The organism is Rhizobium sp. P1_E1, assembly GCF_056406015.1.
The window spans coordinates 54875-109186 of the sequence record NZ_JBFUAY010000003.1 but is presented as its reverse complement, the minus strand read 5'-3'; the positions used below and the strand labels follow the sequence as shown (position 1 = coordinate 109186).

The window sequence follows — 54312 nt, the reverse complement described above, 5'->3', positions numbered from 1 at the left end:
ATAGCCAGGGCTCCGTCGATTACCTCGACACGCCGAACCTTGCCGGTACCGGCCACGCTGCACGAGCCGCTCCGCCGCAAACCGCACCGGGGCGCAAGCTGCCGATGATCGACAGCGACGAGGCGCTGGCGCAGCAGAACCAGAACTGGGGCGGCACGCAGGATCTTGCGATCCCATCCGGCGGCGTCAACATGGATGATGAGCTCGGAGCCGAGCCGGTCGTCGGGCTGGCGCAGGAACAACAGCAGCAGATCGCCGAGGGCAATGCCACCGAGCCTGTTGTCGACGGCATCGGCACCGACAATCCGACGCAGCTCAACCAGCCCATGCGCCAGCCCGCGCAGCAACCAATGCCGCAGCCGGCTGCGCAGACGCAGATGAGCCGGGCGCCCGCCTGGAACGACGGCAGCCCGGTGGTGGCGCCGACCCGTGTTCCCGAAGAGGACGAGAGCGAAGAGGTCGCGATGCTGCGGCCGAACAATCCGATGATGAGCGAGCCGGCGGCACCCGTCGATCCCAGCGTCATGCCATCGTCCGAGCTTGCCTGCCGGCGCGAGCTGAAGCGCATGGGCGTGCTCTTCGACGACAAGCCGCCGATTTCGAACGGCCCGGCCTGCCAGGTGCCTTATCCGGTGTCGCTGAAGGGGCTTTCCGGCAATATCGGCGTCCGCCCGGCTGTAACGCTGAACTGCCAGGTGACGCTCGCCTTCGCCAAATGGGTCAAGAACGAACTGGCACCGTCCGCCCGCTACCGTTACTGGTCCGGCATCAAGACGATCCAGCCGCTCGGCGGCTATTCCTGCCGGCGCATGAACAACAGCCGGCAGAAATACAATCCGATGTCGGAACACGCCCGCGGCAACGCCATCGACGTCGGCAAGTTCGTGCTGAAGAACGGCCACGAGATCGACGTGCGCAAGAAGGGCCTGTTCTCGCTGCGCGAGGGGCGGCTGCTGAAGGCGGTGCGCAGCGACAGCTGCCGCTATTTCAACACCGTGCTGGGGCCTGGCAGCAACCCGGAGCACTGGAACCACTTCCACTTCGATCTTCGCTCCCGCAAAAGCGGCAAGGCCTATTGCGACTGATGCATGTCCTCCTGAACCATGCGGCGGATGCTGATGTTGCGGCCGCAATTGGGCCGGCTGGCAGAAAACGGTTCATCCCCGCCGCAGGGCACGCTATAGATCGGCCAGGCGGATTGCCGTTTCGAGAGTTTGATCCATGAGCTATGATTTCCACGTCGGCCAGAAGGTCGTCTGCATCAACGATACCTTCAAGCATGTCAGCATCGACCAGCTCATCCGCAAAGGCGAGATCTATACGATCCGCTGGGTGGGCGAATATACCCATTATATCGACGGCACCTTCATCGGGGTGAAGCTTGCGGAAATCAATCGCGGCAATGACGACGGGCCGGAGGGTTATGGTGCTGCCGACATGCCCTATCGCGCGACGCGCTTCCGGCCGTTGGTGAAGGACAAGATCGGATCGCTGCGCAAACTTCTGGCCCCGACGCCCGATGCGCCGGTGGAACCGAAGGAAAAAATCAGGAAGAGAGAGAAGGTCTGAGCGCCGCTCGGCGACATCGGCATTTTCCCGACTTTATGCGCGCGACATCAACGCCGTGATGACGCGATTGTGCCTTCAGGGTGCCTGTGCAACAGTCCGCGTCGGACATGTTGAGGAGGGGCCGTGAGACCGATTTCGAGAATTCTGGCGCTTTGCGCCGCCATCGCCATCATGATCTCGGCAGCGGGGGCGGCGTCAGCCGATCCGCTGGTTTTCAACTATCATGGATGGCAGGTCGATCTCACCAACGCCAAGGGCGCGGAGCCCGACCGGGAGATGGTCGCGGCCGTCAAGCGGCAGCTCGACATTGTCGAGCATGTCGATCTTAAACCCGATGTTCTCACCTTCATGCGCACGATCAGGATCTGGGCCAACCCAGCCGCCGCAAAAGCCGGGCCCGGCCATTACAGCAGCAAGACCGGCATCGACCTGCGCGTCAAAAGTCTTGCGCCCGACAAGCCGATCATCCTGCATGAACTTCTGCATGCCTACCACGACCGGATGCTTCCGGGCGGATTCGACAATCCCGATGTCAAGCAATTCTTCGATATCGGCCGGCGGGTCTGGCCGGGCGATTCCTACATGATGAGCAATGGTCACGAGTTCTTCGCGGTCACGGCCAGCGTCTACCTGTTCGGTGACATCGATCGGCCGCCTTATTCGCGCAGCCAGCTGCGAGAGCAGCAGCCGCGATACTACCAGTGGCTCGCCACGCTGTTCGACGACGGCCGGCCGCGCTCGTAACGTCGCAGCAGATGCAGTGATCGGATCAGGCCGTCTTCCTGCTCAAGAACAGCGCAGTTTCCTTGCGGACCTCAAGCACGCCGTTGCACTGCCTGAACGCATCGGCAATGGCTTGACGGAACCTGGTGAGCTGCAGTTCGCCGGCGCCATCGCCGGGTGGATAGGAGGTGAGCGCCAGGAATACATCCTCGGGCTCGGTGATCCGCAGGCTTGCCGGATGCTGCGACATGCTCACGTTTCCAAATTGCGACCGCATCAATCGTTCGGCAGCGTCATATCCGAAGGCTTCGGCAGCCGGATCGGATGGGGCACTGCCGAATATCGTCGTTAGCTCGTAGATCTCGCGCATATTGCCGGCGCCGTTGGTTGTGACCGCGAGTAAGCCGCCTGGTTTCAGCACTCTTGACATGTCCGTGATGCCGGCGGCCGGGTTGGGCAGGTGATAGAGCATATGCATCGCGACCACGGCATCGAACACGCCATCTTCGAAGGGGAGTGCGGCTGCGTCGGCTTGGCAACCCCGGACGGAGCCGAATGGCAGGGCGCTGCAACGCGCCACCGCCTCGTCGACCATGCCTTGTGAAAGGTCGGCGAGCGTCAGGTCAAGATTCTCCGGCAGCAGACCTGCCGTTGCTGCCCAGAACCAGGCCGGCCCGCAGCCGACGTCGAGGACACGAGCGCCTGGCTTCAGGGACAACCGCGCCGCAACCCATGGAAACCAGGCCGTCTCGGCGATGGTGTATTGGCTATGCAGTCGAGCCCGCGCGGCGAGCTTCCGGCTGTCGCCATACTGTCCCGCATTGTCTGCTGTTATGGAGGACATGTCATCTCTCCGGGCTTTTCATGGACGTCACCTCGCGCTTGCCGGCAGAACCTATAGAGGGCTCTGTTCCCGGGCAAGACGTGACTTTGCTCAGCGGGTAGGTCTGCTCGCGCAGCTGCCGTCGAGGATTGCCTTGATGCGATGAGTTTGTCGGAGAAACAAATCGTATCCGATTAAATCGGAATGTTGTTGACATCGGTTTTGGTGCGGCGTATTAGAGCGCATCCGATTTAATCGGATGCGTAATAAATCCAAACCGAAAGGATATCACCATGACCGAGAAGCTTCTCTTTACCGGCAAAACCCACATCTCCGGCGGCCGCAACGGCTCTGCACGCAGCAGCGACGGCACGATCGACATCAAGCTGCCGCAACCTCATCCAGCTGCCGAAAACCTGTTCGGCATCGCCTGGTCGGCCTGCTATATCGGCGCCATCGAGTTCGCCGCCTCGCAACGGAAGATCACGCTGCCGGCCGGTCCCGAGGTCGATGCGGAGATCGATCTTAACGTCGATAACGGTTCCTTCTTCCTCAGGGCGCGCCTCAATGTCAGCCTGCCCGGCATCGATCGCGACGTCGCGCAGGAGCTGATCGAGGCAGCCCATGGCATCTGCCCTTATTCCAAGGCGACACACGGCAATATCGACGTCGAGACCAAGCTTGTCTGAGCGCGGAAGGGTAGACCTCACCGCCAGAGGATTTGATGCGGAGGGCCTGCCGATCGCCGGCAGACCCCTTCCTGAGGTAGCAGGCACCGGAAATCTTGCCGATCTGGATACGCCATGATCAATAGCCACGCCCAGCCGCACCAGGCCTATGACGAGTTTTCGCTCGTGCTCGATCCTGATGTCTATGAGCCGTTGCCCGATGACTGGCTGATCGGCATCACCGACGTCGTCAGCTCGACCGCGGCGATCCGGTCGGGGCGCTATGAAGACGTCAACTATGCCGGCGCATCTGTCATCGCGGCGCTCGGCAATGCCTGGGGTTCGTTCGATTTCCCCTTCGTGTTTCGTGGGGATGGGGCGGCATTCGCCTTGCCGCCGCACGGCATCATGGCCGCGACCTCGGCGTTGCGGCAGGTCGCGAGCTTTGCAAGAAGCGATCTCGATCTTACCCTTCGGATCGGGCTGCTCACCGTGCGTGAAATCCGCAATAGTGGGCGCGACGTCAGAATTGCCCGCTATGCGGCTTCGGAAAAAGCGACCTATGCGATGTTTGCAGGGGGAGGGCTCAAATGGGCGGAGCAGCAGATCAAGAGCGGCCGGTATCTGGTCAAGCCGGGCCGCTACGCGACGAAGCCTGATCTGGCTGGCCTCAGCTGTGACTGGACCCCGTTCCCAAGCCAACGTGGCGAGATCCTGTCGCTGCTGGTCGAGCCAAGCGACCATATCAGTCCCGAGGTCTTTGCGGCGCTGGGGAAACGTGTGCTTGCGGTTTTCGATGCCGCGCCGCGCCAGTCTCATCCGCTTCCCGGCGGTATTCCTTTGTCACGAGAAAGTGGGAAGCAGGTCGATGCGAAAGGCTGGTCGGAGGTCGCCGCCAATTCGGATTTCCGCAAGTTCGACGACGGTTTGCGCCTGACGCTGGACTGCACGCCGGAACAGATCGACAGGGTCGAAGCGATCCTCGTTCCGGCAAGGGCGCGCGGCGAGATCAACTTCGGACTGCACCGCCAGTCGCATGCGCTGATGACTTGTCTCGTGCCATCGGACAGGCCGGATTCGCACCTGCATTTCCTCGACGGGATGGGCGGCGGTTATGCGAGGGCGGCCGAGATGATGGAGGCTGGTGCGCTTGGCGACGTCCAGCATCATGCGCGCTGAAGACCCGTTCAGCCGGCGAGACGTCGTGACCGCCAAAGAGACCTAAGCGGGTGCGCCTGGTTTCCGCATGGCCAGGTTTGCCAGCATCTCAGTGAGCTGAGGCAACGCCAATTCGGCTTCTTTTTCTATCGCGGCGGCGGTGAACCATCTGAGCTCGGTGTGTTCATCACCGATAAGTCGCGGCCGGCCGTGCCATTTATCGACGTGATAGACATGGAACGTGACGGATGCTTCGGGCGGGCCTTCCGATCCGAACCGTCCTGCAAACTGCCAGAGCTCCGGCGTCACGCCTATTTCTTCCATCAATTCCCGGCACATTGCCGTCTCGGCGTCTTCACCCTCTTCGATATGGCCGCCCGGGAGGCTCCAGCGATCCGGGTGCACCTTGCGCTCCGAACTGCGCCTGGCCAGAAGAACGGTTCCGTTCCGGCTCAAGACGCCCATCGCGATGTCGGGCATGCATTCTCCTCTCCTCATCAATCTCGCGCCGATGCTGCCCGCAGCCACGGCTCTTTGCAATGACCAGTCGTCCATCGAGACAGTCGAGGTACAGCCTGACAGGGTAAGTTGACCCCTGTATTGCCCGGGCGCATAGTCCCCGGACAGACGCGAATGACCTGCTGCTGCGAACGAGGTCGGTCAGTCGATCTTCGTCCGTTTCCGAACAGATCAAACGGAGAGGAGAGCGTCATGCCACCCACATCCCTATCAACGCCCACGCGGCGCGAGCTGCTTGCGGCCACGGCCGCCGCCGGAGCCATCGGCATGCTTGGCGGGACGCGCAGCGCTGAGGCAAACGGCGACGGGCTTAGCCCATTCAGCGTCAATTTCTCCGAGGATCAGCTTGACGATCTGCGCCGGCGCGTCGCGGCCACCCGTTGGCCTGACAGGGAGACCGTCGCGGACGATACCCAGGGCGTGCAGCTTGCGACAATCCAGAAACTCGCGAAACATTGGGCGACGGATTACGACTGGCGTAAGATGGAGGCGCGGCTCAATGCTTTGCCGCAATTCATCACCGAGATCGACGGGCTGGATATCCACTTCATTCACGTGCGCTCCCAGCATAAAAATGCGCTGCCGTTGATCGTCACACATGGATGGCCTGGCTCGATCATCGAGCAGCTGAAGATCATCGAACCGCTCACGGATCCCACGGCGCATGGCGGGAGCGAAGAGGATGCATTTGACGTGGTGATCCCGTCTTTGCCGGGCTACGGCTTTTCCGGGAAACCGACGGGGTCGGGGAACTGGAACCCGCCGCGCATCGCGCACGCTTGGGTGACGCTGATGCAACGTCTCGGCTACACGAAGTTCGTGGCGCAGGGTGGCGACTGGGGCAACGCGGTCACCGAATTGATGGCGGTGCAGGAGCCGCCGGGATTGCTCGGCATCCACACGAACATGGCGGCCACGGTTCCGGCTGACATCGCCAAGGCTCTTGCCGCCGGCGGCATGCCGCCAGCCGACCTGTCGCCGGACGAAAGGCGCGCCTTCGATCAGCTCGACGATTTCTACAAGAATGGGCTGGGCTATGCCATCGAGATGAACAACCGGCCGCAGACGCTCTACGGCATCGTCGACTCGCCGGTCGGGCTTGCGTCGTGGATGCTCGATCACGACATCCGCAGTTACCGGATGATCGCCCGCGTTTTCGACGGAGAGCCCGAGGGGCTGACCAAGGACGATATCCTCGACAACGTCACGCTCTACTGGCTGACGAACACCGCAATCTCCTCGGCACGCCTCTATTGGGACAACGCGCACCATCCGTCGGGCGGGTTCTTCGACCCCAGGGGCATCAAGATCCCGGTGGCGGTCAGTGCTTTTCCCGATGAGATCTACCAGGCGCCGCAGAGCTGGGCGGAGAAGGCCTATCCGAAGCTCATCCACTACAACCGGCTGCCGAAGGGCGGTCACTTCGCCGCCTGGGAACAGCCGATGGCTTTCACTGCCGAGCTTAGGGCTGCGTTCCGGCCGCTGCGGCAGTAGACCCAGGCGAGATCAGGCGACTGATGCCGCGATCACGATTTCCCCGGTTCGCCCTGCGTTGACCGCAGCAGGTTGTCGCGCAGCGTCGTCACCGATTTCTGCACGACGGGAAAGTCGTCGCCGAGGCCGATGGCGCCAAGCAGCGCGTTGCCGGGATCGGTTTCAACCAGTTGGCGTCCCGCCGGCGTCAGGCTGACCCGCACCTGCCGTTCATCGGCGGGATCGCGGTGACGGGTGATAAAACCATTCGACTCCAGCTTCTTGAGGATGGGAGTCAGGGTGTTGGATTCGAGGAACATCTTTTCCCCCAACACGCCGACGGTCTGGTCGTCCTCTTCGGAGAGGGCCACCATAGCGATATATTGGGTGTAGGTCAGGCCAAGCTCGTCCAGGATTGGCTTATAGGCGCGGCCGAAGGCGAGATTTGCCGAATAGACCGCGAAGCACAGGAAATTCGAAAGTTTCCGGCCGTCCTTGCCCGCCGGCGGGGAGGCGGGCGCGGGCATATCCGGCCCCTTAGCTGCTTTAGATGTCGGCATCGGTCCATCCTGTCCGGGCTTTCTAACGATGAGACCTATATAAATCGTATCCGATTAAATCGCAATAGTGTCGAAGTCGGTTTTCGATCCTGCCGTGGTGACCCGACAAAGATCAGCGGAAACTCCTGGGAGGCTTGCCATACTTCTTGCGAAAAGCGGTCGCGAAATGGGCGGAGTCGGAGAATCCGATTTCAAAGGCGATCGCCGTCATGGGCAGTGTGCTATTTTCGATCAGAAAACGGCCATAGCGCAATCTCGTCTCGACGATAAAGCGCTTCGGGGTAATGCCGATATTGTCCTGGAAGAGACGCGCGAACTGGCGTGGCGACAGGCCGACCAAAGAGGCCACCTGTTCCGGTGAGACGTCGCGGCCTTTCCGACTCTCGATGAGAACGACGGCTCGCTGTATGCGCGAATCTTCTGTGCGGCGAAATGTTGTGGCGCGGCCGTGATCGAAGACGCTCATGTGCTTCTGCTCCGTGAGCGAAAGCTGGTGCACGGCCTTGGCCGCCCGATCCGGTCCGCAATGCGTGCGGATGAGTTCAGTCATCAGCGACAGGATCGATACGCCGCCAGGCACGGTAATGCGACCGTTTTCGATCAGGAAATCATCGCGCGTGGAGAAGGCTAGACGCGGAAAGGCAATACGGAAATCCTCCGCATGAAACGGATGAACGCACGCCTTGCGTCCGGCAAGCAGTCCTTCCTGCGCCAAGACGAAGGCGCCCGTGCAAACACCAATTACCGGGACACCCGCCGATGCCGCCACCCTGAGATAGTCGCGATGCTTGCCGGGTGCGGCGCGCAGATGTGGCAGGAGGCCACCGATAACCACGACGTAGTCGAAGTCGGTCGGGTTGATGTAGGGCGCATCGGCGTGAACCCGGATGCCGCAGCTGGCGACCGCTGCATGGCCCGGAGCCCCCATGATCGACCAGCGACAATGTAATGGACGGGAATTGTCGGCGAAGTCCGCCGCATGCCTGAGAGGCTCGACGATACCCGTCAGCGACATCATCGGGAAGGTCGGCCAGAGGAGAATGCCGACGGAGAGATCGGCCTTTCGGTCGCGTGCGACCAGAAGCCGCTCGGCCCAAAGATCGTCGAGCCAGCGCACATAGTCTGGCTCGCCGGCGGATGCTTCAGGAGGTTGCTCGGATGTGATCATGGGCGCAGCCATGTCCTTTTTTCAAAGAAAATGTCTGATTTATAAAATTCAGGCGCGGTCTTCGGTGTCAAGTTTCTTCTCGTCGAACGCGACATCCGGGGAGCAGAAACCACCGGACCGGGGAACCAACAAATCAAGGATCACAGAACAATGGCACTTTCTCTTTCGAGAAGGATGGTGACGTGCGCTCTGCTGGCAGGCAGCTTCATGTCCCTTTCATCTATCGCCAATGCTTTCGAACTTGCCGAGCAGGGCAAGCTGACGGTTGCCTTCACCGGCGACATGCCCGGCTCCGGCTGGCAGGACGGGAAGCTGATAGGCTACGACGGTGAAATCATGCAGCGCATTGCCGACAAGCTCGGCCTCAAGATTGAGCCGGCGCTCATGGAATGGTCGGGTACGATCGCCTCCGTTCAGTCAGGCCGCGTCGACGCCATGCTCGGCACCATGGGCTGGACCGAAAAGCGTACGAAGATCATGAGTTTGTCCGAGCCGATCCACTACTTCAAAAATGGCATCATGCAATCGACGAAGACGAGTTGGGACAAGCTTTCCGATCTGGAAGGCAAGAAGATCGGCACGATCACCGGCTTTTCGTTCATTCCGGAATTGAAGAGCATCAAAGATCTTCAGCTCTCGCTCTACGACACGTCCGACGCGGCCGTGCGCGATCTTATTGCCGGGCGCATCGACGCTGTCATCGGCGATCCGCCGGTGGTCTCCTATGCCATCAAGCAGAACCCTGATTGGAATATGCACTTCCTTGCCTTCACCGATAACAGTCCGGATTTCCCGCTGCTGACCGGTCTCGGCCAGGTGGTCTTTGGCCTCAATCAGAAGAACGACGATTTGCGCCAGAAGATGGACGTCATCATCGCTGACATGTGGAAGACTTGCGAGATGAAGGAAATCGGCGCCCGCTACGGATTGTCGTCGGATGTCTGGTTCAAGCCGGTGGGCCAAAACTTCCGAGCCGGCGTCGATCGCCCGGCAGATTACAAGCTGCCGTCTTGCGCAGCTGGCGGCTGAACAGCCGTGCGGACGGAAGCTGCACGGCAGCTTTCGTCCACCCTCTTCGCCTACTGCATAATTCCTTAAATCAGAATCGATTTCAGGAGAAAATTATGCAGCAATTCAAGGTGCTACAGCGTCCTTGGCGCGTCTGAAAAGACGCGCGGCGCTGTAGATATAGTCGCATAAGGAAACGGCGATGAATGCGCTTCTCAGCGTTGCAGGCCTGCGCAAGAGCTATGGTCCTATCGAAGTTCTCAAAGGCATCGATTTCGATGTCGCGCCAGGTGAGAAGATTGCCCTGATCGGTCCGTCCGGCTCCGGGAAATCCACCTGTCTGCGCTGCATGAATTTTCTGGAAAAGCCCAGTGCCGGCGAGATCCGCCTCGATGGCGAGCGCATCGGTGCGCGCAACGGCCATGTCATGAGCGACCGGCAACTTGCACCGCAACGCGCCGAGATGGGCATGGTCTTCCAGCTCTTCAATCTCTGGCCGCATCTGTCGGTGACGGAAAACGTGGCGATCGCGGCGCGCAAGGTGCGCGGCCTGCCTGCTGCCGAGGCCCGCGAACTGGCGTTGGAGATGTTGGCCAAAGTCCATATGACGCACCGCGCCGACGCCTCACCGCTCGAACTGTCCGGTGGCCAGCAGCAACGTGTCGCGATCGCGCGGGCGCTTGCCCAGAAGCCAAAGCTCATGCTGTTTGACGAGCCGACATCCGCACTCGATCCCGAACTGGTCCAGGAAGTTCTGAAAGTGATGGAGGAGCTGGCGGCCGAAGGGCGCACGATGCTGATCGTCACGCACGAGATCGCGTTCGCGCGCGACATTGCCGATCGCGTCCTGTTTCTTGACGGCGGCACCATCGTCGAAGCCGGGCCGGCACGCCAGGTCATAACCGCTCCCCGCGAAGCGCGAACGCAAGCGTTTCTCAACAAGATCCGGCACTAGGCGCGTCATGACCGGATTTTCCATATTTTTCTCGGTCGTCCAGGGGCTCGTCGCCGGCCTCGGCATAACCGTTTTCGTCACGATCGCCTCGCTGGCGCTCGCAGCCGCCTTCGGGTTCCTTCTCGCCCTGCTCAGGCAATTTGCCGGGATCAAATTCATCGATCTGGTGATCGATGTCTGCTGCGAGATTCTCTGCAATGTGCCGGCCTTGACGCATCTGTTCATCCTCTACTTCGGGCTTGCCAGCATCGGCGTGAAATTGACGTCGATCACGGCGGCCGTCCTGGGCCTCGGGCTCATCGGAGCGGCGATCACCTGTGCAATCTTTCGCGCCGGTTTCGCCGCGCTGCCTGGCGGGCAGGCGGAGGCGGCGCTTGCCGCAGGGCTGACCCCGCTCCAGACCATCTTTGAGATCCTGACGCCGCAGGCCATGCGGATAGCGCTTCCAGGGCTCGGGAACTACGCGGTGCAGCTCCTCAAGGATACATCCGTCGTCTCGGCCATCGCGGCGCCGGAAATCATGTTCTTTGCCCGCTCAATGGTGACGTCGTCCTTCCAGACAACAATGATCTACGCGACGGCGGCGGCACTCTACCTGTTGCTGAGCTTGCCATTGATGCAGGTCACGCGGTTCCTCGAAAGACGTTATGGGAGATTGAAAGGATGAGCGCTTTCCTAGCGCCCTATGGCGATTATGGTGCCGAATGGCTGCCTCTCCTCCTGCGGGCGATGGTGAATACGGCCCTGCTTTCCGTTTGTGCCTTTGCCCTGGCATTCGTTTTTGGCTTGCTGCTTTCGCTCTGCCAGAAATCCAGTTTCGCGGCGCTAAGGTATTTTGCGGCCCTTTATGTGACGATCGTGCGTGGCGTGCCGCTGCTGGCGGTTTTGTTTCTGCTTTATTTCGGCTTGCCGGGTATCGGGATCGTCTTTGATGCTTTCGGCGCGGCGATTGCGGGCCTGGCGTTGTGTTTCGCGGCCCAGGTCGCAGAGCTTTTCCGCGCCGGCCTGAAGGCTATACCTGCCGGGCAGAGCGAGGCAGCGTTAGCCGCGGGCTTCACCCCGGCCCAGAGCTTCGTCCTGATCATCCTGCCGCAGGTCGCGCGTGTCATTCTGGCGCCCATGATCATCACCTTCGTCTCGCTGCTCAAGGATTCTTCGCTCGCTTCGCTGGTTACCGTCAACGAACTGGTCCTCACCGGGCGGTCAATGGCGACCGAGTATTTCCTGCCCTTGCAAATCTACATTGCCGTCGGCCTCTGCTATTTCGCGATAGCCTGGCCTTTCTCGGTCCTCTCGCGCCGGCTAGCCCTTCCGGCCACCCGCTAACTCGTCATCACAAGGCCAAGACCATGACCATTGAAACGACCGTTGCCACCGGCGACGCACGTCGGCATGCAACGCAATCGGATGAACCTCGTTGGCCGGTGATCCTCATGACGCCCGACCTCAGCGAAGCGCCTGATGCTCCGACCGAGAAGGAGTATGTGGTACGCGCCAACTATGCGGACGCCATAGCCGAGGCAGGGGGAATTCCGTTGATCCTGCCTTACAATACCCGGAACCTGGCACCGGCCTTGGCACTCGCCGATGGAATCCTCCTTACCGGTGCGCGGCCGGGGACGGAGGTGACAGGGGCGCGCAGGCAGTTCGAAATTCAGCTGGTCGAGCAAGCCTTGAAAACCGGCAAGCCGCTTCTCGGCATCTGCCATGGCATGCAACTGATCGGTGAATGCCTTGGAGGCAAATTTCAAACCGAGCTGCCGGCCGCCGCCGTATCCCACATCCCGCAAGATGTCCCCGACGTGCTGGCGCACGAGATCATCGTCGAGCAGGGCAGCGTGCTCGCCAACTGGGTCGGGAAGAGGTCGGCGCGCGTCAACAGCCTGCATCGGCATGCTTTGGCCGGCCACGGACGATTCCGTGTCGCTGCAAGGGCGCCGGACGGCATCATCGAGGCATTCGAAGGAGAAACAGACGGCTTTTGCCTGGGTATCCAATGGCACCCGGAATACCGGCTGACTGAACTCGATAGGAATGTCATGAGGGCCTTCGTCGACCGCAGCGCCGAAGCGGCAGCCCGCAAGGCACGCAATGCTTCGTCGGCTGGAAGCAATCGCGTGCGCGAACGGCTGGTACAGCTCGAGCTTGCTCTGCCGGAAGCATCCTCGCCACCGGGTGCATTTTCCGGAGCTGTGCGGACCGGCAATATCATCACCATTTCCGGTCAAGTGCCGTTGAAGGATGGCGTGGTGCTGCAGACGGGACACCTCGGAGCATCAGTCTCCATCGAAGAGGGGCGAGAATGTGCGCGTTGGGCGCTCCTCAATGCGCTTGCCCAGTTGGAGGGAGCTGCGGGGGGCTTCCACAAGATCCAGGGCTTCGTACGGCTGGCGGGCTATGTCGCGGCAGATGCTGCTTTCGAGCGCCACGGCGCGGTCGTCGATGGCGCTTCGGAACTGCTCCGAGAGCTTTTCCCGGATCGATGGACGCATGCCCGCATCGCGGTCGGCGTTGCATCCCTGCCACGTGGGGTTCCTGTTGAAGTCGAGCTGACGGCCATCGTCGGCGACGAGGCCTGAGATGGGGCGCGTTGCGGTGATCGGCGCCGGCGTGGTCGGCGTGTCGTCGGCCTATCTTCTCGCCCGGGCGGGGCATGATGTGACACTTGTCGATGCGGCGGGCGAGCCGGGCACGGGGGCGAGTGCCGGCAACGCCGCGCAGCTGTCCTGGGCCTATGGTGACGCTATGGCATCGCCAGCCCTGCTGAAGCATCTGCCAGCCATTGCGATGGGGCGCGATCCGGCCTTCCGCATCCACTGGCAACTCGACCGGGACTTTCTGCGTTGGGGGCTGAAATTTATTGCCAATACCCCGTTCAGGCGTTGGTGGAACAATACGCAGGACATCCTGCGCCTCGCCGAGCAATCCCGTTACGAACTCGCGATCCTGCTTAAGGAAACCGATGTCGAATTCGATTACCGTGTCGCCGGAAAGCTGCATCTCTACGCCGACCCGCAGAGTTTTGCTGCCGCCCATTCCAGTGTCGTGCGCAAGAATGCCCTTGGCTTCGAACAACGCCTGCTGAAGCGGGTGGAGGCGGAAAACATCGAACCGGCGCTTGCCGCGTATCAGGGAGAGATTGCCGGCGCCGTTTATACTCCGGATGATGCCCTCGGCGATGCGGCCGGATTTTGCCGCCAGCTGACCGCCTGGATGGTCGGGCGCGGGCAGGTGTCGACGCTTTTCGGCAGGAGGGTTTCGAGCTTTGTCCAAACGGGAGGCGTGCTGACAGGGTTGAGGTTCGAGGATCGCGACGAGCTTCACGTCGACGCCGCTATTGTCGCCGCAGGGCCGCAGATCCTTTCCCTCGTGTCCGATCTGCCCGAGGCCCGGGACATACGCTCCGTCAGAGGCTACTCGCTCACCATTCCAAGATCCAGCCTTGCACCAAGTATCAGCCTGACAGACGTCAAGCGAAAGCTTGCCTTTGTGGCAATCGGCGACCGTTTTCGTGTTGCCGGACTGGCAGACATCGAGCGTCCCGGAGCCGGTTTTGATGTCGGGCGTTTCGACACGCTCAAGCTGGCCGCGTCCGCAGTGCTGCCCGATCTTTTCGACCGATCGGACGAACTGACGAGATGGTCGGGCGAGAGGCCCATGACTCCGACCTCCAAGCCCATGATCGCCGCCTCCAGACGCATCAAAGGTCTCTACATCAATGCCGGCCACGGCATGTTGGGATGGACGCTCGCATTGGGTTCTGCCCGCCGCGTGGTCGATCTCCTTCGATAAGTCGGTGGTTGGCGCCCGGTGCTCACAGTTGCGGACGACCACCTGCCGCAGCGTTCCGGCAGATGCGGGGACTTGCTCAATTCATACCTCTTCATCCATCTGATCGCTCCGGATCATAAAATCCGGAGCGAAGTGAGTGAGAGCACGTCACCAATGGAATCTGTGGAATGACCCCTAGCCGAATTTCTCAGTCGTGTCGGCCTTGCCGAACACCCAATAGCCGGATGCCTTGATCCAGCCGAGCGGGCAACCTCGTTCCAGCAGATAGGCGCGGATATCGCGTGTTACCGAGGCTTCCGCCGCGACCCAGATGAAGGTTTCCGGTTGGATATCGACCGTGCTCAACAATTTCAGCAGCGCTGCGGCATCGGTTGCCTGCGAGAGAGGCCGATGCGCCCAGTGGATGTGCAGTTCGGCTGATGTCGCGAAGACCTGCTCTTCCAACGGGCCGGTGACGGCTGCGATTGTGGTGATGACGGTTCCGGCACTGCTCTCCTCGATCCGGCGGCCGATTGCCGGCAGGGCCGTTTCGTCGCCGATCAGCAGCCATCGTTTGACTGTCTTCGAAACCACGGCGGAGCCCCTTGGTCCGCCGATCTCGAGCCTGTCGCCGGGGCGCGCGTCGATCGCCCATTGGGTCACGGGGCCTGCCTCGTGCAAGGCGAAGTCGATGGTCAGTCTGCGTTCGGCATTGTCGTAGCGGCGCGGCGTGTAGTCACGGCGTTCTTCCCCGCCATCGGTGGCCGGTACGAAAATCTTGATGTGGTCATCGGGTGCAAGACTGGTGAAGTCGGCGAGATCGCCGCCGGTCAATTCGATGCGGCGCATGCCGGGGGTGATGTCGATGACGCTTTCGACCATCAGGGTGCGCCGTCGCGTGTCGTGGCGGATCCGCTCGATGACAGGGGCGGGTGAAGTCTGTTCTTTGAGTTGATTGTTATCCATGTGTCCTTCCGGGGCTTTGAAGCTCGATCCGCAGGACATAGTCGCGCAGATCGAAGCCGCAAAAGCCGTTCGATCATACGCGTTGAGTGACGTTAACGCTTACGTGGCCGGGTGACCCGACCATTGAGCGCATGATGTAACCGACGCCGGCGGCATGTGCAACGGCAAGGTGGCCAACAAGGGCGATGATTGCCAAAGTTTAACTTTCCGGAGGTGTTTCGGTCGGGCAATGATCATCTGCTCAACACGCAGGAATTTCGTGCAGGCGGTCATGGAGAAGACAATGGACACCGAAATCCAGGACGTGCTCGACATCTATCACGCGATGATCGAGACGGAGCACAACAGCCCGCGCGAACTGCCTCCGGGCGGCCGCGACGGAGGACAGGATCAGCGGCTACGCGCGGTGGGACCAGAGACTGGGCAGTTCATCAATATCCTCGCCAGGAGCCTCAAGGCGCCGACGATCCTCGAACTCGGCACCTCCTTCGGTTATTCCGGGATATGGTTGGCGGAAGCCGCGCGCGCTTCCGGCGGTCGGCTGATCACCATGGAAATGCACGACTACAAGTCTGCCTACGCACGCGACATGGCCGTCAGGGCAGGGCTTGCCGAGTATGTGGAATTCAAGGTCGGGGATGCCGTCCAGATGATCGGCGCGCTTTCCTCCGGCATCGATTTCGTGCTGGTGGATCTCTGGAAGGATCTCTACGTTCCCTGCCTCGAAGTCTTCTATCCCAAGCTCAATCCGGGCGCGATCATCGTCGCCGACAACATGCTGCGCCCGGGAGGCGATGATCTCAAACGCTATGGTGAGGCTGTCCGTGCCAAGCCAGGGATATCAAGCGTGCTGCTGCCGGTCGGCAGCGGGCTTGAGGTCAGTCGGTTCGATTGAGGCTGAGGTGAGATTAGCTGTCATTTTGTTTTTTGGTTGCAGCAAAAAAGAAGACACGTTTTAAGCTAATTTCCGACACGTTCCCGATCAAAGCTCTGCGTTATTGCGAGCTTTGGAGATGTGATGTCGGGCATTCTTGTCGCCACCCTTTTGGCAACGGTTTCTGCAAAGATTCCAGCCGGGTTTTCCAGCGGTGACGTTCTCTATTCTGATTGCAGCGAGTCCCGGCAGTTTGTCGTCGGGTATGTTGCCGGTTGGTTGGACAAATGGAATAGTGATGAGCAACTCGCTCGTCRCATTTTTACCGAAGCCGCTCCCAGACCCAGCAGGATGGTGAACTCGGCGCATTTTGCAATCGCCGTTGGTGTCAACGTATGTATCCCAGTCGGAACTACGGCGGAAGCGATCGGCAATACGCTATGCACGTTCCTGGAGGAGAATCCCGGCATACGCGGGGCCACCGGCGACGAGTTGATGACCACCATGGCTCATTATAAATACCACTGCCCGATTCCTTAGGGAGATTCACGCCGGCTTGTTGGCCTCGATGAAACGGCTGAGCGAGGTGGCGGCGTTGAGCATATGGGCGCGCATGCGCCGTGACGCCATCTCGCCGTCGCCTTCGGCGATCGCCTGCATGATGGCCTCGTGTTCGTCGCGGGAGCGGCTCAGCCTTTCGCCCTGGCGCAGTTGCGTGCGCCGGAAGGCGTTCAGGCGGTTGCGGATGGCGATCGCCTGTTCGGCGAGGAAGCCGTTATGGGTGGCGCAGTAGATGGTCTCGTGGAACTGACGGTTGAAGCTATCATAGGCGTTGACGTCGCCGCTTTCGACGATTGGCCGTGAGAGCTCGTGCAGTTCGATCAGGCGGCTGCGCTCCAGCGGCGTCATGCGGTAGGTCGCGAGCCTGACGCAGACGGCCTCGATCTCGGCCACCGTCTCGAACATCTCCATGATGCGCTCCGGCGTCATACGGGCGACGACGCCGCCGCGCCGGGCGCGAAGCTCGACGAGGCCGCCCGCCGCCAGCTGACGCAGCGCTTCGCGAACCGGCGTGCGGGAGGCGCCGAAACGATCGGCAAGCTGCTGTTCGTCCAACGCTGCACCCGCCGCCAGCGTGCCGGCGGCGATCTCGTCGGTCAGGGCGTTGCGAATGCGATCGGAGAGCAAGCCGCGATCATCGCCGTCATCCTCGGTTTCGAAACCATTCGCCATTCCGTCATCTCCGATCTGTTTCAGGCATCGGCCCCAAGCGCCCGTGTATGCAAATGCGATTGCGTGCCTCTTCTGTGTATGCACGTGTGGCATCACGAAGGTGTTACGTATTCAATAATTGACTTTCTGTCGAATGGGAATACATAAATCTCCAGCAAGCAGGCTTCTGCATACACGAAGCCGCTTCAAATACCGAGTTTGACGACGGGATCGCGCAACCCGACGAAGGCCAGTGCCTCGCGCCCGGCTAACGAACCGTTCCGACATGGCATTACAGACCAACCAATTTTGACTTGGCTTCCGTTCTTCGGTCCCGAGCCGACATGCTTTCGATCCTTCAATTCCTGGACGCACAAGGAACCAGATCATGATGATGAACAGACGGGCTTTCTCGGCCGCCCTTGTTGCCGGCGCTGCCGCTTCTCTGCTTGCCACACGCGGCATGGCCGCGACATCCGCTCCCATAAAGGCGCGCAACGTCGTGCTGGCGCACGGGCTGTTTGCCGACGGCTCGTGCTGGACCGAGGTGATCGCGCGCCTGCAGGCGGCTGGACTCAATGCCACGGCGGTGCAGAACCCGCTGACGACGCTGCCCGAGGCCGTCGCTGCCGTGAAGCGGGTGCTCGACCGACAAGACGGCCCGACGGTTCTCGTCGGGCATTCGTTTTCTGGCATGATGGTGACTGAGTCCGGCGTGCACCCCAATGTTTCGGCGCTCGTCTATGTCGCGGCGCGGGCGCCGGATGCAGGTGAGGATTATACCGCTCTCGCCAAAACCTTCCCGACGCCGCCGGCTTCGGCCGGCATCGTCTTCGACGGCGACGAGGGACGCCTCAGCGAGGAAGCCTTCCTGCGTGATTTCGCCGGTGACCTGCCGGAGGCGAAGGCGAAAGTGCTCTATGCCGTGCAGCAACCGTTCCAGAAGGCGCTGCTGACCGGCAAGACGACACAGGCCGCTTGGCGTTCGAAGCCGAGTTGGTATGCCGTCTCGACCGAGGACCGGACGATCAATCCCGATCTCGAACGCTTTATGGCCAAACGCATGGGAGCAAAGACGATTGAAATCCAGGCCAGCCATCTGTCGTTGATCTCCCACCCGGACGAGATCACAAAGCTGATCCTCACGGCGGCGGGGGAGAATAGGGACTGATGCCGAGGCCTGGAAGTGGCAGGGCCGCGGCAGCATCCCTGGAGCGGCGAGGGGCCGCCGCTCCTCTCATATCGGTCGGCGCAGCGGCCTGAACGCTGCTCGAAGCTCGGCGGAGAAGAGCTCCGGCTGCTCCCAGGCGGCGAAGTGGCCGCCCTTGTCGACCTTGTGGAAATAGATAAGGTTGCGATAGGCGCGACGGGCCCATGTCTCCGGGGCCTGATAGCTCTCCCCAGGAAAGACGGTGATGGCGACCGGAAGCGCGATCTTGGAGGTCTTCTCCCCGGCCGCAAGGACGGGACTGCGCCCGCCGCCATATTCCCAGTAGATCCGGGCCGAGGAAGCGGCGCTGTTGGTCAACCAGTAAAGCGTGATGTCGTCGAGCACCTCGTCGGGAGACTTTTCGGGATCGCTGCTGTCGTAGGTCCAGTGCGTGAAGCCTGGATGACCGAGCGTCCATGCCGCAAGGCCGGCCGGGGAGTCCGATATGGCGTAGCCGATCGTCTGCGGCCCCGTGCCCATCATCGTGGCATAGGACCTGTTCCCCATCTTGGCTGCGGCGCTGAGGGCATCGAACGCCGCGCGTTCCTCGGTGGAGAGTCGCTGCGGCGCCGGCCCGCCCGCGGCGAGCACCGCGGCAACTTCGGGCGGCACGACAGCCGGCAGGTTGATGTGGATGCCGAGCAGACCTTGTGGCGCGAGCCGTGCCATCGCGCCGGAGACCGGCGAGCCCCAGTCGCCGCCCTGGGCGACGTAGCTGTTGTAAGCGAGGCGCTTCATCAGTTCCGCCCAGGCCCGTGCGATGCGGTCCGGCCCCCAGCCGGTGCCGGTCGGCTTGCCGGAGAAGCCGTAGCCCGGCATCGACGGAATGACCACGTCGAATGCATCTTCGGCGCGTCCGCCATGAGCGGTCGGATCGGTGAGCGGGCCGATGATCTTGAGGTTCTCGAATACCGATCCCGGCCAGCCATGGGTGATGATGACGGGCAGGGCATTCGGATGTTTCGAGTGGACGTGAATGAAGTGGATGTCTAGGCCGTCGATCTCGGTGATGAATTGCGGCAGCGCGTTCAGCTTCGCTTCCGCCTTTCGCCAGTCGTAGCCGGTGCCCCAATAATCGACGAGCGGCTTGATCTTTTCGAGCTGTATGCCCTGCGACTGGTCGTCGACCGTCTCGCGTTCGGGCCAGCGTGTTGCCAGTACGCGCCGGCGAAGGTCGAGGAGGTCCGCCTCGGGAGTGTCGACGCGAAACGGGCGGATCGCATCTCCCGCGGCAGCCGATGCCTGATAGGACGGAAACAGGCTGGTCGCGCCCGCGGCGGCAATCCCGATCGCCGCGGTGGTCAGGAACCTGCGCCGGTCGCGGTTCAGGGATTCCGAGCTGGCACTTGTGAGCAGTTTGAAGAGCATGGTCATGGCATTGTCCTTTGAAGCAGACGCCTTGGGCAAGACTTCGATAAGTTCGGCCATCGTCAGAATAGCATGGGCGTAGGTCGGGCCGTTCAGCTTGTGCGCCGCACGCATCATTAGGTGCGAGAAGGCGGCCGTCGCGTCGCTCACCAGGGTCGCGAAATAACCGAGTTCCATGGCGAAGCGGGCGGTGGATTCGATACAGCTATTCCCGCCGGATCATCTCGATGCGAGGCCAGCCGTATTGCGCAGGTGATCGGGATGCGTGCCGCCGCCCATACTTCTCGCCACCATCGCGACGATGGTTTCGAACAGTTCGTTCTTTGCCTCGACGGCGGTGATGTCGCCCGACGCGGCGGCATAGGAGAGGGCTTCGGCGGCGCCGAGCATGGCCCAGAGGCCGGCTGCGGCGATCGTGCCGGCACCGGTAAAGGGCGAAAGCGCGATGCGGCATTTCTCGATGAAGGCCGCTTCGTATTCGCGCTTGATCCTTTCGAGTTCCGGCGAGCCGGCAAGTGCTGCGATCACACCGGGGATTTCGCGGCCCTGAAGCAGCACGCAGTCGACATAGGAGGTGGCGATGACTGTGGCCCGGTCGGCAAGCGACGGCTGGCTTGCCGCAAGGGCTGCGTCCATCACATCCGTCTGGCGGGCGTCGAATTCGCGGTAGAGCGCTGCGAGCAGGCCTGGGCGGGTTTCGAAATGATCATAGACCACGGGTTTCGTTACGCCCGCCCGCTCGGAAAGCCGGCCGAGGGTCAGCGCTTCCGTTCCCTCGTCACGGGCGATCTGCCAAGCGACGTCGAGCAACTGGCGATGCCGATCCTGACGCGACAGGCGGCGGCGCGGCTGCGGATCGGTCGGCTGACCTGTTGTTTCGGCGCTTGACATCGCTATATACCAAAAGTAACTTACTGAAAGTAGCTTACTAAAGGTATACAGGCTGCGTCCTCCATCCGCAATCATTCAGCAGGAGTTTTCGCCATGCACGCGCTCATCGTCGTCGCGCATCCCGATCCCCAGTCGCTCACCCACCGCGTCGCCGCCCATCTTGCCGAAGGTGTCACACTTTCCGATGCCGGCCATTCCGTCGAGTTTGCCGATCTCGCGGCCGAGGGCTTCGATCCCCGGTTCACCGCGGCAGATATTGCTCTGCATCTGAGGAAAGGGGTGCTGCCCGCCGACGTTGCCGCCGAGCAGGCAAGGGTCGACCGCGCCGATGCGCTGGTGCTCGTCTATCCCGTCTACTGGTGGTCGATGCCGGGGCTTATCAAGGGATGGATCGACCGGGTGTTCACCAATGGCTGGGCTTACGACGATCGCCCGGATACCGGGCTGGTGAAGTTGCTTGGCCGCCTGCCGGTGCATCTGGTCGGCCTCGGCGGCGCCGATGCCGGGACCTATGTGCGGCACGGCTATTTCGGCGCCATGAAGACGCAGATCGATCACGGGATCTTCGACTATTGCGGCGCCCGCGTCGTGACATCGGAGCTGTTGCTCGAAGCCGGACCGAACCATGCGGCCGCCCATCTGGAGACTGCGCGCGCCGTTGGCCGCAGGCTCTTCGACACATCCAGGCGATACGAGGCGACTGACCGCGTAAAGGTGCCCGAGTTCCGGTAAGGTTTATCGGCTGGCTAAGGCAGAGTCTTGCGCCGCCGGCCTTTTCACGAGACAAGCCTTGGATGAGTATTCCGACGACACATCCCTTCGACTTTGATCCGACCTACGGCATGCAGCTCGCAGACCTCCTTGCCGTCAAGCAGCCCGAGGCGCCTGAGGGTTTCGACGATTTCTGGGAGGCGCGTTATCTCAGGGCGCTGACGGTCGATCCGCAGCCGGTGCTGCGCCGGAGCAAGATCAGCCATCCCGACTGGCATGTGCTCGATCTCGTCTATATCTCGACCGGGTCATTCAGGATCGGCGGCTGGCTCATCCTGCCGCGTCAGGGGGAGGTGCGGCGCGGCCTCGTCGTCGGGCATGGTTATGGCGGGCGGGATCGGCCTGAATTCGATCTGCCGGTCAAGGAAACGGCAGTGCTTTTTCCCTGCTGCCGCGGGCTGTCGCTTAGCGCTCGTCCGCCGATCTCGCAGAATCCCTCCTGGCATGTGCTGCACGATATCGACAAGCCTAAATCCTATATCATCGGCGGCTGCGTCGAGGATATCTGGCTTGCCGTCTCGACGCTTGTTGCACTCTATCCCTGGCTTTCAGGGCATATCGGCTATAGCGGCATCAGCTTCGGCGGCGGTGTCGGGGCAATGGCGATCGCTTACGACCAGCGCATCGATCGCGGCCATCTGGCGCTGCCAAGTTTCGGGGATCAGCCGTTGCGGCTGATCTTGCCGACCGTCGGCAGCGCGCAATCGGTGCAGGAGTATCATAAGGAACACGCAGATGTGCTCGAGACGCTTCGGCTCTACGATGCGGCAACGGCCGCTTCGCGAATCAAGGTGCCGATGCTGGTTGCCGTTGCGCTGTTCGATCCTTCGGTGGCGCCACCCTGTCAGTTCGCTGTCGCGAATGCGCTACCGAAATTTAATGAAATCTTCATCCTGGATGCCGGGCATTTCGACTATCCTGGCGGCGCTGAGCAAGAGGCGGTTCTCCGCGACAAGTTGGGACAGTTTTTCAGGGTGCCATGAACCGCGAATATCTGCGCTGGTACAGTCAGCGGCTGCATCGAGACATGGAGATGCTGCTGCATAATTCCTTCAATCGGACTCGATTTAAGGACAAAATTATGCAGCCATTCAAAGTGCTACAGCGTCCTTTGCGCGTCTGAAAAGACGCGCGGCGCTGTAGTGTTCGGCCATGCCGGCGCCAAGGTGCTGGTCTTTCCGACGCGGGACGGGCGCTTCTTCGAGTATGAACAGCTCGGGCTGGTCGCGAGCCTCGCAGACAAGCTCGGGGCCGGCCATCTCCAGCTCTATTGCATCGAGGGCCTGGCGGCAGAAACCTTCTATGGCTTCCACCGTCACCCGGCCGAGCGCATCCGCCGGCATGGTGCGCTCGAGGATTACATCCTGAATGAGGTGCTGCCGCTGATGGCGGCGAAGAATTCGCATGAATGCACCATCGTGCATGGCTGCAGCCTCGGCGCCTTCCAGGCGGCAAGCCTGTTCTTTCGCCATCCGCATCTCTTCCGCAAGCTCGTCGCCTTTTCCGGCCGCTACGACCTGACGATGAAGGTGGAATCCTTCGGCGACCTGTTCGACGGCTATTACGACGACAGCGTCTATTTCCACACGCCGACGCATTTTCTGCCTGGGCTCGGCGGCGATTGGCGGCTCGACAGGCTGCGTGAGAGCGACATCATTCTCACCATTGGCGATGCTGACCCTTTCCTCGACAATAACCGCTATCTCAGCCGGTTGCTCGCGGACAAGAATGTCGGCCATCAGTTACATGTCTGGGATGGACGCGCCCACCGCGCCGGCGCCTGGCGGAAGATGGCGGCGCTTTATATCTGACACGCTTGGAACGCTGTCACGGCCAATGCAGCGCTGCGGTCGCCACCGGCGCGTCCCAGAGGGCGATTTCCTCGTCGGTCAGTAAGGCAAGGGTGACGGACAGTCCCTGCATGTCGAGCGAGGTGACGTAGGTTCCGACCAGTGAGCGCTCGATCGGGATGCCTCTTTCCTCGATGAAACGGCGGGCGCCGTTATAGGCGAGGTAGAGTTCGGCGGGCGGCGTGCCGCCGAGGCCGTTGACGAAGAGCAACGCCTTGGCGCCTGGCGCTGCCGCGATGTCGCCGGCGATGGTCTGGCAGAGATGGCCGATGATGGTGTCGGAGGCGGCGAAGGGCTGCCTGGCATGGCCGGGTTCGCCATGGATGCCGACGCCAATCTCCATTTCGTCGGGTCCGAGCGAAAATGTGGTGCGCTCGGTCTGCGGCACCGTCACGCCATTCAGCGCCACACCCATTGAGCGGATGCGCGTATTCAAACCTTCCCCAAGCTGCTTCAATGCGGAAAGTGTCATGCCGCGTTCGGCCGCAGCGCCGAGGATCTTTTCGACGACCAGCGTTCCGGCGACGCCGCGTCGGCCTCTGCCTTCGCCGATCTTCGATGTTTCGATATCGTCACTGACGACCACCATGTCGAGGCTGTGGCGATCTCCGGCCATTTCGATCGCCATTTCGAAATTCATCAGGTCGCCGTCGTAATTCTTGACCACCAGCAGGCAGCCGGCGCCGGTATCGGTCTCTTCGATCGCGGCGATGATCTGACTCGGCGTCGGCGAGGTGAAGATATGGCCGACGCAGGCGGCGTCCAGCATGCCGTGTCCGACGAAGCCGATATGCATCGGCTCATGGCCGGCGCCGCCGCCTGATATAAGCGCCACCTTGCCAGGGGTGAGATGGCGGCGGCGGATGCATCTGCGCTCAGGCCCGAACACCACGAAGGCCTCATGGGCGCGCACGAAGCCTTCGACGCTTTCGGCGACCATGGTTTCCGCAGTGTTCATGAACTTCTTCATCAAGCCTCTCCCAAGGCCAAAAGCGTTACGTTACGTCAACCAGCTTACTCGTCATTCCGCACCCGATATCGCGACGATTTTCTGCACCAGATCTGAGATCGCCTCTTCCAGCAGGCGGTTTTTCCTGTCGTCGCCGAAATCAGGCACCATCAGCGACAGGTGTCGCAATTTCTCGGAATGGCCGAGATCCGGCAACTTGCCGGGATGGGCGGCCTGATAGGCTTCGAGAAAGCGCTCCTGTTCGGCAGCGCTGAAATGGCAGACGCGGACGATCGTCGCGAGATGGCGCGCCGGCAGCGGCGTCGCATAGGTCGGGCTGGTGATCTGGGTGACGAAGCTGCGATGTTTTCCAAGCGCCGTCGCCAGTCGCTGGCGCGTGCCCGATGGCCTGTTGTCGATGATCTGCGCCAGAATGGACTTGTAGGTGATAATGGCGTCTTCGATGTCTTCGCGCGCCATCCTACTCTCCGGCTGCCCTTGTGCCATCGGCATTGAGGCCGATGATCGCCGATCTTATCGCGGGACGCCGGGCCGGCGCCACGGAAAAATGCCGGAGGCCGGCAGCGAGCAGCCTGGGCAGATAGCTGGGATCGCCGGCCATGTCGCCACAGATACTGACTGGCTTGCCGGCGGAAAGCTTCACCGCCTGGGCGAGCAGCCGGAGCACGGCGGGTGCAGCCTTGCCGGCATCGGCGTCCATATCGTCGCGGGCGGAGGCGGCGAGATATTGGGTTAGGTCGTTGGTTCCGAACGAGAAGAAAGCCGCCGACCCGAAGGCGTCGAGCATCAAGGCGGCTGATGGTACCTCCACCATCATGCCGATCGGTGGCATTCGGTGGGGCAGCGCACGGCGGCCCAGCTTTTCGGCTTCCTCGCGGAATAGCTCGCGCATCCTGTCGACCTCGTCGGGAAACGTCACCATCGGCAGCATCACCGACAGCCTGCCGAAGACAGCAGCGCGCAACAGGGCGCGGGCCTGGACGCGGGCGATTTCCGGCCGGGCAAGCAGCAGCCGGATGCCGCGCAGGCCCGAGGCGAGAGCCAGCAGGTCTTCCAGGCCGGCGAGCGGCTTGTCGCCGCCGATATCGAGCATTCTTATGATCACCGGCCTGTCGCCCGCCTGCTCCAGCACGCGGCGATAGATTGCCAGCTGTCGTTCCTCGTTGGCAGCATCGGCGACCGAGGCAACTGAAAATTCCGAGCGCATCAGGCCGACGCCCGCCGTTGCCGGATCGAGCGCATCGATCTCGGCGGGATCGTTGATATTGATGGAGAGCAGGATCGGCACGCCGTCCGCCGTGCGCAGCTCACTGCTGCCAGTTTGCGTGTCGCTGGCAGGTGCTTGTGCCGGTGCCGGGATCAGCATGCCGCCGGCCTTCAGGACGACCGCACCGGCGTCGCCATCCACGCGAACGGGATCTCCATCTGCTGCCGAAAAGCGACCCGTGCCGACCACCATCGGCACCGATTTCGCCCGGGCAAGCAGGGCGACATGGCCGGCGGTGCTGCCCGCAAACAACGCGATGCCGCCGCCTTTCGACCAGTCATGGGCGAGAAAGCGGCTCGGCTCCATATCCTTGCCAACGAAGACCGAGCCAGGCGGGAAATCGGCGATCGGGGTGCCGGCGAGCGCCCCGAGCACGCGGTTCTTGATGTCGAGAATATCGACGGCGCGTGCCCGCATCTGCTCCTCGTCGGCCGCTTCGAGTTCACCGATATAGGCGTCGAGGGTGGCGACCCAGGCGAAGACGACATTCTCGTCGGCCTCCATGCGCGCGCCCGTCGCTTCCGCGATCGTCGGATCGCGCAGCACCTCGATCTGGAAATCGATGATATCCCGGCTTTCGGCATCGGCTCCATCGGCGAGGTGCTCGAGTTCGCCGATCGAGATGTCGATCGCCTTCTCCAGCGCGCTGTATCCACCGACGGCTCGGGATGCAGGGGCAGCGTCCGGCCGCTCGGCCAGAAAGGCCGGGCCAGATGCGATGCCCGGGGATGCGCTCTTCGCTTTCAGTCTAAGCGGTTCGGCCATGTTTCTTTTCCTCATCGAAGTTGCGCTCGATGAGTTCCTTCAGCGCGCGGATCGCCTCTTCGGCGAGAATGCCGTCGGCGCGGATCCTGAGGATCGACCCTTTTCGGATTCTCGCACCCATGATCTTGATGATGCTCTTGCCGTTCAGCCAGACGTCGCTGCCGTTGACAGCGATCTCGATCGAACAGGGGAAGGACTTGGCAAGCCGCGTGAAGGTGACGGAGGGGCGGGCATGCAGCCCGACACCGTGCTTGACTTCCACCTCCGTCTGGCAATTCACGTGCAATGGGTCGGGCTCCTGTTTTTCACTACGCAATCCGCTCGTCATCAGGGGGACAGTTCCTCGGCTGTGGCGACGACCTTGGCCAGCGACGCGCCCCCCGACGCCTCGGCAGCGGCGATGACGGCGCCTTCAACCAAAGGCGCGTTGCAGATGGAGACGAGGGCCGCGCGCGGAAGGCCCAGCATTTCGATCGCCATCTCGCTGTTGGTCTCGGCGCCACCGAGATCGACGAAGACGGCGACGCCGGCATCGGACCATGCGGCCTCGATCGCTTTCAGGATGCCGCCGGCATCGGTGCCGAGGTCGCCGTGGACATTGCCACCCGACCAGGCGAGCGGCACGCAGTCGCCGACCATCTGCCGCACCATGTCGGCGATCCCCCTTGCCACCAGCGGCGAGTGGGAGACGATCACGATACCCACATTTGCGGTCTTTCCATTCATTGCGGACGGTGCTCCCCGAGATAGCGGCAGATCGCCGTGGTCAGCAGCGCGCAGCTCGACGCGCCGGGATCGACATGACCGATGGAGCGGTCGCCGAGATAGGCCGCGCGCCCGCGCATTGCCTTCATGTCAGCAGTGCGGTTGGCGGAACGCTCGGCCCTGCGGGCGATTGCGCCGAGTGGCGAGCGGCTGGCAAGTGCCGCATGCACGGGATAGAGCACGTCGAGCAGGGTTTTGTCGCCGGCATGCGCGCGACCGCGTCTGGCCACGGCATCGATCGCCTGTTTCAGCACCTGCGAAAAATCGGCCTTTTCATGACTTTTGCGAAGCTCGCGGCCGATCTCCATCAGCAGCGTGCCGTAGAGAGGCCCGGCGGCACCGCCGACAGTCATCACCAGCGTCAGGCCGATCTTTTCCATGGCGTCGGGAAAGGGCAGGCTGGACAGGTTTTCGCCTTCGGCGCTCACTGCCTCGCAGCCGCGCCGCATGTTGGTTCCGTGATCGCCATCGCCGATGGCGCGATCGAGCGCGCAGAGATGATCGCTGTTTGCCGCGATCGTCGCGCGGCACACCTCTATCAATCCTGCCACAAGCACCGGTTCCGCCTGCACTGCCGTCCTCCCTGTCGCCGCGCCTCCCGCGGGCTTCTGAATTTCACGCCGGTCAGGCGAGGCTTGCCGCCACGCCGAACGCGCCGGCAACCGCGACGGCGCCGGGATCGGCGACACCCGCCAGATCCCTTTCGCCGACATAGGAGGCGCGTCCGGCTTTCGCCTTCATCATCGACTTCGTCGACTCCGCACCGGCTGCCGCAGCTCTTGCCGCGGCAGCGACATCGCCGGATGCGAGCGCCTGCAGGGCAGGCGACAACGCATCGACCATCGTCCGGTCGCCGACTCCGGCTCCGCCATAGAACGTCATCCTGTCGAGCCCGGCAAGAAGGGCTGCTGATATATCGGCTTTGTCAGCCATCGCCTTTGCCGCGGCGGTGAAGAAGATCGACAGCAGCACGCCGCTCGATCCGCCCATGCTGGTGCCGAGGATCTCGCCGAGCGAGGCAAGCGTTGCCGCCGGCCGGTCGAGCGGCAGCGTGTCGAGGCGGGCAAGCACACTGCGGGCGCCTGAGGCCACCGTCGAGCCGGTATCGCCGTCGCCGACGCGCCCGTCCAGCCGGTTGAGTTCGCTTTCCTGCGAGATCAGATGATCGCAGAGCGCCGTGATGAGGCGCCGGTTGCGATCATTTTCTCCGGCCTTGCCGTTGGCGCCGTTCAATCCGGCTGATGTTCTCGGTGCGGCGACGATCCTGATCTCGTGGCGTTCGACGGCCGGCATCCAGGCGTGCGGCTCGACCGCTGCCGTCAGCGCCGCCTCGCGCTCGGCATCCAGCCAGATCAGCGACAGCGAGAAACCGTTCATGTTGAGCGCGGTCATCATCGGTGCCGGGCCGATGATCAGCCGGACGCGGCGGCCAAGCGGCGAGGACAGCACTGCATTGGCGATGACGGTCATTTCTAGCGGCGGCACGGCGCCGAGATTGTTGATGAGAAGGGCGTGGCTTCCCCCTTCACGCAGCGTTGGCGACAGGCGTGCCACCATGGTGGCGACGATATCGGTGACCGGCTGCAGCGCGATGCGCTCGACGCCAGGCTCGCCATGGATGCCGAGGCCGAGCTCGCCTTCGCCCGCGCCGAGACGGTCTTCATGCGCCTGGCCGGGCACGCTGCAGGTGGACAGCGACATGCCGAGCGAGACGATGTCGCCGGCTGCTGCCGCGGCATGGGCCGCGACCGTCTTCAGATCCTCGCCTCGTTCGGCGTGATGGCCAGCGATCTTGTGAACGAATAGCGTGCCAGCCACGCCGCGCGGCTGATTGATGCCGGGGATGGCGATATCGTCGGCGACGATGACCATCTCGACGTCGAAGCCCTCGGCGCGCGCCTTTTCGGCGGCAAGGCCGAAATTCAGCCGGTCGCCGGTATAGTTCTTGACGATCAGCAGGGCGCCCTTCGGGCCGGCGACGGCGCGGATCGCCGTCAGCACGGCATCGACGCTCGGCGAGGCGAAAATCTCGCCGGATACGGCCGCCGTCAGCATGCCCTTGCCGACGAAGCCGGCATGGGAGGGCTCATGGCCGGCGCCGCCGCCGGAGATGATCGCCACCTTCGACTTGTCCCAGTCCGCGCGCAGGATCACCTTGATGTCGGGAAAGCTGTCGAGGCGGGCCAGACGGCCATTGCTGCTCGTCAGAAGCAGACCGTCCAAGGCTTCGGTGACGATGTTTTCCCTGCGGTTGAAGAAGTGTTTCATCGATTGAGACCCGTCTGTTTGTTTTTCATGCCATCATCATGTCTGTTTGCCGGTCAGGAAAGGCGCTGTCCACCCGCGTCGAAATAAAGCGGATCGCGCAATGTCAGGCTGATCCGGTCGCCCGGCGCGATCGCCAGATATGGATCCGCAAGTGTGACGAGCTTGTGATTGCCTGCCCTGATGTGCAGATGGTTCTGGTCGCCGAGATGTTCGATCCAGTCGATTTCGGCATTGGCATTCTTGCCGACAATGATGTCGAGATGTTCGGTGCGCGCACCGATGGTCTTCGTGCCGGGCGGCGGCTGGCCGCCGGGCAAGAGGTCCGCAGGCAGTAGGTTGATGTGCGGCTGGCCGAGGCGGGCGGCGACATGCAGGTTGGCGGGATTGCCGTAGATCTCGCGCGGTGTTCCCACCTGCATCAGCCGTCCCTCGGCGACGATGCCGATCCGGTCGGCCATGGTCATGGCTTCCACCTGGTCATGGGTGACATAGAGCAGCGTCGAGCCGAGTTCCTTCTGGATGCGCTTCAGCTCCAGGCGCAGTTCGGCGCGCAGCTTGGCATCGAGCGAGGACAAAGGTTCATCCATCAGATAGATCGCCGGCCGGCGCACCAATGCCCGGCCGATCGCGACACGCTGCATCTCGCCGCCGGAAAGCCTGGTCGAGCGGTTCTCCAGCTTGTGGTCGATCCTGACCATGCGGGCGACCTCGCGGACGCGGCGGTCGATTTCCTCGGCGCTGAGTTTGCGGACCGGCGCCTTCAGCGGAAAAGCAAGGTTCTCGTAAACCGTCATGTGCGGATAGAGCGAATATTGCTGGAAGACGAAGGCGACGTCGCGTTCGGCGGGGGCTTCGGCGGCGACATTGCGGCCGCCGATTTCGATGCGGCCGCTATCTGGCTTTTCGAGGCCGGCGATCAGCCGCAGCGTCGTGGTTTTGCCGGCACCGGTCGGGCCGAGCAGCACGACGAACTCGCCGTCGCGGATCGAAAGATCGAGATCGGCCAGAGCCTGGGTGTCGCCGAAGCGCTTGGCGAGGTTCCTGAGGACGACATCAGCCATGCCGGGTCTCCTGATAGAGCGAGGACGGGACGGCACGGCCCGATGTGCAGTCGAAGAGCGCGAGTTTCGCCGGATTGAATTCCAGGCCGACCCTCTCGCCGATCTGGAAGCTGCGATTGGCGGGAACGCGGGCCTTGATCAGCCCGCCCGGGGTTTCCACAGCCACGACCTGGTTGGTGCCGAGATATTCGCTGCCATAGACGGCGCCGCGGAGTGCCGAGGCGTCGCTGAAGCGGATATGCTCCGGCCGCACACCGAGCGCCAGCTCGCTTTCGGCCATGTCCTGATGGATCTCGGGAACGGCGACATCGACGCCGTCGAGCAGGATGGAGCGGTCGCCGCTCTTCAGACCCGAGGTGAAACGCATGAAGTTCATCGGCGGCGAGCCGATGAAATCGGCGACATACATGGTTGCGGGCTTGGCATAGATCTCCTGCGGCGTGCCGAACTGCTCGATGACGCCATGGTTCATAACGGCGATCTTGTCGGCCATCGCCATTGCCTCGTGCTGGTCGTGGGTGACGTAGACGGTTGTCGCGTGGATGCGGTTGTGCAGTTCGCGCAATTCGTGGACCATGATCTCGCGGAACTCGGCGTCGAGCGTGCCGAGCGGCTCGTCCATCAGGAAGCATTTCGGGCGCCGGACGATGGCGCGGCCGAGCGCCACGCGCTGCCGGTCGCCGCCGGCAAGGCCGGAGACCGAGCGGTTGAGAATATGGTCGATCTGCAGCAGGCGGGCGGTCTCTTCCACGCGTTGACGGATTTCGGCCTTGGCCATGCCCTGCGACAGCAGCGGGAAGCCGATATTCCTACGCACGTTCATATGCGGGTAGAGCGCGAAGAGTTGGAAGACGAAGGCGATGTCGCGGGCGCTGGCGCGGTTGAAGGTGACGTCCTCGCCGTCGAGATAGATCTTGCCACTGCTTGGCAGCTCGAGGCCGGCGATCATGCGCAGCGTGGTGGTCTTGCCGCAGCCGGAAGGCCCGAGCAGCGCCAGGAACTCGCCGTCATGGACGGTGAAGCTGGAATCTTGAACGGCGACGAAACTGCCGAATTCTTTGCGGAGATTTTCGATCCGGATGTCCGCCATGGTTCACTCCGGGAATTTCGAAACGATGATGAACATGACGGTGCCTGCAAGCAGGGTCACCAGCGAATAGGTGTAGAGCACCAGCAGGAAGGGCTGGAACAGCATCAGGAAGCCCAACCCGATCAGCACGGTCGCGATGGTTTCCATCGGGCCGCGGCGCAGGAGGAACGGACGCTTTGGGCGGGCGGGCGCAGGTGTTTCGATCAGATGGCTCATTTGCGGACGGCTCCGAAGGTGATGCCGCGCAGCAGCTGCTTGCGCAGGAGAATGGTGAAGACGAGGATCGGGATCAGGAAGATCGTCGTGCCGGCGGCGACCGCCGGCCAGTCCTGCCCGCCTTCGCCGATGATCGTCGGGATGAAGGGCGGCGCGGTCTGGGCCTCGCCCGAGGTCAGAAGGGCGGCGAAGGCATATTCGTTCCAGGCGAAGATCAGGCAAAAGATCGCGGTGGCGGCAATGCCCGTCGTCGCCTGCGGCAGTACGACCTTGCGGAAGGCCTGCAGTCTCGTATAGCCGTCGATCATCGCCGCTTCCTCGTATTCGCGCGGGATTTCGTCGATGAAACCCTTGAGCAGCCAGACGGCGAGCGAGACGTTGACGGCGGTGTAGAGCAGGATCATGCCGAGCGCCGTGTCCGACAGGCCGAGCTCGCGGTACATCAGGTAGATCGGGATGGCGACGGCGATCGGCGGCATCATGCGTGTCGACAGAATGAAGAACAGCAGGTCGTCGGCGAGCGGCACCTTGAAGCGGGAGAAGCCATAGGCGGCGAGCGTGCCGAGAAAGACCGCAAGGAAGGTGGAGCCGAAGGCGATCACCAGCGAATTGACGAAGCGCGGCAGGAAGTTCGACGGGCCGGCGATCACCATGTTGCGCCTGCGCGTTACCTCGTCACAGGCGCCGACCGGCGCTGGCAGCGAGGCGATATATTCAGGCGTCTGCCTGGTGCGTGTGGTGAACAGGTTGCAATAGCCTTCGAGCGACGGCGTGAAGACGATCTTCGGGGGATAGCTGATCGAATCCGGCGGCGACTTGATGCTGGTCAGGAAGATCCAGACGAGCGGGATGAGGGTGATCAGCGCATAGATGACGACGATGGTGCAAGCGATGCGCTTGCTGGACAGGCTCGGTTCGACGACCGAATGGGCTGAGTTGGCGGCGCTCATCGTTGCTTCACCTTGTTCAGTGCCTTGACGTAGATGTTGGCGAGACCGAACACCGCGACGAAGAGGATGATGGCAAAGGCCGAGGCCCGGCCGGTCGCCCAGCTTTCGAAGGCGGCGCGTTTCAGCGTGATCGAGGCGACCTCAGTGACTGAGCCCGGCCCGCCGCCGGTGAGCAGCGTCACCATGTCGAACATCTTGAAATTCTCGATGCCGCGGAAGAGCACGGCGAGCATGATGAAGGGCAGGGCCATCGGCACGGTGATCGACCAGAACTGGCGCCACGGCGAAGCGCGATCGACCTCGGCAGCCTCATAGATATAGTCGGGGATGGAGCGCAGGCCGGCGAGGCAGATCAGCATCACATAGGGCGTCCACATCCAGGTATCGACGATGATAATCGCCCAGGGCGCCAGAGAGACATTACCGAGCATCTGGATATCCGATGTCGGGATGCCAGACACCATCGACACGGCATAGGCGAAGAGGCCGATCTGAGGCTCGTAGAGAAAGCGCCAGAAATTACCGACCACGGCAGGCGACAGCATCATCGGGATCAGGATGATCGTCGTCCAGAAGGCATGGCCGCGAAACTTGCGGTCGATCAGATAGGCGAGCGTGAAGCCGATCACCGTCTGCAGCACGATCGTCCAGAAAACGAAATGCGCGGTGGTCTGCATCGCCTGCCAGATATCGGGATCGTTGAGGACGCGCTGGTAATTTCCAAGGCCGACGCCCTGGACCGGCGCATTCGGCCGGTTGGCGCGGTAATTGGTGAAGGAGAGGTAGACCGCCCAAAGCAGCGGAAAGATGTTGATCGCCAGCAGCAAGGTGATAGCCGGCGCAATGAACAGCCAGGCGATCGCCCTGTCGGAGAGGCCGCGGACGCGCCGGGCGACCGAGACGGGCGTCGCCCTTGCTGTCGCATCGGCTGCTTTCTCGACGATCGAGGAAGGGGAAATAGTCAAGTTTTCACCCGGTCTTTTGGGATATGGGAAATTTGGCGGCCCGGCTCGTCTGCCGATCCGGGCCGCCATCCTGCCGAGGATGGCGCGCATCAGGGATGCCACGCGCTAGATCTTGCCGTCGTCCTTGAAGACGTCGCTCCAGTCCTTCACCAGACCGTCGAGCGCTTCCTTGGCGGTGCCATTGCCGGCGACCACGTAGTTATGGACGCGCTTCTGCATGGCCTGCAGCAGCGAGGCGTAGCTCGGCTCGGCCCAGAAGTCCTTGACGATCGCCATCGAGTCGAGGAAGGCCTGGGCATAGGGCTGGCTCTTGGCAAAGCCCGGCGCATTGACGACGGAGTTCAGGCAGGAAAAACCGCCGAGTTCCCACCATTTGGCCTGCACATCGGGTTGTGCGAACCACTTGATGTATTGCAGGGCGGCATCGCGCTTGTCGGAGTAGGAGACCACCGAGATGCCCTGGCCGCCGAGCTGGGCGAAGTGCGCCTTTTCAGCCGGATTGGGGAAGAAGCCGATCCTGTCGCCACCGACCTTCTCGTCCTTGTAGAGGCCAGGCCAAGTGAAGGCGAAGTTCATCTGCATGGCGACCTGGCCGGATTTGAAGGCATCGGCGGATTCGACCATATAGACGTTGGAGCTGCCGGGCGGTGTGCAGCAATCATAAAGGGACTTGTAGAATTCGAGGCCCTTGACCGCGTCGGCCGAGTTGACGAAGCCTTCCATGTCATAGGGCTTTTTCGGGTTTTCGTACTGGAAGCCCCAGTCGTAGAGGACGTTGGTCACGCCCATGGTGATGCCTTCGGAGCCGCGCTCGGTATAGATCGAGGCGCCGTAGACGGTCTTGCCGTCGATCTCACGCTTCTGGAAGAACTCGGCGATTTGCTTCAGCTCATCGTAGGTCTTCGGCGCTGCGAGATCCCGGCCGTATTTCGCCTTGAATTCCTTCTGCAGTTCCGGCTTTTCGAACCAGTCCTTGCGATAGGTCCAGCCGACGACGTCGCCCATGGCGGGCAGCGCCCAGTAGTTCGGCGTGTTCTTCGGCCATTCCGAGTAGCCGACGACGGTCGCCGGCACGAAGTCATCCATCTTGATGCCTTCCTTGTCGAAGAAGTCGTTGAGCTTGACATAGTGGCCGTTCTCGGCTGAGCCGCCGATCCACTGGCTGTCGCCGATGATGAGGTCGCAGAGCTTGCCATGGGAATTCAGCTCGTTGAGGAAGCGATCGGCATAACTCGTCCAGGGAACGAATTCGAACTTCATCTGCGTGCCGGTCTTGGCGGTGAAATCCTTCGACAGCTCGACGAGCGCATTGGCGGGGTCCCATGCGGCCCAGCACAGCGTCAGTTCATCGGCTTTGGCGAGATTGGGCAATGCCGACGACATGACGAATGCCGTGGCCAGCCCCAAAAGGGCTTTCGATGTTTTCTGCATAAGTTCCTCCCAGAACCAAAAGCCGGCTCCCCGCCGGCGTCGCATGTTCACCCACTTCAGAGAATGCTCACATGAACTCCTCAATCATCATGTTTAGCAATATGTTTAGTGATATCTATTTTTATAAACATTGCAAGCCTCAATCGTTGCTGCAATGCGACAAGCGTGGCGCCACATGGGCGGATATTTTTGGGAGCCGATCTTTTCGGCCGATCTCGAAAAATTCTTTGGCGAGCGTACCGATGCAGCGACATCTGGCCTCGCTGCGACATGGATCGCACGGTATGGACTGCGCGCCGTTCCTGTTTTCCCCGGAGCGGATCAAGCTTAGCCTCGCTTCGGCGGGGCCTTTTTCTTGAATCTTTTCTTTAGCAGCCCGTAATCCGGATGCATCGGGAATATTCCTGCGCAGTGCGAGATTTAGCCTTTCCGCCCGGCTGCAACGGGCGTATTCAGCCAGTGCGCGGCTTTCCATGTCCGCGCTCCCCGCGCGGCAGATCTCCGATCGGCTTCTTCCCGTTTCCCTGCCGCGTCTTCCGGAATTTCTATTGGCAGATCCATGACCACGGCAGAGACGAGCGAGAATGGGCAAGAGGCGGCGAGCGGCCGCCAGGCGAAGATCGTGGCGCTGGTCGTTGCCGTTTCCTTCTTCATGCAGATCCTCGACGGTACGATCGTTACCACCTCGTTGCCGCAGATGGCGGCAAGCTTCGGCGTGCAGCCGGTATCGATGAGCATCGGCATCACCGTCTACATGCTGACGATGGCCGCCTTCATTCCGCTGTCGGGCTGGCTCGGCGACCGGTTCGGTGCGCGCCGCATCTTCCTGATGTCGATTGCCGTCTTTACCGGCGCCTCGCTGTTTTGCGGGCTGTCCGGCAGCCTTGCGGAATTCGTGCTGTGGCGCGCCGTGCAGGGGGCGGGCAGCGCGCTGATGACGCCGGTCGGGCGTATCATCGTGCTGAAAAACGCCCGCAAATCGGAACTGGTCCAGGCGATCGCACTGATCACCTGGCCGGCACTGACGGCGCCGGTGATCGGCCCAGTGCTCGGCGGCTTCATCACCACCTATGCCAGCTGGCACTGGAACTTCCTCATCAACATCCCGATCGGCATTCTCGGCATCGCCCTGGTGCTGCGTTTCGTGCCGGAGCAGCGCGAGACCAATCCCGGCCGGCTGGATCTCATGGGCTTCGTCCTTAGTGCTGCGGGCCTGACCTTCCTGCTCGCCGCCCTCGAACTCTCGGTCAAATGGGAGGGCGGGCTTTTGCCCGTCATATCAATGCTGGCGGCGGGCATCGTACTGTCGGTCATGGCGACGCGGCATTTCCTCGCCGTCGACAACCCGCTGCTCGACCTTTCGGCTTTCCGCATCCAGACCTTCTCGATGTCGACGCTGTCGGCGGGCACGGCCTGCCGGATGGCGATCAACGCGACGCCGTTCCTGCTGCCTCTGCTGTTCCAGCTCGGCTTCGGCCTGAGCTCGATTGCTGCCGGCACCTATCTGCTCGTTTATTTCCTCGGCAATTTCAGCATGAAGGCGGTGACGACGCCGCTGCTGCGCTTCTTCGGCTTTCGCACCGTGCTTGGGGTCAACGGGCTGATAGCGGCGCTTTCGATCGCCGCCTGCGGTTTCCTTTCGCCGGAGACGCCGCCGTTTTTCATCCATACGCTGCTCTTTCTCGCCGGCCTGTCGCGGTCGATGGAATTCACCGCGCTGAACACGTTGGCCTTCGCCGATATCGGCCCGGCGCAGCGAAGCTCGGCCTCTACGCTGTCGAGCATGCTGCAGCAGGTATCGATGCTGCTCGGCGTGGCGGTGGCGGCGGCCGTGCTCAACATCGGCTCGGCTCTCAGGGGCGCCGACAATCCCGTTCTTGCCGATTTCCGCTGGGCTTTCGTCGCGGTCGGCGCGATCGGCGTCGTCTCGTCGCTGCGCTTCCTGCAATTGCCGGCAGAGGCAGGGGCCGAAGTATCCGGCCATCGGAAATTCCAGAAAAATTAGCTTATGGGCGGAACCAATTGGGCCGCTCGGCGTTTGCGCATCTCATTTCAGGTTCTTCGTTTTCCCATCTCCTTCAGCGGCTTCCATGGGGATCCCCCAGGCCAGGGTCATGTTCTGAAAATGCCGGATTCCCGACATCCTCCTTCCGCGCCGCCTGCGACAAGAACGAGGGATAACTGCTGTTTACCCCAGGCGGCCAATGCAATACGACATTGCCATGCGGACGACTCGGACGCTTGCGGGCGGTCGTCGCTGCGAGAGAACGCCGGGAGACTGAATGAGCAATTCTAGCGGCGATGCGGATGCCCTGATCCACATCCTCTATATCGACGACGACGAGGGGCTTGCCCTACTGATGCAGAAAAACCTGCGTCGGTGTGGCTTTTCGGTCGAGTGGGCCGAGAGCGGCGCTGCCGGCCTTGCGAGACTCGGCGAAGGCGGTATCGACGCCGTCGTGCTCGATCATATCCTGGCCGGCGAGACCGGCCTCGACATTCTGCCCTGCATCACGGCGATGCCGGATCATCCGCCAGTGATCTATGCGACGGGTTCGGACGATACCAGCATCGCGGTCGCGGCGCTGAAGGCCGGCGCCGACGATTACATGCTCAAGGGGATCTCAGCCGATTATTTCGACCTGCTCGCGGCCGCGCTCGAACAGGCGCTGGAGCGGGCGCGTTTTCGCCGCGAGACGGCGCAGGCGCAGGAGGTGATCCGCCAGCAGCGCGACCTTGCCGAAATGCTGCTTGCCGAGGTCAATCACCGCATCGCCAACAGCCTCGGCCTCGTCGGCGCGCTGATCCGCATGCAATCCTCGATGACCAAAGACCAGGTGGCGATCGATGCGCTGCACGAAACGCAGATGCGCATCAACGCCATCGCCAGCGTGCACCGTCGGCTCTACACCAACCGGCAGGTCGGCTCGGTGCAGGTCGACGAATATCTGAACAGCCTGCTCACCGAACTCGAAGCCTCGATGCGCGACGACAAGCGGCCGCATCGGATCGTGCTCACCGCGCAGCCGGTCAACCTGGCGACCGACAAGGTGATCACGCTCGGGCTGATCGTCAGCGAGCTCGTCACCAATGCCTTCAAATATGCCTATCCGGACAGCGTGCCGGGCGAGATCCGCGTCATCGTCGACCAGACGGACGAGGCATTGCGCGTCATCGTCGAGGATGACGGCGCCGGTTTCGATCCGTCGAGCCCGGCCAGGGGGACCGGCCTTGGTACACGCATTCTGACGGCCATGGCCGCCAGCCTGAAATCGGATTTCGCCTATGACCCCGGCCATGACGGAACCAAGGCGACGCTGGTGTTCTCGTTGCATGAGGGGAAGTAGGGTATTCCCCGTTCAGTGCTGAGTTTGTCGCCATGCGGAACGCCGTATGTCCAATCACTACAATAGCTTGCCGACGATACATCAAGAAACATGACGCTGGGGGAGGAACATGGCGACGATCCGCACACCGAAGGAAGTCTATGATTTCTGGTTCGTCAGATGCGGCCGGGAGCTGTGGTTCCGCGCGACGCCTGACCTCGATGCAGAGATCAGCACGGTCTTTCGCGATACTCATCTGGCCCTTTCCGCGGATGTTGGCGCCGAATGGCGGGCGGATGCGGAGAGCCGGCTGGCGGCTGTCATCGTGCTCGACCAATTTCCTCGCAACATCTATCGCGGCACGCCGCTTGCCGTTGCGACCGACGGGCTGGCGCTTCGCGAAGCCAAACTCGCGCTGGCATCCGGCGCCGACCGGGTGGTGGAGACCGCATGCCGTACCTTCTTCTACTTGCCGTTCGAACATGCCGAAGATCTTGGCGAACAGGAACGATCGGTGGCGTTGTTTACCGCCCTCGGCGATGAAGAATATCTCGATTATGCGATCCGCCACCGCGACGTGATCGCTGCCTATGGCCGTTTTCCGCACCGCAATGCCATGCTTGGGCGGGAGTCGACGGCTGGGGAGCGCGACTATCTTTCCAAGCCCGGCGCCGGTTTCTAGGCCTTTCCAGGGAGCTTCCGCCTTTCTGTCGCCTTTCTTTACTATGACAAGCTGGCATTCTACCTCGACGACAACCCTTCCGGAGGCGCTTTTGCGGCTGAGACCTATCCTGCTTCGCACCATTCTTCTGCTGACGCTGGCGGTCGCTGGCGCGCATTTCAAGGGTGCTGCGGCCTTTGCGCAGGAGCCACAGGCACCGGCGGCCGCGCAGGCGCCGCTTGCCGATACGCCGCTCGACCAGGCGACAAAGGAGATCGACAAGGCGAAGGTCCAACTGACGGCTCTTCAGGACGGCGTCAAGCAGAATGCCGACAATGACGATGCCCTGGTCGGGCTTGCGACCAAGGCCGACGAGCTCAGCCGCGCCGTCATCACCATATCGGTCAATCTGAGGCCGCGTTTGGACCAGATCAAGAACCGGCTTGCCGAGATCGGCGATCCGCCGAAGGACGGTCAACCGCCGGAGGCCGAGATCGTCACCCAAGAGCGCAACGCGCTCGCCGCCGAGCGCGCGCAGATCAATGCGGTGACGGGCGACGCCGAAAACCTGTCGATCACGGTGACGAAGCTCGTCAACGAGGTCACCGAAATGCGGCGGCGGCTGTTTGCCGACACGTTGCTCAGGCGCACCGAGATCTCTGTCTCGGTGCTGGATGACGCCGGCGGTGCCTTCGTGCATGAGGCCAGCGAATTCTTGCAGGCCCTGTCAAGTTGGGCCACGTTCGTCTGGAAATTCAAGCGTTTCCCGCTGTTTGCCGCGATTTTCCTGTCACTCGCCTCGGCCCTCATCCTGCTTTCCGGCAGTTACCGGCTGTTCGGTTCGTATCTCCGTCGCGACGAAGCAGTCGAGAACCCGTCCTATATCGGCCGGCTGTCGATCGCCTTCTGGTCGACGCTGATCCGCACCCTGGCGCTCTCGGTTCTACTCGTCACGTCGTTCTTCTTCCTCAATGGTTTCAACGTATTGCGACCCGACATCGCACCCGTCATCGGCGCTCTGTTCGGGGCGATCGGGCTCGTCTATTTCGTCGGCCGCTTCGTCAATGCCATCTTCGCGCCGAATGAACCGCGCTGGCGGCTCGTTCGGCTTTCCAATCTCGGCGCGCGCTCGATCGGTTATTGCTTGCTGGCGATGGCCGTCGTCAACGCGCTCGATTATCTGTTCGGTACGATCGGCGAGGCGATGAGCTCGCCGCTGGTGCTGACCGTGGTCAGGAGCCTGATTGCCGCGCTGATCATCGGCCTGATCCTGATTTCGGTCTCGTTCGGCAAACCGATGCTGGCGAAGAACGGCGATCCAGATGCACCGGGCCGGCATTGGCCCCGCGGCATGGCGATCATCCTGCGTGTCGTCGGCGCCGGTCTCATCCTCACCGCGCTGACTGGCTATGTGGGGCTGGCACGCTTCGTTGCCACGCAGCTCATCATCACCGGCGCGGTCGTCGTCACCATGTATGTCGGTCTGCTCTCCGGCAAGGCGATATCCAGGCAGGAAAGCTTCGGCGATACTTTCTTCGCGCGCTTCCTGACGCGCCGCTTCAAGCTCGGACCGGTGGCGATCGACCAGGCCGGCCTGCTCGTCGGCCTTGCGATCTATGCCGTGGCGCTTATCGTCGGCATCCCTCTGATCCTGCTGCTCTGGGGCTTCCATGTGCAGGACCTGCAGATGCTTGCCTATAGGCTGTTCACCGAGGTCAGGCTCGGTGGCATCAGCATCTCGCTGCTCGGCATCTGCACCGGGATCCTGCTGTTTGCCGGCGTCTACCTGCTGACGCGCTGGCTGCAGCGCTGGCTCGACGGCAATGTGATGGCGCGAAGCCATGTCGATCTCGGCGTGCGCAATTCGGTCAAGACAGGTATCGGCTATCTCGGCGTCGGCATCGCGGCGATCATCGGCGTTTCGGCCGCAGGCATCGACCTCTCAAGCTTCGCGCTCGTCGCCTCGGCACTCTCTGTCGGTATCGGTTTCGGCCTGCAGAACATCGTCTCTAACTTCGTCTCCGGCTTGATCCTGCTCGTCGAGCGGCCGTTCAAGGTCGGTGACCATGTCGTTTCCGGCACGGCCGAAGGCATCGTCAAACGCATCTCGGTGCGCGCCACCGAGATCGAGACGTTCCGCAAACAGTCGATCATCGTGCCGAATTCGGAGCTGATCAACGGCCTGGTCGGCAACTGGACGCACCGCAACAAGATCGGCCGCTCGGAAATTCCGGTTTCCGTTGCCTACAACGCCGATCCGCAGCAGGTGATGGACATCCTGCTGGAACTGACGGCCAAGATACCGCTCGTCATGCGCAATCCGGAGCCGCATGTCGAATTCCTGCGCTTCGGGCCATATTCGCTGGATTTCGAGCTGCGTTTCTTCCTCGCCGACATGGGTGACGGCATGGCAGTGCGCAACAATCTTAGGATCGAGATCCTTAAGCGCTTCAAGGCCGAGGGAATCGAGATCCCGCTGCCACAGACTGATCTTACCATCCATCGGGAGGCTCGTCCCGCGCTCGCCGATGCGGGCAGGGTTCAACCCAACGAGCAGGAAAACTCGGCGGACACGCCCGTGGAGGAGGAAGAGCGGCCGGTGCGGCAATTGCGCAGCAAGACGGCAGACGGCAGTCTGAAAGGCTGAACGGGTCATTCAGCCATCATTCACAGCTATATGTGCATGATCTCCACTATCGGGATCGCTGCCGGGGGCAGCACCGATCGTTCGAGGGGAGGGCGCGCCAGCGCCGCCGCACATGATGGCAAGATTTGCCGCCGTTCTGCTTGTCCCGCTGCTTGCCGCGTCCGCGGTTGAAGCGGCATCCATCACCAACACCGACCCCGCCGCCGTCGTGCTCGTCATCACCGAGAGCGGCCAGCGCGTCGAGGTCGTCGTCGATGCCGGCGCTTCGGAAAGCCTCTGCCCTTCCGGCTGCTTCATGACGACGCCCGACGGCGACCGCATTGGGCTCGACGGCGGCGAGACGATCGACATCGTCAAGGGCTCGGCCGTCGTCAAGTAGCGGCTGCACTGATTAATGCGCTCAGGCTTCTCCGGGGTTGGGAACAGTTTCCGACCGGGCAACCGGGCGCGCCAGCCGCATAATGGCGGAGAATGCGGCGACGGCGATGGTGCTGAGCAATGCTGCGATCGACAGTGACCATGATATGCCGAGATTGCCCATCAGGAAGGCGAGTGCGAACGGCGCCATCGAGGAGACGACGAGACGGGCCGACATGATTTGGCCTTGCCGCCGGCCGTAGCCATCGCTTCCGAAGAGCGCGAGCGGTAAGGTTCCGTAGACGATGCTGTTAAGGCCGGAGCCGAGGCCGAAGACGACGGCGAAGGCCAGCGCGCCGGGCACCGAGGGTGCGGTGGCGATGAGGATGACAAGGGCCGCCGGCAGCAGGATCGCGCAGATGATCGCCAGCAACACTTGCGACAAGCTCTCACCAAAGACCATATTGATGAGGCGGCTCAGCACCTGTGACGGGCCGAAAAGCGTTCCGACTACCACTGCCATGGTGCCGAGGCCGAGTGCAGACATGACAGGCACCATGTGAACCAGAAGTGCCGAGTTCACGAAGCTTTCCAAAGCAAAGCCCGTTACCATCAGGATAAAGGCCGGCCGGCGCACCGACGGCTGAAGGCTCGGCTCGACGCGTTTGGCGGCCTCCTCTCCGGTCCGTCTCCTTGTCTCGCTGACACCACGGGAGAGCCAGGCATGAATGGGAAGGCAGATGGCGAGATGAAGCGCGGCGAAGATCAGATAGACGTTCTGCCATGAGAGATGCGCGTGCAGCGCCGTGGTGATCGGCCAAAAAATGGTCGAGGCGAAGCCGGCGATCAGCGTCAGGTAGGTGATACTGCGCTGGGCGACGCGCGGCCTGATCTGCACGAGCAGGGCAAAGGCGGCGCCATATTGCACCAGGTTTGAGGCGATCTCGATGCCGATCAATGCCGCGACGAAAGCGACCTTTCCCGGCGCGAAGGCGCAGACGACGAGGGCAGCGGCGGCAATCGCCGAGCCCGATGTCATGATCCTGCCTGCGCCGAAGCGATCGATCCATGTGCCCATGAGAGGTGCGGTCAGGCCGCCGATCAGAAGGGCTAGGGAGAGCGCAGCGAAGATCCATTCCGATGACCAGTTGAGATCACGGGCCATGTCAGGGGCGAGGATGCTGAAGCTGTAATAGAGCGATCCATAACCGATGATCTGCGTAAGCCCGAGTGCAACAATGGTCGCTACCGGCGGTCGTTCGGTGCTGATTGTCATAGGGATCTGAGGCTCACGCGGCTTGCGACGAGGTGCTAAAGGCGCTGATGTTTCCGGGATGTTCCATACAGATCAGACAATGCGCTTGCCCCCGGCATCGAGCACCTTCTCGCCATCTTCCTTGATGAAGGCGCCCTTGTGCGTTTCCGGCAGGATTTCGAGGACAAGTTCCGACGGTCGCGACAGGCGCGTACCGAGAGGGGTGACGACGAAAGGCCGGTTGATCAGGATCGGATCTTTCAGCATCGCGTCGAGAAGCTGATCGTCGCTTAGATCGGGATTGTCGAGGCCGAGTTCGGCGTAGGGTGTATCCTTCTGGCGAATGGCATCGCGCACGGTGAGGCCGGCATCGGCAATCATCCCGACCAGTTCCTGCCGTGACGGCGGGTTTTCCAGATATTCGATGATATCAGGTTCTATGCCCGCATTGCGGATCATCGCCAGCGTGTTGCGGGAGGTGCCGCATGCCGGGTTGTGGTAGATGGTGACGTTCATAGCTTTGCCTCTGACGATAGGGTTGATGAAGCGCCTGGCTGCAGCAGCCAGGTGAACAGGAGAAGGGCTGCGACCGCGCCTGTTATTTCGGCGATCCAGAAGCCGGGAAGATCGACCGGGCGGATGCCGGAGAAGGTATCGGTCAGCGAGCGGGCCAAAGCGACGGCCGGATTGGCAAAGGAGGTCGAAGCGGTGAACCAGTATGCGGCGGTGATATAGAGCCCGACCAGCCACGGCACCGCCTTCTGCTCAAACTTGATGCCGGCGAGGATCACCGCCGCCAGGCCGAAGGTCGCCATGCCTTCGGAAAACCATTGCGCGCCGCCGGTGCGCACCTTGCTCGACATTTCTATAAGTGGCAGGGCAAACATCAGATGGGCCGCGACGGTCCCGACGATGCCGCCGAAGATTTGCGCAGCGATATATCCGGCGAGATCGCGTTTTGCCAGCGAGCCCGACATCGCAAAGATCAGCGAGACCGCCGGGTTGAAGTGGGCGCCGGAGATCTGTCCGAGCACAGTGACCAGCACCACCAGGATGGCGCCGGTCGCGAGCGTGTTGCTGAGCAGAACAAGTCCTACGTCCTGCGTCAGCGATGTCGCCATGATACCCGACCCGACAACTGTCGCGACCAGCATGGCGGTGCCGAGACCCTCGGCGACGAGCCGGCGTGGTAGATCGAAGCCCGTCATCAGCCCATCCTCGTCGTGCCGCGGAACGGCGCATCGCCAATGCGGTCTGCGGTCATTGCAATTCCTCTTTCGTCGCAGGTGCACAGCAGGCGGCGACGGCGGCAGCCGGCGCGCAGATCTGAGGGTTTCCGCTGCAGCAATCCTCCATCAGGAAGCGGATCAGGCCGCCCAGCGCCTCGTAATTGGCGGTGTAGATGATCGAGCGGGATTCGCGTTGTTGCGTAATCAGGCCTGAGCGTTCGAGCTCCTTCAGGTGGAAGGAAATATTGGACGGCGAGACCTCCGCCTTCTCCGCGATTGCACCTGCCGCCATGCCATTGGGGCCAGAGACCACAAGCATGCGGACGATATGCAGGCGAGTCTCTTGCGAGAGAGCACCGAATGCGACGAGGGCTTGACGTTGATCCATATTTCAATGATCCTTGAATTATTGAAATGAGGAATTAGCTGATATGAACGCGATCGACAACGGAAAAATTCAAGAGGACGACATCAGCCTTGGCCTGCTGCTCAATACGCTCGACGGCGAAAGGGACGCGCCGCTGGTTTTCTATTACGACGGCCGGCCGGTGAAGCCTGGTTATCATATCACCGAGGTCAAAGCGGGCCAATTCTCGGCCCTCGATTGCGGCGCCAATCCTGAGGCCTGGACGGAGATCTTCATCCAGCTCTGGGACATCGAAGAGGGCGACCGCACACACATGCCGGCCGGCAAGTTCCAGGCGATCATCCGCAAGGTTACCGACCACGTGCAGCTGGATGGTTCGGCGAAGCTGACCTTCGAAGTCAGCGATGGCCTGCGCCCGATGCAACTCTATTGTGCGGCGATGCCGGTTCTCAGCGCTGGAACCGTCCGTATTTCGCTTTCGCCACGGCCGGCAAGCTGCAAGCCGCGCGACCGCTGGCTGGCAGAGGAAAACAGCAAGGCGGCGGCCTGCTGTGGGCCGCGAACGGCAACGCGCGGCTGCTGCGCGTAAGGGACACGTGATTGTGCGGCAGGGCAGCCTGGATCGTATTGACTGACCGCCAGTCAGTCATATAAATGGAGGTTGTCGGTTTGATGCCGGCGCCGCCCGTTTCACACCCGGAGATCGCAATGAGCGCGCAGACCCTGTTGAACTCTCTGTTCCGATACAAAGCCAGCGTTGACGATGAGCTTCTCGATGCCTTGAATGCGCTCGGGGCTGAGGCGCGATCTGACGACTTTCGCTCAGCCCTTCGTGTGCTCAATCACGCCCATCTCGTCGATCGTATTTTCGTCGCCAATCTTCAGCGGCTCAATCATTCCTACGCGGCGAGCTGGAGCAGCGAAGCGCCGCCGGTGGCGCAGCTGTCGTCCGATATCCGGGAAACCGACCGTTGGTATATCGACTATACCTCGCGTATAACGCTTCCGGAAATGGAGGAAGTCATAGACTTCACCTTCACCGATGGTGGGCGCGGGCGCATGTCCCGCGAAGAGATGCTGGCCCATGTGGTGACGCATGCCGGTTATCATCGCGGTGAGGTCGGTCGCCTGCTGCCAGAAATCGAGAGCACCGCCATGCGCGACGTTTTTACCGGCTACCTGCACAGGACCGACCCCACGCGCCGTCAATGAGAGTGGAGCAGCGTGTCGATGCCGGCCGATCCTGTTTCTAAACCGAGAACCAAGCCTCCCGAGGAGCGACGCGACGAGCTGATGACCGCGGCCGAACTGCTGTTTCTGGAAAAGGGTGTAGAGCAGACCACGATCGAGGAGATCACGACGGGGGCGGGGGTCGCCAAGGGCACCTTCTACCTGCACTTCTCCTCGAAGGCTGATGTTCTCCAGGCGCTGCGCGCCCGTTTCGTGCAGGGCGTGCTGGATGGCATCGTCGCGGCGGTCGAAGGACGGAGACAAGAGGATTGGCGCGGGAGACTGGCGGCCTGGTCCATGGCATGCGCCACCGGCTATCTCGACGCGGCCGGGCTGCATCATCTCGCCTTCGTGACAGCACCTCCCGCAACAAGGGAAGGGCTTTCGCGCAACATCCTGATCGACCATTTGAGCGAATTGCTCGCCGCTGGCGCGGGCGAGAATGCCTGGTCGGTCGGCGATCCTGGCTTCACGGCGGTGTTCCTGTTCAATGCCCTGCACGGCGTGGTCAATCAGCCGGGCATCGGCGAGACGCCATTCGATCGCGCCGAATTGCTGCGGGCGATCGAGGCGCATTTCCTGCGCGCGCTGGGTTTGCCGTCAGGCATTGATTGAGGGCTGGGCATTCCACCATCTCAGCACCCGCATAGCCCGGAGCGTCACCCATCGCGACGGCTTGCCTTGCCCGTCGTCGATCTCGAACCACACCCGACCTGCAGGGCTCCCGTCGAGCTGCCAGCTGCCGTCCTGAAGGCGTCTGGAACGCAGGTGCTCGATCGCCTCGCCGAGACGCGGATCGGGATTATTGCCGGTCAGGATCGCGCTGGAGCGGAAATAGTCGAGCGCACGCAGAATGTCGTAGCGCCAGCGGTTCGGGTGCAGGAAGTGCAGGAAGCGCTCGTCGGCCGGCTCGCCGGTGCCGAGGCGGCGGAAGAGGTTGCGGGCCAGTAAAAACTCCTCGCCCGTCCTGCGCGCCTCTTGAGACCGATGCGTGCCGCCAGTCGACCTCTCGTATTCCAGCAAGCCTTCCAGCACGTTGATGGTGCTGGCGAAAGATGAGCGGACAGAGCCATTGATCCGCTCGCAGTTCCAGCCGCCGTCGTCGAGACGCTCGCCGGCCAGCCTGTCGACGATGGGCGAGACGTCAATCCCGAAATAGGCGCCGTCGGCAATGGTGCGGCCGTTGATGCACTCCTCGACTTCGCCTTCCCAGTAGGGCTGGCCGCCTTCTTCCCAACGGGCGCTGGCGCCGATCAATTCGACGGTGCGCCTGGCGCACCCGCAGGCGGGATCAAGACCGAACTCCCTCAATTGCGACAGCGAGAAAGTCGTGGCCGTCCACGGCTGGCCGCGCTCCCTCCACTCGCGAGCGTCGAAACCGGCGGGCAGGAAGGCGCCGCCCGCCCACTGCCCGTCCTCGTCCTGGCAAGAGAGCAGCCTGGCGCCCCAACCCTCGGTCTCGACTTTGGCCCGCTCGGCCATCCATTCCCTATCTGGGGCATCGAGCAGGTCGCGCATCACCTGCCACCGGATCGACGGATCGGAGTCGAGAAGCCATTCGATCACCGGATCGGATTGGATCATGGGGCGAACCTGTCGGCGGATCGGGTCGATGGCTCGTTTATAATCGCTTCGGCTGAGCAGTGCCACCCGGACAGGCCCACGGGAAATCGTCTAAATCCGACGTGGTCGCGTCAGGCGCTGGCGCTTGCGATGCCGCGGCCGGACTATGCCAGCGAAGGCACGAAGCTGAAGATCAAAATCCTCGGTTCGACCTATAATGCGACGGTTGTCGGCGAAAGCCCGTTCGATGCCTGGAATGCGGCGCTTCGCGCCTGATTTCTTAATCATATCCGCAAAGAAATCGGAGGCGGCGCCATTGAGCCGCCTCTTCGTTTAGAACTGGGCGCGCCGATTAATAATTATTCAAATCAATTGATGTATCAGTTTGATCCGGGGACAGATTTTACATCAAAGGTTTGCTATGGCGTTTCTAGGTATTTCGGGGATGCAATATTCCGGGGAAATGTTTGCTGGTGCGCGTATTATTGTCGCGGAAGATTCCAACGTATTCACCTCGATGATCAGTAAACGCCTCAAGGAGCTGTTCGACATCGATGTCGAGATTTGCCGCAGCTTCGAGGATCTGCAGGTTTCCTACGACAAGTCTTCCGATCCGATCACGCTGGCGATCTCGAACATCAATCTGCCCGGCGCCGAAAACGGCGAAGCGCTCGAATATCTGGTCGATCTCTCTATACCCACAATCGTCTTTACCGGCACTTTCCATGAAAGCATGCGCGACAAGCTGATGGCCAAGGATATCGTGGACTATATCCTCAAGGACAATATCTTTGCCGTCGACCTGCTGGCGGAATCGATCTGCCGCTTCCTCACCAATCACCGCCACCACGTGCTGATCGTCGATGATAGTGCGACCGCGCGCGCCCTGCTGTCGAGCCGGCTGAAGCGCTACAATTTTCGTGTCAGCGTCGCCGAGAGCGGCGGCAAGGCGCTGGAGATCCTGAAGGCCAACCGCGATATCGGCCTGATGATCACCGACTACAACATGCCCGACATCGACGGCTTCGAACTGACGCGGCGCATCCGCGCCAGTATCGGCTCGCACGAGCTGCGCATCATCGGTGTTTCCTCCTCCTCGAACCGGCTGCTTTCGGCGCGATTCCTGAAGGCCGGCGGCAATGATTTCATGCTGCGTCCCTTCATTGACGAGGAGTTCTATTGCCGCGTCAACCAGAACCTCGATACGCTGCTGCAGATTCAATCGATGCGCAAGGAGCGGGCGGTTGCCTGACGGCCCTTCCAGTATCGGTATCGCCAGAGGGACGAATATCACGGTCGGGGACAGTCGTCGAATTTCTGCAATTACAGGTAATGTCGCTGTTATTTGTCCCCTTCACGCGCACAGGCCTCTCGGTTATCGTCCCCGCCGGGGAGAGGGCCGAGTCGAGCCCATCGGACGCATCGGGGAGTAGGGTCTGTGGCTTTTCAAGCGGATTTCCAGCGGGATGGTATCGGGCTGCGCTCCGGCGGGCTCAAGATACTTCTGGTTGAAGATTCCCGGATGTTTTCCGCCGTGCTCTGTCACCGATTCCAGACGGAGCTCGGCCTTGCCGTCAAATCCTGCCCGTCGCTGAAAGCTCTTCGCAAGGAACTTGCCGAGGACGGGCACGGCTACACCATGGCCGTCGTCGACCTCAACCTRCCGGATTCGCCCTATGGTGAAGCGCTCGACTGCACGATCGAGCACGATATCCCGGCAATCGTCTTCACCGCGACATTCGATCTCAACACGCGCAACAAGATCATGGAGCGCAATGTCATCGATTACGTGCTGAAGGACAATGAATTCGCGCTCGACAATCTGGTCGCCACCGTCCGACGGGCGATCTCCAACCGCAAGACGCGGGTGCTCGTCGTCGACGATGTCGTCTCGGCGCGCCAGGTGCTCGTCGACCTGCTCAAGGCACAGCAATATCTCGTCGTCGAGGCAAATTCGGGGCTCGAGGCGCTGGCGGCGCTCGAGGCCTACAGCGATATCGAGCTCGTCGTCACCGACCACCATATGCCCGATATGAGCGGCTACGAGCTGACGCGGCGCATTCGCCATCGCTTCGGCTCGGACAGGCTGCGTGTCATCGGCGTTTCCTCCTCCAACGACCGCATGCTTTCGGCGAGTTTCCTCAAGGCCGGCGCCAGCGATTTCGTTTACCGGCCCTTCGTTGCCGAGGAGCTGCAATGCCGCATCGCCAACAATGCCGAAACGCTGGCGCAGATGCGGCAGCTGAGGGCGGCGGCGGCCTGCGACTACCTGACCGGCCTCTATAACCGCCGCTATTTCTACGACAACGGCCCGAAGCTGGTGAACGAGTGCCTGCGGCTGAAGGTACCGAGTTCCGTCGCCATTCTCGATATCGACCATTTCAAGCGGCTGAACGACACCTATGGCCACGAGATCGGCGACAAGGTGCTGAAGGCTGTCGCAAACAGGCTGTTTACGATCTTCGAGGGCAGCGACAATCTTCTGTCGCGCCTCGGGGGCGAGGAATTCGCCATCCTCTTCCCGCAGATGGATTCCGCTGCCGCGACCAAGCTCTGCGACGAGATCCGCTCGGATATTTCGCGGCTGAAGGTCACGGCCGATGATGAGGAACTCGGCGTCACGATTTCGATCGGCATCGCCGAGATCGGCGGTTACGAGACCTTCGAGAATTACCTAAACGCCGCCGACCAGTTTCTCTACATGGCCAAACACCGGGGCCGCAACCAGGTCTATTCCGACGCCAGGATGACGGAAGAGGCGGCGCAATAGCGCCATCCGAAGGGCAGAGCCAAGCCGCCGCCTTTCATATCAGGCGGCAGATGGCCGTCTTATCATCTCAAGCGGCGACCGTCTTTTATTGTCTCAGGCGGCGACCGTCTTTTATTGTCTCAGGCGGCGACGGCCTGGCGAGCGGTCGCCATGGTCATCTTGCGCTCGGCGCGCTCCTGCTGCGGTGAGCGATGGTAGAGTTCGCGATAACACTTGGAGAAGTGCGAGGCCGAGACGAAACCGCAGGCGACGGCGACCTCGACGACGGGCATCGAGGACTGCACCAGGAGGTGGCGCGCACGGTCGAGGCGGATTTCCAGATAGTAGCGGGCCGGCGAGCGGCCCATCTCCTGGCGGAACAGCCGTTCGATCTGGCGACGGGAGAGACCGGCGCCGTCGGCGATCTCGATCAGCGACAGCGGCTCGGCGAGATTGCCTTCCATCAACTCGATGATCGACAGCACCTTGGCGTTCTGCACGCCGAGGCGGGCGCGCAGCGGCAGACGCTGGCGGTCGTGCGGGTTGCGCACGCGGTCGGTCAGGTGCTGCTCGCAGATGCGGTTGACAAGGCTTTCGCCGAAATCCTCGCCGACGAGGTTCAGCATCATGTCGAGCGAGGCGGTGCCGCCGGCGCAGGTATAGAGATTGCCGTCGATCTCGTAGAGATCGGCATAGACCTCCGCCTGCGGGAAGGCTTCCGAAAAGCCCGGCAGGTTTTCCCAGTGGATGGCGCAGCGCTTGCCGTTCAGGAGGCCGGCCTGGGCAAGCACATGCGCGCCTGTACAGAGGCTGCCGACGGCGACGCCGCGATTGTAGCATTCACGCAGCCAGGCATTGACCGATTTGTTGTTGAACTGCTCGACATCGATGCCGGAACAGACGAGCACCATGCCCGGCCGGTTTTCGCCGCCGAGATGGCGGCGCTCCTCGGCAAGCGAGGAATTGGCCTCGACGCCGATGCCGCAGGAGGAATAGACTTTTTCCCCATCGACGGAGGTCAGTCGCCAGGTATAGGCCTGATAACCGAGCATGCGATTGGCGATGCGCAAGGTGTCCACGGCCGCCGAAAAGGGCAGCATGGTGAATTGCGGTACCATAAAGAAGACCAGCGAACGCTTCTTGATCTGCATCCTGTTCATAGCGAAATCCATGCTCGAGGGACGATGACACATTCGTTGCGCGGAATGCGTCGCGCCGATGTCCTGAAAGCGAYACTGGCATGGAAAAATGCGGCCGGGAAGAGCAAATATGCGACATCGGCCACGATTTGGCCGATCAAACTGCCGGAATGGCTGCGGATAGGGCTGATGACGGGCTGATAGGCGACTGAAATTCAAGACTGAAAAGGGCTTGGGAATGGACGGTCAGGCCACGAAAAAGGCGGCGTTGCGCAAAGCAGACGCCGCCCTTATCTTGGGTGGAATGTCGCATTCATTACATGGTCCGGTGTTTGCTGTCGTCCGTGCTCGGCCAGCCGATGTCCTTGCGGATGTCGAAGGGCATGGCTTCGATTTCACGAGCCGTCTGCCAGCGTGTCCAGGCGAGGGTGAGCTTACGGGCATAATGTGCCAGATCGAAGCGGCCTTGGCCGGAGGTGAGGGACTTACCACCACCGCGATAGGTGAGCGTGGTCATTTTCCGGTTCCTTTCTAGGGTCAGGGGCATGGTCGTCAATGGGAGGTTCGTCCATGTCCATAATCACAATATGGGCCTTGGGAACTCATCATTCAAACGAATAGAACTTATGGATAACATCAGAGATATTGAATGATGGCGGTGCGCCCGCTAGTCCCGTTGGAGGCCACTATAGGGTCGGTCATCCTCATGGGCCTCCTGGCTTTCCGTGCAAGGAGATCTGCGGAGCGGAGCATAATACCGAAAGGAGTGTGCTGTTTTCGGACGACGTCATGCTCTGTTTGATTTAGTGGGCGGCGGATCAGACCGGTGACGAGTATCGCGCTGGCGATCGAGACGACTTTGCCGGAGGCGATGATAGTGGCCGTGATGCCGACTCGCGAGCCTTCTGCGAGCCACTCAGCGCGGGCATACGTCCCAGAAGCCCGTCGTCTTGTCGGGTGAGGTGTAGTACCAGCACTGACCGGACTGAGGCGGCGTACCTGCCAATGAAACGGCGGCAGCTCCGGCGACGAAGCCGATGGCGGCGCCTGCGGCGATGGCGGTACCCGGACGCCAGTAGCGGCGAGGGGTCACCACCACGACGCCGCGCCGGACGGGCGGCCGAACGGCAGGACTGGTGCGTCCGACCGCAGCGCATCCGCGCGGTCCGCAAGCCGCAGCGCCGCAGCCCCTCGGGCCGCAGGCCGCAGCGCCGCGACGGGCTTCGGCCGTCGCCGGTACGAGGAGGGGCGTGCAGACCGTCATCAGCACGGCAAGTGTCGCAACCACATGCGATAGGTTGACCGGGAACTTCATTTCATTTCCTCCCATTGCTTTCGTGTCTTGTTTAAGGGCCTGAAGAATGCCGCGCTCAGGCCGGGTTCGTGGCGCTCGCCGCACTATGCGCCGCGAGCGTCTGCTGGGCAGCGGCTGCAACAGCGTCGTCCTTTCCGCCCGAGACCTGGACGGTTGGCACGGCGAGCTTGATGCCGTTTTCGTTGAACGCCTGATGGATCATCCGCAGGGCGCGCCGCTTCAGCGTGAACTGCTGGCCCGGAAGCGTCATGACTTTCATCCGCAGGAGCAGGCCGGAGTCACCCAGGCTGTCGATCCCCTGCATTTTCAGCGGCTCGATCGTCGTCGGTTTGAATTCCGGATCCTCGAACAGTTCCAGGCCGATTTTCTTGATGATCTTGCGGGCCTTCTCGATGTCGGAATCGTAGGTGATGGTGATAGTCATCTTCTCGATCACCCAGTCGCGGCTCATGTTCTGGACTGCTCCGAGCTCGCTGAAGGGGACGATGTAGACGGCGCCGCGGTGGTGCCGGAGCTTGATGGATCGCAAACTGAAGGACTCGACGGTGCCCTTGTAGCTGCCGCTCTGAATATATTCGCCCACCCTGAAGGCGTCGTCGAGCAGGTAGAACATCCCGCTGATCACGTCCTTGACCACGGTCTGCGCACCAAAGCCGATGGCGACGCCAACTACGCCGGCACCGGCGATCAAGGGGCCGATTTCCACACCGAGCGATGACAGCGCCATCATGATCGCGATGGCGACGAAGAGGATCATGAGGAAATTGCGAAGGATCGGCAGCAGGGTCCTGAGACGCGTGCGTCGCCGCTCCCGTTCGCTGCCGACTTCAAGGACGGCCTCGGTGTCGCCCAGCTTGCGATCGATCAGCACTTTCACCACATTCCAGGCGAGATCGACAACCAGGAGAATGATCCCGGCGCTGAAGAGACCGCGCACGAGGCGGAGAAGCGGCGAATCCTGCATCGTCATCTGCGTCAGTCTGACGTCCAAGGCGTCCGCAAGCAGAACGATCGCACCGACGATCAGCGCCGCCCTTATGCCGCGCTCGATAATCACCGAAGCGACGGTGCTTCTTTGCTGGCCGTCCTTCTGGTCCGCGGAAGAGTGCAGGATATTGTTAACCGACGCCTTGGTGAGGGCGATAGCGCCGGGCAATGCCGCGCAGACCACCGCGATCCAGAACAGCTT

General features: G+C 61.9%; 60 protein-coding genes (2 of these 60 only partly in view). 29 read left to right on the top strand and 31 right to left on the bottom strand.

Features of this window, described 5'->3' with window-relative positions:
• From AC1D1Z_RS02895 to AC1D1Z_RS02885, 3 genes are all read left to right on the top strand, one after another.
• Window positions 1–1085, top strand: the 3' portion of a protein-coding gene (locus tag AC1D1Z_RS02895) for an extensin-like domain-containing protein (RefSeq protein WP_027684088.1). 232 nt of this gene lie to the left of the window's left edge; 1085 of the gene's 1317 nt are visible here — the last part of the coding sequence; the start codon falls outside the window, past its left edge; the stop codon is at window positions 1083–1085.
• A gap of 136 nt (window positions 1086–1221) precedes the next feature.
• Window positions 1222–1569, top strand: coding sequence for a CAP-Gly domain-containing protein (locus AC1D1Z_RS02890; RefSeq protein WP_130652606.1), 348 nt, complete (start codon window positions 1222–1224; stop codon window positions 1567–1569).
• A gap of 123 nt (window positions 1570–1692) precedes the next feature.
• On the top strand, window positions 1693–2313 hold the full coding sequence (locus tag AC1D1Z_RS02885; RefSeq protein ID WP_018242479.1) for a hypothetical protein: 621 nt from the start codon (window positions 1693–1695) through the stop codon (window positions 2311–2313).
• A 25-nt stretch (window positions 2314–2338) separates the two neighbouring features.
• Here AC1D1Z_RS02885 and AC1D1Z_RS02880 read toward each other — a convergent pair whose 3' ends face one another.
• Complete coding sequence (locus AC1D1Z_RS02880; protein ID WP_130652605.1) at window positions 2339–3136, bottom strand: class I SAM-dependent methyltransferase; 798 nt, start codon at window positions 3134–3136, stop codon at window positions 2339–2341.
• 272 nt (window positions 3137–3408) lie between these two features.
• On the opposite strand from AC1D1Z_RS02880, the gene AC1D1Z_RS02875 reads away from it, so the two are divergent.
• Together AC1D1Z_RS02875 and AC1D1Z_RS02870 are read left to right on the top strand one after the other, a co-directional pair.
• On the top strand, window positions 3409–3804 hold the full coding sequence (locus AC1D1Z_RS02875; protein WP_047621029.1) for an Ohr family peroxiredoxin: 396 nt from the start codon (window positions 3409–3411) through the stop codon (window positions 3802–3804).
• A 114-nt stretch (window positions 3805–3918) separates the two neighbouring features.
• Complete coding sequence (locus AC1D1Z_RS02870) at window positions 3919–4962, top strand: DUF3095 family protein (RefSeq protein ID WP_477849441.1); 1044 nt, start codon at window positions 3919–3921, stop codon at window positions 4960–4962.
• Between the two features lie 42 nt (window positions 4963–5004).
• Here AC1D1Z_RS02870 and AC1D1Z_RS02865 read toward each other — a convergent pair whose 3' ends face one another.
• Window positions 5005–5421, bottom strand: coding sequence for an NUDIX hydrolase (locus tag AC1D1Z_RS02865; protein ID WP_130652603.1), 417 nt, complete (start codon window positions 5419–5421; stop codon window positions 5005–5007).
• Between the two features lie 231 nt (window positions 5422–5652).
• Between AC1D1Z_RS02865 and AC1D1Z_RS02860 the strand changes: the two genes are divergently transcribed.
• Window positions 5653–6954, top strand: coding sequence for an epoxide hydrolase family protein (locus AC1D1Z_RS02860; protein ID WP_130652602.1), 1302 nt, complete (start codon window positions 5653–5655; stop codon window positions 6952–6954).
• A 32-nt stretch (window positions 6955–6986) separates the two neighbouring features.
• Here the strand turns inward: AC1D1Z_RS02860 and AC1D1Z_RS02855 are convergent, their stop codons facing one another.
• On the bottom strand, window positions 6987–7460 hold the full coding sequence (locus AC1D1Z_RS02855) for a MarR family winged helix-turn-helix transcriptional regulator (protein WP_018242473.1): 474 nt from the start codon (window positions 7458–7460) through the stop codon (window positions 6987–6989).
• 145 nt (window positions 7461–7605) lie between these two features.
• Window positions 7606–8661, bottom strand: a complete 1056-nt coding sequence (locus tag AC1D1Z_RS02850) for a GlxA family transcriptional regulator (protein ID WP_130652601.1) — start codon at window positions 8659–8661, stop codon at window positions 7606–7608.
• 150 nt (window positions 8662–8811) lie between these two features.
• On the opposite strand from AC1D1Z_RS02850, the gene AC1D1Z_RS02845 reads away from it, so the two are divergent.
• The 6 genes from AC1D1Z_RS02845 to AC1D1Z_RS02820 all read left to right on the top strand — a co-directional run bounded on the left by AC1D1Z_RS02845 (window position 8812) and on the right by AC1D1Z_RS02820 (window position 14416).
• The gene (locus tag AC1D1Z_RS02845) at window positions 8812–9690 is read left to right on the top strand and encodes an ABC transporter substrate-binding protein (RefSeq protein WP_026230804.1); all 879 of its coding nucleotides are present in this window, start codon (window positions 8812–8814) and stop codon (window positions 9688–9690) included.
• Between the two features lie 181 nt (window positions 9691–9871).
• Window positions 9872–10624 (top strand): amino acid ABC transporter ATP-binding protein, encoded by a 753-nt coding sequence (locus AC1D1Z_RS02840; protein ID WP_018242470.1) that lies wholly within the window; start codon window positions 9872–9874, stop codon window positions 10622–10624.
• Window positions 10625–10631: 7 nt separating this feature from the next.
• Entirely contained in the window at window positions 10632–11291 is a 660-nt protein-coding gene (locus tag AC1D1Z_RS02835) for an amino acid ABC transporter permease (RefSeq protein ID WP_018447236.1), read from the top strand.
• Window positions 11288–11950 carry an amino acid ABC transporter permease gene (locus tag AC1D1Z_RS02830; RefSeq protein WP_130652600.1) on the top strand — a complete coding sequence of 221 codons (663 nt, stop codon included), beginning with the start codon at window positions 11288–11290 and terminating at the stop codon, window positions 11948–11950. The genes AC1D1Z_RS02835 and AC1D1Z_RS02830 overlap by 4 nt, the downstream gene beginning before the upstream one ends.
• 23 nt (window positions 11951–11973) lie before the next feature.
• Window positions 11974–13203: an Atu1372/SO_1960 family protein gene (locus AC1D1Z_RS02825; protein WP_113541980.1), complete on the top strand. Its 1230-nt coding sequence runs from the start codon at window positions 11974–11976 to the stop codon at window positions 13201–13203.
• A 1-nt stretch (window position 13204) separates the two neighbouring features.
• Window positions 13205–14416, top strand: coding sequence for an FAD-dependent oxidoreductase (locus tag AC1D1Z_RS02820; protein ID WP_130652599.1), 1212 nt, complete (start codon window positions 13205–13207; stop codon window positions 14414–14416).
• 174 nt (window positions 14417–14590) lie between these two features.
• On the opposite strand, the gene AC1D1Z_RS02815 is transcribed toward AC1D1Z_RS02820, so the two are convergent.
• A complete protein-coding gene (locus tag AC1D1Z_RS02815; RefSeq protein ID WP_028733143.1) occupies window positions 14591–15361 on the bottom strand; it encodes a siderophore-interacting protein in 771 nt (256 codons plus the stop codon).
• Between the two features lie 283 nt (window positions 15362–15644).
• On the opposite strand from AC1D1Z_RS02815, the gene AC1D1Z_RS02810 reads away from it, so the two are divergent.
• Both AC1D1Z_RS02810 and AC1D1Z_RS02805 read left to right on the top strand, forming a co-directional pair.
• Window positions 15645–16256, top strand: a complete 612-nt coding sequence (locus AC1D1Z_RS02810; RefSeq protein WP_477849435.1) for an O-methyltransferase — start codon at window positions 15645–15647, stop codon at window positions 16254–16256.
• 123 nt (window positions 16257–16379) lie between these two features.
• The gene (locus tag AC1D1Z_RS02805; RefSeq protein WP_477849433.1) at window positions 16380–16775 is read left to right on the top strand and encodes a hypothetical protein; all 396 of its coding nucleotides are present in this window, start codon (window positions 16380–16382) and stop codon (window positions 16773–16775) included.
• Between the two features lie 6 nt (window positions 16776–16781).
• Here the strand turns inward: AC1D1Z_RS02805 and AC1D1Z_RS02800 are convergent, their stop codons facing one another.
• On the bottom strand, window positions 16782–17468 hold the full coding sequence (locus AC1D1Z_RS02800; protein WP_115157390.1) for a GntR family transcriptional regulator: 687 nt from the start codon (window positions 17466–17468) through the stop codon (window positions 16782–16784).
• 367 nt (window positions 17469–17835) lie between these two features.
• Between AC1D1Z_RS02800 and AC1D1Z_RS02795 the strand changes: the two genes are divergently transcribed.
• Window positions 17836–18618, top strand: coding sequence for an alpha/beta hydrolase (locus AC1D1Z_RS02795; RefSeq protein ID WP_130652597.1), 783 nt, complete (start codon window positions 17836–17838; stop codon window positions 18616–18618).
• 66 nt (window positions 18619–18684) lie between these two features.
• On the opposite strand, the gene AC1D1Z_RS02790 is transcribed toward AC1D1Z_RS02795, so the two are convergent.
• Window positions 18685–20202: an epoxide hydrolase family protein gene (locus tag AC1D1Z_RS02790; protein WP_113541986.1), complete on the bottom strand. Its 1518-nt coding sequence runs from the start codon at window positions 20200–20202 to the stop codon at window positions 18685–18687.
• Between the two features lie 42 nt (window positions 20203–20244).
• Window positions 20245–20916, bottom strand: coding sequence for a TetR/AcrR family transcriptional regulator (locus AC1D1Z_RS02785; RefSeq protein WP_130652596.1), 672 nt, complete (start codon window positions 20914–20916; stop codon window positions 20245–20247).
• Window positions 20917–21009: 93 nt separating this feature from the next.
• On the opposite strand from AC1D1Z_RS02785, the gene AC1D1Z_RS02780 reads away from it, so the two are divergent.
• The 3 genes from AC1D1Z_RS02780 to AC1D1Z_RS02770 all read left to right on the top strand — a co-directional run bounded on the left by AC1D1Z_RS02780 (window position 21010) and on the right by AC1D1Z_RS02770 (window position 23498).
• Window positions 21010–21648, top strand: a complete 639-nt coding sequence (locus tag AC1D1Z_RS02780) for an NAD(P)H-dependent oxidoreductase (protein ID WP_028733138.1) — start codon at window positions 21010–21012, stop codon at window positions 21646–21648.
• 62 nt (window positions 21649–21710) lie between these two features.
• A complete protein-coding gene (locus AC1D1Z_RS02775; RefSeq protein WP_130652595.1) occupies window positions 21711–22670 on the top strand; it encodes an acetylxylan esterase in 960 nt (319 codons plus the stop codon).
• A gap of 159 nt (window positions 22671–22829) precedes the next feature.
• Window positions 22830–23498, top strand: coding sequence for an esterase family protein (locus tag AC1D1Z_RS02770; protein ID WP_130652594.1), 669 nt, complete (start codon window positions 22830–22832; stop codon window positions 23496–23498).
• A gap of 16 nt (window positions 23499–23514) precedes the next feature.
• Here AC1D1Z_RS02770 and AC1D1Z_RS02765 read toward each other — a convergent pair whose 3' ends face one another.
• From AC1D1Z_RS02765 to AC1D1Z_RS02700, 14 genes are all read right to left on the bottom strand, one after another.
• On the bottom strand, window positions 23515–24507 hold the full coding sequence (locus tag AC1D1Z_RS02765; RefSeq protein WP_130652593.1) for a dihydroxyacetone kinase subunit DhaK: 993 nt from the start codon (window positions 24505–24507) through the stop codon (window positions 23515–23517).
• Between the two features lie 51 nt (window positions 24508–24558).
• Window positions 24559–24966, bottom strand: a complete 408-nt coding sequence (locus AC1D1Z_RS02760) for a hypothetical protein (RefSeq protein ID WP_028733135.1) — start codon at window positions 24964–24966, stop codon at window positions 24559–24561.
• A 1-nt stretch (window position 24967) separates the two neighbouring features.
• Complete coding sequence (locus AC1D1Z_RS02755) at window positions 24968–26539, bottom strand: putative PEP-binding protein (RefSeq protein ID WP_130652592.1); 1572 nt, start codon at window positions 26537–26539, stop codon at window positions 24968–24970.
• A complete protein-coding gene (locus AC1D1Z_RS02750; protein WP_026230806.1) occupies window positions 26523–26867 on the bottom strand; it encodes an HPr family phosphocarrier protein in 345 nt (114 codons plus the stop codon). The genes AC1D1Z_RS02755 and AC1D1Z_RS02750 overlap by 17 nt, the downstream gene beginning before the upstream one ends.
• A complete protein-coding gene (dhaM, locus tag AC1D1Z_RS02745) occupies window positions 26867–27265 on the bottom strand; it encodes a dihydroxyacetone kinase phosphoryl donor subunit DhaM (RefSeq protein ID WP_028733133.1) in 399 nt (132 codons plus the stop codon). The genes AC1D1Z_RS02750 and dhaM overlap by 1 nt, the downstream gene beginning before the upstream one ends.
• The gene (dhaL, locus tag AC1D1Z_RS02740) at window positions 27262–27876 is read right to left on the bottom strand and encodes a dihydroxyacetone kinase subunit DhaL (RefSeq protein ID WP_130652590.1); all 615 of its coding nucleotides are present in this window, start codon (window positions 27874–27876) and stop codon (window positions 27262–27264) included. Before dhaL ends, dhaM begins: the two co-directional genes overlap by 4 nt.
• 52 nt (window positions 27877–27928) lie before the next feature.
• Window positions 27929–29572, bottom strand: coding sequence for a dihydroxyacetone kinase subunit DhaK (locus AC1D1Z_RS02735; RefSeq protein ID WP_130652589.1), 1644 nt, complete (start codon window positions 29570–29572; stop codon window positions 27929–27931).
• A gap of 53 nt (window positions 29573–29625) precedes the next feature.
• Complete coding sequence (locus AC1D1Z_RS02730) at window positions 29626–30633, bottom strand: ABC transporter ATP-binding protein (protein WP_028733130.1); 1008 nt, start codon at window positions 30631–30633, stop codon at window positions 29626–29628.
• The gene (locus AC1D1Z_RS02725; protein ID WP_018447246.1) at window positions 30626–31723 is read right to left on the bottom strand and encodes an ABC transporter ATP-binding protein; all 1098 of its coding nucleotides are present in this window, start codon (window positions 31721–31723) and stop codon (window positions 30626–30628) included. Before AC1D1Z_RS02725 ends, AC1D1Z_RS02730 begins: the two co-directional genes overlap by 8 nt.
• A gap of 3 nt (window positions 31724–31726) precedes the next feature.
• On the bottom strand, window positions 31727–31939 hold the full coding sequence (locus AC1D1Z_RS02720) for a hypothetical protein (RefSeq protein ID WP_018447247.1): 213 nt from the start codon (window positions 31937–31939) through the stop codon (window positions 31727–31729).
• Window positions 31936–32889: a carbohydrate ABC transporter permease gene (locus AC1D1Z_RS02715; protein WP_130652588.1), complete on the bottom strand. Its 954-nt coding sequence runs from the start codon at window positions 32887–32889 to the stop codon at window positions 31936–31938. The genes AC1D1Z_RS02720 and AC1D1Z_RS02715 overlap by 4 nt, the downstream gene beginning before the upstream one ends.
• Window positions 32886–33854 (bottom strand): carbohydrate ABC transporter permease, encoded by a 969-nt coding sequence (locus AC1D1Z_RS02710; RefSeq protein ID WP_112906592.1) that lies wholly within the window; start codon window positions 33852–33854, stop codon window positions 32886–32888. The genes AC1D1Z_RS02715 and AC1D1Z_RS02710 overlap by 4 nt, the downstream gene beginning before the upstream one ends.
• 105 nt (window positions 33855–33959) lie before the next feature.
• Window positions 33960–35285, bottom strand: coding sequence for an ABC transporter substrate-binding protein (locus AC1D1Z_RS02705; protein WP_018242444.1), 1326 nt, complete (start codon window positions 35283–35285; stop codon window positions 33960–33962).
• A gap of 139 nt (window positions 35286–35424) precedes the next feature.
• A complete protein-coding gene (locus tag AC1D1Z_RS02700; RefSeq protein WP_165403093.1) occupies window positions 35425–35760 on the bottom strand; it encodes a hypothetical protein in 336 nt (111 codons plus the stop codon).
• 84 nt (window positions 35761–35844) lie between these two features.
• Between AC1D1Z_RS02700 and AC1D1Z_RS02695 the strand changes: the two genes are divergently transcribed.
• The 5 genes from AC1D1Z_RS02695 to AC1D1Z_RS02675 all read left to right on the top strand — a co-directional run bounded on the left by AC1D1Z_RS02695 (window position 35845) and on the right by AC1D1Z_RS02675 (window position 42298).
• Window positions 35845–37290, top strand: a complete 1446-nt coding sequence (locus tag AC1D1Z_RS02695; RefSeq protein WP_018447251.1) for an MFS transporter — start codon at window positions 35845–35847, stop codon at window positions 37288–37290.
• Between the two features lie 277 nt (window positions 37291–37567).
• Entirely contained in the window at window positions 37568–38632 is a 1065-nt protein-coding gene (locus AC1D1Z_RS02690) for a histidine kinase dimerization/phosphoacceptor domain -containing protein (protein ID WP_018447253.1), read from the top strand.
• Window positions 38633–38741: 109 nt separating this feature from the next.
• Complete coding sequence (locus AC1D1Z_RS02685) at window positions 38742–39293, top strand: DUF924 family protein (RefSeq protein ID WP_130652587.1); 552 nt, start codon at window positions 38742–38744, stop codon at window positions 39291–39293.
• Window positions 39294–39384: 91 nt separating this feature from the next.
• Window positions 39385–41919 carry a mechanosensitive ion channel family protein gene (locus AC1D1Z_RS02680; protein ID WP_130652586.1) on the top strand — a complete coding sequence of 845 codons (2535 nt, stop codon included), beginning with the start codon at window positions 39385–39387 and terminating at the stop codon, window positions 41917–41919.
• 112 nt (window positions 41920–42031) lie between these two features.
• Complete coding sequence (locus AC1D1Z_RS02675) at window positions 42032–42298, top strand: hypothetical protein (RefSeq protein WP_047620995.1); 267 nt, start codon at window positions 42032–42034, stop codon at window positions 42296–42298.
• A gap of 21 nt (window positions 42299–42319) precedes the next feature.
• On the opposite strand, the gene arsK is transcribed toward AC1D1Z_RS02675, so the two are convergent.
• The 4 genes from arsK to AC1D1Z_RS02655 all read right to left on the bottom strand — a co-directional run bounded on the left by arsK (window position 42320) and on the right by AC1D1Z_RS02655 (window position 45148).
• Entirely contained in the window at window positions 42320–43552 is a 1233-nt protein-coding gene (gene arsK, locus AC1D1Z_RS02670) for an arsenite efflux MFS transporter ArsK (RefSeq protein ID WP_130652585.1), read from the bottom strand.
• Between the two features lie 72 nt (window positions 43553–43624).
• Window positions 43625–44047, bottom strand: a complete 423-nt coding sequence (gene arsC / locus AC1D1Z_RS02665) for an arsenate reductase (glutaredoxin) (protein ID WP_130652584.1) — start codon at window positions 44045–44047, stop codon at window positions 43625–43627.
• Window positions 44044–44739, bottom strand: a complete 696-nt coding sequence (locus tag AC1D1Z_RS02660; protein ID WP_018242434.1) for an aquaporin — start codon at window positions 44737–44739, stop codon at window positions 44044–44046. The genes arsC and AC1D1Z_RS02660 overlap by 4 nt, the downstream gene beginning before the upstream one ends.
• Window positions 44740–44791: 52 nt before the next feature.
• Window positions 44792–45148 carry an ArsR/SmtB family transcription factor gene (locus AC1D1Z_RS02655; protein WP_018242433.1) on the bottom strand — a complete coding sequence of 119 codons (357 nt, stop codon included), beginning with the start codon at window positions 45146–45148 and terminating at the stop codon, window positions 44792–44794.
• Between the two features lie 43 nt (window positions 45149–45191).
• Here AC1D1Z_RS02655 and AC1D1Z_RS02650 point away from each other — a divergent pair, with 43 nt between their 5' ends.
• The 3 genes from AC1D1Z_RS02650 to AC1D1Z_RS02640 all read left to right on the top strand — a co-directional run bounded on the left by AC1D1Z_RS02650 (window position 45192) and on the right by AC1D1Z_RS02640 (window position 46972).
• Window positions 45192–45716: a DUF6428 family protein gene (locus AC1D1Z_RS02650; protein WP_130652583.1), complete on the top strand. Its 525-nt coding sequence runs from the start codon at window positions 45192–45194 to the stop codon at window positions 45714–45716.
• Window positions 45717–45835: 119 nt separating this feature from the next.
• Window positions 45836–46339 carry a DinB family protein gene (locus AC1D1Z_RS02645; RefSeq protein WP_130652582.1) on the top strand — a complete coding sequence of 168 codons (504 nt, stop codon included), beginning with the start codon at window positions 45836–45838 and terminating at the stop codon, window positions 46337–46339.
• A gap of 18 nt (window positions 46340–46357) precedes the next feature.
• Window positions 46358–46972 carry a TetR/AcrR family transcriptional regulator gene (locus tag AC1D1Z_RS02640; RefSeq protein WP_130652581.1) on the top strand — a complete coding sequence of 205 codons (615 nt, stop codon included), beginning with the start codon at window positions 46358–46360 and terminating at the stop codon, window positions 46970–46972.
• Here AC1D1Z_RS02640 and AC1D1Z_RS02635 read toward each other — a convergent pair.
• Entirely contained in the window at window positions 46958–47941 is a 984-nt protein-coding gene (locus AC1D1Z_RS02635; RefSeq protein WP_130652580.1) for a squalene cyclase, read from the bottom strand. The two genes, AC1D1Z_RS02640 and AC1D1Z_RS02635, sit on opposite strands and share 15 nt — an antisense overlap.
• Window positions 47942–48070: 129 nt before the next feature.
• Here AC1D1Z_RS02635 and AC1D1Z_RS02630 point away from each other — a divergent pair, with 129 nt between their 5' ends.
• The 3 genes from AC1D1Z_RS02630 to AC1D1Z_RS02620 all read left to right on the top strand — a co-directional run bounded on the left by AC1D1Z_RS02630 (window position 48071) and on the right by AC1D1Z_RS02620 (window position 50690).
• A complete protein-coding gene (locus AC1D1Z_RS02630; RefSeq protein ID WP_261320509.1) occupies window positions 48071–48196 on the top strand; it encodes a hypothetical protein in 126 nt (41 codons plus the stop codon).
• Window positions 48197–48341: 145 nt separating this feature from the next.
• On the top strand, window positions 48342–49172 hold the full coding sequence (locus AC1D1Z_RS02625; protein WP_047620984.1) for a response regulator: 831 nt from the start codon (window positions 48342–48344) through the stop codon (window positions 49170–49172).
• A 186-nt stretch (window positions 49173–49358) separates the two neighbouring features.
• Window positions 49359–50690, top strand: a complete 1332-nt coding sequence (locus AC1D1Z_RS02620; protein WP_047620983.1) for a diguanylate cyclase — start codon at window positions 49359–49361, stop codon at window positions 50688–50690.
• A 119-nt stretch (window positions 50691–50809) separates the two neighbouring features.
• Here AC1D1Z_RS02620 and AC1D1Z_RS02615 read toward each other — a convergent pair whose 3' ends face one another.
• The 4 genes from AC1D1Z_RS02615 to AC1D1Z_RS02600 form a co-directional block, all read right to left on the bottom strand.
• Window positions 50810–51829, bottom strand: a complete 1020-nt coding sequence (locus AC1D1Z_RS02615; protein ID WP_018242426.1) for a GlxA family transcriptional regulator — start codon at window positions 51827–51829, stop codon at window positions 50810–50812.
• A gap of 295 nt (window positions 51830–52124) precedes the next feature.
• The gene (locus AC1D1Z_RS02610) at window positions 52125–52325 is read right to left on the bottom strand and encodes a hypothetical protein (protein WP_018447267.1); all 201 of its coding nucleotides are present in this window, start codon (window positions 52323–52325) and stop codon (window positions 52125–52127) included.
• 399 nt (window positions 52326–52724) lie between these two features.
• Window positions 52725–53123 (bottom strand): hypothetical protein, encoded by a 399-nt coding sequence (locus AC1D1Z_RS02605; protein WP_047621453.1) that lies wholly within the window; start codon window positions 53121–53123, stop codon window positions 52725–52727.
• 55 nt (window positions 53124–53178) lie between these two features.
• On the bottom strand, window positions 53179–54312 hold the 3' portion of the coding sequence (locus AC1D1Z_RS02600) for a mechanosensitive ion channel family protein (RefSeq protein WP_047621452.1). It continues 1023 nt past the right edge of the window; the window shows 1134 of its 2157 coding nt (coding positions 1024–2157); the start codon falls outside the window, past its right edge; its stop codon occupies window positions 53179–53181.

Bases quoted from the DNA above. Each gene is read 5' to 3' on its own strand.
- AC1D1Z_RS02890 (WP_130652606.1), top strand. From the start codon at position 1,222: ATGAGCTATGATTTCCACGTCGGCCAGAAGGTCGTCTGCATCAACGAT.
- AC1D1Z_RS02880 (WP_130652605.1), bottom strand. From the start codon at position 3,136: ATGTCCTCCATAACAGCAGACAATGCGGGACAGTATGGCGACAGCCGG.
- AC1D1Z_RS02875 (WP_047621029.1), top strand. From the start codon at position 3,409: ATGACCGAGAAGCTTCTCTTTACCGGCAAAACCCACATCTCCGGCGGC.
- AC1D1Z_RS02870 (WP_477849441.1), top strand. From the start codon at position 3,919: ATGATCAATAGCCACGCCCAGCCGCACCAGGCCTATGACGAGTTTTCG.
- AC1D1Z_RS02865 (WP_130652603.1), bottom strand. From the start codon at position 5,421: ATGCCCGACATCGCGATGGGCGTCTTGAGCCGGAACGGAACCGTTCTT.
- AC1D1Z_RS02860 (WP_130652602.1), top strand. From the start codon at position 5,653: ATGCCACCCACATCCCTATCAACGCCCACGCGGCGCGAGCTGCTTGCG.
- AC1D1Z_RS02855 (WP_018242473.1), bottom strand. From the start codon at position 7,460: ATGCCCGCGCCCGCCTCCCCGCCGGCGGGCAAGGACGGCCGGAAACTT.
- AC1D1Z_RS02850 (WP_130652601.1), bottom strand. From the start codon at position 8,661: ATGATCACATCCGAGCAACCTCCTGAAGCATCCGCCGGCGAGCCAGAC.
- AC1D1Z_RS02845 (WP_026230804.1), top strand. From the start codon at position 8,812: ATGGCACTTTCTCTTTCGAGAAGGATGGTGACGTGCGCTCTGCTGGCA.
- AC1D1Z_RS02840 (WP_018242470.1), top strand. From the start codon at position 9,872: ATGAATGCGCTTCTCAGCGTTGCAGGCCTGCGCAAGAGCTATGGTCCT.
- AC1D1Z_RS02835 (WP_018447236.1), top strand. From the start codon at position 10,632: ATGACCGGATTTTCCATATTTTTCTCGGTCGTCCAGGGGCTCGTCGCC.
- AC1D1Z_RS02830 (WP_130652600.1), top strand. From the start codon at position 11,288: ATGAGCGCTTTCCTAGCGCCCTATGGCGATTATGGTGCCGAATGGCTG.
- AC1D1Z_RS02825 (WP_113541980.1), top strand. From the start codon at position 11,974: ATGACCATTGAAACGACCGTTGCCACCGGCGACGCACGTCGGCATGCA.
- AC1D1Z_RS02820 (WP_130652599.1), top strand. From the start codon at position 13,205: ATGGGGCGCGTTGCGGTGATCGGCGCCGGCGTGGTCGGCGTGTCGTCG.
- AC1D1Z_RS02815 (WP_028733143.1), bottom strand. From the start codon at position 15,361: ATGGATAACAATCAACTCAAAGAACAGACTTCACCCGCCCCTGTCATC.
- AC1D1Z_RS02810 (WP_477849435.1), top strand. From the start codon at position 15,645: ATGGACACCGAAATCCAGGACGTGCTCGACATCTATCACGCGATGATC.
- AC1D1Z_RS02800 (WP_115157390.1), bottom strand. From the start codon at position 17,468: ATGGCGAATGGTTTCGAAACCGAGGATGACGGCGATGATCGCGGCTTG.
- AC1D1Z_RS02795 (WP_130652597.1), top strand. From the start codon at position 17,836: ATGATGATGAACAGACGGGCTTTCTCGGCCGCCCTTGTTGCCGGCGCT.
- AC1D1Z_RS02790 (WP_113541986.1), bottom strand. From the start codon at position 20,202: ATGGAACTCGGTTATTTCGCGACCCTGGTGAGCGACGCGACGGCCGCC.
- AC1D1Z_RS02785 (WP_130652596.1), bottom strand. From the start codon at position 20,916: ATGTCAAGCGCCGAAACAACAGGTCAGCCGACCGATCCGCAGCCGCGC.
- AC1D1Z_RS02780 (WP_028733138.1), top strand. From the start codon at position 21,010: ATGCACGCGCTCATCGTCGTCGCGCATCCCGATCCCCAGTCGCTCACC.
- AC1D1Z_RS02775 (WP_130652595.1), top strand. From the start codon at position 21,711: ATGAGTATTCCGACGACACATCCCTTCGACTTTGATCCGACCTACGGC.
- AC1D1Z_RS02765 (WP_130652593.1), bottom strand. From the start codon at position 24,507: ATGAAGAAGTTCATGAACACTGCGGAAACCATGGTCGCCGAAAGCGTC.
- AC1D1Z_RS02760 (WP_028733135.1), bottom strand. From the start codon at position 24,966: ATGGCGCGCGAAGACATCGAAGACGCCATTATCACCTACAAGTCCATT.
- AC1D1Z_RS02755 (WP_130652592.1), bottom strand. From the start codon at position 26,539: ATGGCCGAACCGCTTAGACTGAAAGCGAAGAGCGCATCCCCGGGCATC.
- AC1D1Z_RS02750 (WP_026230806.1), bottom strand. From the start codon at position 26,867: ATGACGAGCGGATTGCGTAGTGAAAAACAGGAGCCCGACCCATTGCAC.
- dhaM (WP_028733133.1), bottom strand. From the start codon at position 27,265: ATGAATGGAAAGACCGCAAATGTGGGTATCGTGATCGTCTCCCACTCG.
- AC1D1Z_RS02735 (WP_130652589.1), bottom strand. From the start codon at position 29,572: ATGAAACACTTCTTCAACCGCAGGGAAAACATCGTCACCGAAGCCTTG.
- AC1D1Z_RS02730 (WP_028733130.1), bottom strand. From the start codon at position 30,633: ATGGCTGATGTCGTCCTCAGGAACCTCGCCAAGCGCTTCGGCGACACC.
- AC1D1Z_RS02725 (WP_018447246.1), bottom strand. From the start codon at position 31,723: ATGGCGGACATCCGGATCGAAAATCTCCGCAAAGAATTCGGCAGTTTC.
- AC1D1Z_RS02720 (WP_018447247.1), bottom strand. From the start codon at position 31,939: ATGAGCCATCTGATCGAAACACCTGCGCCCGCCCGCCCAAAGCGTCCG.
- AC1D1Z_RS02715 (WP_130652588.1), bottom strand. From the start codon at position 32,889: ATGAGCGCCGCCAACTCAGCCCATTCGGTCGTCGAACCGAGCCTGTCC.
- AC1D1Z_RS02705 (WP_018242444.1), bottom strand. From the start codon at position 35,285: ATGCAGAAAACATCGAAAGCCCTTTTGGGGCTGGCCACGGCATTCGTC.
- AC1D1Z_RS02700 (WP_165403093.1), bottom strand. From the start codon at position 35,760: ATGGAAAGCCGCGCACTGGCTGAATACGCCCGTTGCAGCCGGGCGGAA.
- AC1D1Z_RS02695 (WP_018447251.1), top strand. From the start codon at position 35,845: ATGACCACGGCAGAGACGAGCGAGAATGGGCAAGAGGCGGCGAGCGGC.
- AC1D1Z_RS02690 (WP_018447253.1), top strand. From the start codon at position 37,568: ATGAGCAATTCTAGCGGCGATGCGGATGCCCTGATCCACATCCTCTAT.
- AC1D1Z_RS02685 (WP_130652587.1), top strand. From the start codon at position 38,742: ATGGCGACGATCCGCACACCGAAGGAAGTCTATGATTTCTGGTTCGTC.
- AC1D1Z_RS02675 (WP_047620995.1), top strand. From the start codon at position 42,032: ATGATGGCAAGATTTGCCGCCGTTCTGCTTGTCCCGCTGCTTGCCGCG.
- arsK (WP_130652585.1), bottom strand. From the start codon at position 43,552: ATGACAATCAGCACCGAACGACCGCCGGTAGCGACCATTGTTGCACTC.
- arsC (WP_130652584.1), bottom strand. From the start codon at position 44,047: ATGAACGTCACCATCTACCACAACCCGGCATGCGGCACCTCCCGCAAC.
- AC1D1Z_RS02660 (WP_018242434.1), bottom strand. From the start codon at position 44,739: ATGACGGGCTTCGATCTACCACGCCGGCTCGTCGCCGAGGGTCTCGGC.
- AC1D1Z_RS02655 (WP_018242433.1), bottom strand. From the start codon at position 45,148: ATGGATCAACGTCAAGCCCTCGTCGCATTCGGTGCTCTCTCGCAAGAG.
- AC1D1Z_RS02650 (WP_130652583.1), top strand. From the start codon at position 45,192: ATGAACGCGATCGACAACGGAAAAATTCAAGAGGACGACATCAGCCTT.
- AC1D1Z_RS02645 (WP_130652582.1), top strand. From the start codon at position 45,836: ATGAGCGCGCAGACCCTGTTGAACTCTCTGTTCCGATACAAAGCCAGC.
- AC1D1Z_RS02640 (WP_130652581.1), top strand. From the start codon at position 46,358: ATGCCGGCCGATCCTGTTTCTAAACCGAGAACCAAGCCTCCCGAGGAG.
- AC1D1Z_RS02635 (WP_130652580.1), bottom strand. From the start codon at position 47,941: ATGATCCAATCCGATCCGGTGATCGAATGGCTTCTCGACTCCGATCCG.
- AC1D1Z_RS02630 (WP_261320509.1), top strand. From the start codon at position 48,071: ATGCCGCGGCCGGACTATGCCAGCGAAGGCACGAAGCTGAAGATCAAA.
- AC1D1Z_RS02625 (WP_047620984.1), top strand. From the start codon at position 48,342: ATGGCGTTTCTAGGTATTTCGGGGATGCAATATTCCGGGGAAATGTTT.
- AC1D1Z_RS02615 (WP_018242426.1), bottom strand. From the start codon at position 51,829: ATGAACAGGATGCAGATCAAGAAGCGTTCGCTGGTCTTCTTTATGGTA.
- AC1D1Z_RS02610 (WP_018447267.1), bottom strand. From the start codon at position 52,325: ATGACCACGCTCACCTATCGCGGTGGTGGTAAGTCCCTCACCTCCGGC.
- AC1D1Z_RS02605 (WP_047621453.1), bottom strand. From the start codon at position 53,123: ATGAAGTTCCCGGTCAACCTATCGCATGTGGTTGCGACACTTGCCGTG.